The sequence below is a fragment of the Glycomyces sp. MUSA5-2 genome, assembly GCF_037034145.1.
GTDB classification, from domain to species: Bacteria; Actinomycetota; Actinomycetes; order Mycobacteriales; family Micromonosporaceae; genus Glycomyces; species Glycomyces artemisiae.
This window is the reverse complement of record NZ_JBAGKG010000010.1, coordinates 57,059-114,729: the sequence shown is the minus strand read 5'-3', so window position 1 is coordinate 114,729 and position 57,671 is coordinate 57,059. Positions and strand designations below refer to the sequence as shown.

Here is a 57,671-nt window from a genome sequence, read left to right as displayed (position 1 = left end):
GGGGACGGGGCGCACTTCCCGCTCGGCGCGGGCGAGGAGGGTTTCGAGGGCGGCGGTGTCGAGGCGGTGGAGGACGAACACCTGGCAGCGGGAGAGCAGGGCGCCGTTGAGCTCGAAGCTGGGGTTCTCGGTGGTGGCGCCGACGAGGATGATCGTGCCGTCCTCGACGTACGGCAGGAACGAGTCCTGCTGGGCGCGGTTGAACCGGTGGATCTCGTCGACGAACAGCATCGTGCCCTGGCCCGTGTCGCGGCGGCGCTGCGCGGCGGCAAACACCTTCCGCAGGTCGGCGACGCCGGAGAACACGGCCGACAACGGCTCGAACGCGAGGTCGGTCTCCTCGGCGAGCAGCCGCGCGATCGTGGTCTTCCCGCACCCCGGCGGGCCCCACAGGACCGTGGACACCGGTTTGCCGCGCGCGACCATGCGCCCCAGCGGCGCGTCCGGGGCCAGCAGGTGGTCCTGCCCGACGACCTCGGCGAGCGTGCGCGGCCGCAGCCGGTCGGCCAGCGGCCGCGGCGGGTCCTCCCCGAACAGCGGCAGCGCCGGAGGATCAGCTTCGGTACTCATGTCTCTTCTCCCCATGGCCTGCGCGATCTCTTCACCCCATAGACCCTCTCTCACGGGTGGGACAGTGTTCGCCGACCCCGGGATATTGCTTCCGCGTTCACGGGAATTCGAGACGCAGACCACGGACAACCCGCTCGCGCCGCCAGGTGGCCGCGGGAACGTCGGCCGAGGTGATGTCAGCTCGTGTCGTGTAGGGTTGGGCGCGGTGTGCCGGGAAGTCTGGTCGGCGAGTCCTGTCAGCGACCCCGAATCGGAGCCGCACCGTGCCCACCGACCTGAACGAGCCCTGGAAGTCCCCCGTCTGGCGGACCCGGCCCGCATTCCTGTACTCGCGCAAGTCCCTCGCCCGCTACGTGGGCCGGCCGGCCGCCGAGTTCCTCAAGATCGAGCCCGCCGCGGGCGTGGTGCTCGTGGCGTGCGCGGTCGTCGCGCTGGTGTGGGCGAACTCGCCGTGGGCCGCCTCGTACCAGGCGGTGTGGGGCATGGACATCACGATCCGCATCGGATCGTTCGAGCTCCACCACTCGCTCAAGGACTGGATCAACGACGGCCTCATGGCGGTGTTCTTCTTCGTCGTGGGCATGGAGATCAAGTCAGAGATCGTCTCCGGGGAGCTGCGGCAGGTCCGGAACGCCGTCGCGCCCGTGGCCGGGGCGGTCGGCGGCATGGCCGTGCCCGCCCTCATCTACGCCGCGTTCAACGCCGGCGGCGAGGGCGCCGGGGGCTGGGGCGTGCCGATGGCGACCGACATCGCGTTCGCCGTGGGCGTGCTCGCCCTGTTCGGCTCCCGCATCCCTTCGGCGGCGAAGGTGTTCCTGCTGACGCTCGCGATCGTCGACGACCTCGGCGCCATCGCGGTCATCGCCGTGTTCTACACCGACGACCTGTCGATGCCCTGGCTCGCCGCCGCCGGGGCGATCCTCGCGGTGGCGATCGGCCTGCGGGTCCTCAACGTGTGGTCGGGCCCGGTCTACCTCGTCGTCGGCATCAGTCTGTGGCTCGCCGTCCTCGAATCGGGCATCCACGCCACCATCGCCGGAGTCGCGATGGGCCTGCTCATCTCGGCGAAGCCGCTCCTCGATCCCCATGCGGCCCATGCCAAGGCGCAGGAGCTCGCCAAGGACGGGCTCACACTCGGGGAGACCGAGCGGCTCGTGCGGCTCACCCGCGACGCCCAACCGCCCACGCAGCGGCTCCAGCACGCCAACCACCCGTTCTCCTCCTTCGTGGTCCTGCCGCTGTTCGCGCTCGCGAACGCCGGAGTGGTCCTCTCCGGGGACCTCATGGCGGCGGCCGCGACCTCGGCGGTGACGATCGGCATCGTCCTGGGGCTGGTGGTCGGCAAGGCCCTCGGCATCACCGCGGCGGTCTGGATCGCGGTCAGGACCGGTGCCGGGCGCCTGCCCGAGGGCACGCGGTGGCCGCTGCTGACCGGCATCGCCGCCGTCGCCGGGATCGGGTTCACCGTGGCGCTGTTCATCACCGAGCTCGCCTTCCACGACACCGCGCTGCTCACCGACGAGGCCAAGATCGGCGTCCTCGCCGGGTCCTTCGCCGCCGCGCTCATCGGCTCCGCGATCATCGCGTGCACCGCGCCCCGCGAATCGGAGCGGCAGCCCGAGGTTGACGAGGAGGACGCCGCCGAGCTCGACCCGGCCGGGACCGGGGCGCGGTGAGCGCGGCCGAAGACTACGGGCCTTGACGGAATATTGACGCCGCCGTCCTGAGTTCCATGGACCGGGCGTTTCGGCCGCAGATCGGGCTTCCCGGGTCCGCGACCTGCGCCGTCGCGTCCGAACGGGCCCCGGCGAGGTGCACGGGGCGGCGGCGGGTCCGCGGTTATGGTCCAGGGGTGTTCCGTGCCCTGCGACATCCCGCCCGCCTGGTGCCGTTGGCGTTCTGCGCGTTCATCCTCGTGGGGACCGTGCTGCTCATGCTCCCGGCCGCGACCGAGACCGGCGAGGCCGCGCCGCTGCTGACGGCGCTGTTCACCTCGGTCTCGGCGGTGTGCGTGACCGGGCTGGTCGTGGTCGACACCGGCACGTACTGGTCCGGGTTCGGCGAGGTCGTGATCACGGTGCTCATCCAGATCGGCGGCTTCGGGATCATCATGGCCGGGACGCTGCTGGGCCTGCTGGTCCTGGGGCGTCTGCGCCTGTGCGGGCGCCTGCTGGCCCAGAAGGAGAACAGCACGGTCCACCTCGGCGACGTGCGGGCCCTCGCCGGGCAGATCGCGCTCCTGACGCTCATCGTCGAGGCGGTGACCGCGATCGTCCTGGCCCTGCGGTTCCACTTCCATTACGGCTACGGCGCAGCCGAATCGGTCTGGCACGGCGTGTTCCACTCGGTGGCGTCGTTCAACAACGCCGGGTTCGGGCTGGAGGCCGACAGCCTCATGCAGTTCGTGACCGACCCGGTGATCTCGCTGACCGTGTGCGCCGCGATCATCATCGGCGGCATCGGGTTCCCGGTGATGGTCGAGGTCCTGCGCAACGCCCGCACCGCGTGGCGGCACCGGTCCGGCCAGCGGCGGGCGCGCATCCGGTGGTCGCTGCACACCCGCATCACGGTGCTCATGACCGGCGTCCTCCTCGTGGCCGGCTACGCCGTCTACCTGGCCCTGGAGTGGCGCAACCCGGGCACGCTCGGGCCGCTCGGCGTCGGCGACAAGCTCCTGGCCGCGTTCACCGCGGGCGTGCAGCCGCGCACCGCCGGATTCAACAACCTCGCCGTCGCCGAACTGCGCCCAGAGACGCTGCTGGCGACCGACGCGCTCATGTTCATCGGCGGCGGCCCAGCCGGGACCGCGGGCGGCATCAAGGTCACCACCTTCGCGCTCCTCGCGGTCGTGATCTGGGCCGAGGTGCGCGGCGAACCCGACGTGGCCGTGTTCGGCCGCGCCATCCCCGCCGAGACTCAGCGCCAGGCGCTCACCGTCGCACTCCTGGGCGTCGCCGCCGTCGGGGCCGGGACCGCGATCATCATGCTCGACACCGGCTTCGGCCTCGACCACGTCCTGTTCGAGGCCGTCTCGGCGTTCGGCACCGTCGGGCTGTCCGCCGGCATCACCCCCGAACTCGGGCCGGTCAGCCAGATCGCGCTCATCGTCCTCATGTTCCTCGGCAGGGTCGGCACCGTCGCGGTCGCCGCCGCGCTCGCGCTGCGCCTCCGCGGCCGCCGCTTCACCTACCCGGAGGAGCGCCCCCTCGTCAGCTGACGCCCGCGGGCGGACTTGAAGCGGGAACCTAGTGTTGCCGTCATGCCAATGCACTTCGTCGCGCAGGGGGCCGGGACCCCCGTCCTCGCGGTCCACGGCTGGACCACCGACCACCGCCTCATGGCCGGGTTCATGGAGCCGTGCTTCACCCGCCGCGCCGCCGCGCGACCGGACGCGCCTTCGTACCGCCGCGTCTACCCCGACCTCCCCGGCATGGGGCAGACGGAGATCACCGAGCGGTACCGGGGCTCGGACGACATGCTCGACGCGCTCCAGGGCTTCGTGGACCACCTGATCGGCGACGCGCCGTTCCTCGTCATCGGCGAGTCCTACGGCGGCTACCTCGCCCGCGCCCTCGCGTGCTCCCGCCCCGGGCAGGTGCTGGGCCTGGCCCTGGTGTGCCCCATCGGGAAGGAGGCCCGCCGCTCCAAGCGGACCCTCCCGCCCCACACCGTGATCGCACGCGACCCTGGACTCATGGCCGGGCTGCCCCCGGCGGACGCCGCCTCGTTCGGCGACCTCGCCGTCGTGCAGTCCCCGGAGACCTTCCGCCGCTTCCGGGAGGAGATCGCGCCCGGGCTGGCGCTCGCCGACGACGAAGGGCTGCTGCGGGTGGCGCGGCGGTACGAGCTGTCGACCGCGCCCGAGTCCGGTGCGCCGTTCGAGCGGCCCGCGCTGATCGTGACCGGTCGCCAAGACGACAACACCGGCTACGCGGACGTCTATGCGCTGCTTGAGCACTACCCGCGCGCGACGTTCGCCGTCCTCGACCGGGCCGGGCACAACCTCCAGATCGAGCAGCCGGACCTGCTCGACGCGCTGATGGAGGAATGGCTCGACCGGGTCGAGGAGTCCGCGCCGAGCTGAAGCGTCTCCGCGCAACCGGGTTGCGGCGCACCGCGGTTCCGGGCGAGGATCGGACAATGGCTGACTTCGGCACCAGGACCGATCCGCCCGGGCGGGCCGGGGAGCGGGAGACGCTGCTCGGGTTCCTCCGCTACCAGCGGGAGACGCTGGCGCTCAAGTGCGCGGGCCTCACGCCGGAGCAGGCGGCGCGGCGGGCGGTCGAGCCGTCCTCGATGTCGCTGCTGGGGCTGGTGCGCCACCTCGCCGACGTCGAACGCGGCTGGATCCGCGGCCGGATCGCAGGCGACGTCGCCGAGCCGCTGTTCTGGCGCGAGGACCGCCCTGACGCGGCCTTCGACGAGGCCGAGGGCACCGCGGCGTGCGTCGAAGAGGCGTGGGCGGCGCTGCGCGAGTCCGCCGCGTTCACCGAGCGGTTCGCGGCCGGGGCGTCGCTGGACCGGACCTGCGAGGACCGCCGCGGCCTCGTGTCGCTGCGCTGGGTCCTGTTCCACCTGATCGAGGAGTACGCCCGCCACAACGGCCACGCCGACCTCCTCCGGGAGCGCATCGACGGCAGCGTGGGCCAGTAGCGGGCGGTTCCGGTGCGCGGTTCACCGCCTGCGGCGCGTCCACTCCGGCCAGACGCGTTCGGCGTCGGATCTTCTGAGCCGCCCGCCGAGGTGCATCGAGCGCCACACGCCGCGGTACCCGGGGAGCACCCCGGACGCGATCAGGATGTGGCCCAGGATGAGCGGGGTCAGCAGATAGGTCGACCACCGGTGGACCAGGTTGCACCACGCGAACACCGGGCCGCCGGAGGCCAGGACCAGCCCGACGCCGCTCGCGATGAGAAGCGCGAGGAGGACCAGCATGGCGACGTTCGCGATGCGCTGCCCGGGGTCGAAGCGCCCGCTGTGCGGGGCGAACCGGCCGGTGAACGCGGCCGCGGGCCAGCGCCGGAGCCATGCCATGTCGCCCTTGGCGAACCGCACCGAGTCGGCCAGCAGCGACCGCAGCCCCCGCCGCCCGATCAGCGCGCCGCCGACCGCGACGGCGGCGAGGGCCCAGCCCGCGCCCGTGTGGATCTCGGCGTCCGACCAGCCGGTCGCCTCGGCCAGGAGGCTCGGTCGGCCCTCCTGACCGAGGGTGAGCCACCAGCCGGTCCCGAGCAGCACGAGCGTCGTCGCGTAGACGCCCGCGTGCAGCCACCGGGCGCGGGCGCTGTTGCGCCGAACCGGTTCAGTAGCCGTATCCGCCGCCGTCGTCCTCGTCCTCATCGCCGCCTCCCCCGCCGGTGCCGTCGCCGATCGTCACGGTGACCTCGTCTTCGGCCCCGGCCGCCGAGTGGTCGGCGTTGCGCAGCGACACGTTCAGCGTGTGCTCGCCCGGTTCGAGCCCTTCGAGCACGGGCGAATCGGCACTGACCTCGTACTCCTCGCCGTTCCCGGACTCGATCACCTCGTAGGTGCCGTCGTTCCCGTCGAAGTACAGGTGGACGTGGTGGTTCCCGGACTCGGTCGTGCCCAGCTCCTCGCTCGACTCGACGACGACGGTGAACGGCGCGGTGAGCTCGTCGCCCTCGGCGGGCTGCTCGATGCTCACGGACGGGCCGTCCCCGCCCGGGTCGGTCCCGCCGCAGCCGGCGAGGATCAGCGCGCCGACCGCCAGCGGCGCCGTCAGCTTCTTCAGCATGGTCTCGTCTCCCCTCGAAGCGTGGTGCGGAGGTAATACGGCCGGGCGCGCCGAAAGGATTGGCGTCCTCCGCAATCTCTCGGCGCGCGGTGGTCGTATATAGGGTGTGGAACTGTCAGACGAGGCGCTCCTGGCCGGGGTCGCCGCCGGGGACGCCGACGCGATGGCCGCGTTCGTGCGCCGCCACCAGGCGCGCGTCTTCGGGCTGGCGCTCTCGGTCGTGGGGGTGCGGGCGGTGGCCGAGGAGGTCGCCCAGGAGGCGTTCGTGCGGGTGTGGCGGCACGCGGGCGGATTCGACGCGCGCCGGTCGGCCGCGTCGACGTGGCTGCTGACGATCACGCGGAACGTCGCGATCGACGTGCTCCGGGTCCGCCGCGACCTGGCGACCGATCCGGTCGCCATGGCGCAGTGGCTGATCGCCCCCGGCAACGACGGCGACCGGGTCGACGACAGCCTCGGCGTCACCGACGCGCTCCGTGAACTGCCGCCCGAGCAGGCCGTCGCCGTGCTCCTGTCCGTGCATTTCGGACTGACGGCCCGCGAGATCGGCGAGCACCAGGGCGTCCCGCTCGGGACGGCGAAGACCCGCATCCGGACCGGACTCCTGCGCCTGCGCGCACTGCTGGAGGTGCACCGTGACTGACCATGACGCCGCATGCGGCGAGCTGTCGGACGCGCTGGCGGAGTTCGCCACCGGTGCCGCCGGCGGCTCCGACCGCGCGCGGGTGCTGCGGCACACGGCCGGTTGCAGCGAGTGCCGCGAGACCTTGGCCGCGCTGTCGGCCGCCGCGGACGAGGTGCTGCTGATCGCGCCGGAGCGGCAGCCGCCCGCCGGGTTCGAGACCGCCGTGCTGGACCGCATCGCGGCACTGGACGCCGCGCCCGCGCCCGCGCGCCCGCGCCGCAGGCTCGTGCGGGTGCTCGCCGCTGCGGCGGCGGCGCTGCTCGTCGGTGCCGCTGCAGCCCTGGGGGTCTGGCTGGCGACCGCGCCCGACCGCGAGCTCGCCGACTCCTACAGGGACACGCTCGGCGTCGCCGACGGCCGCTACTTCACGGCCGCCCCGGTGCTCGACTCCGGCGGCGCGCAGGTCGGGCACGTCTTCGCCTACCAGGGCGACCCGTCATGGGTCTTCGCCGTCCTCGACGGCGCCCCCGAGGACGGCGCCTGGCAGGTCGTCGTGGCCACCGAGGACTGGACCGGCACCATCGCGACCTGCGACGCCACCGAAGGCTCCTGCGGCGCAGGGGCAACGATCGACGCCGACGTCTACCAGCTCCGCGAGGTCGAGCTCATCGCCCCGAACGGAACGGTCCTGACCGCGACCTTCGATCACTAAGCCTCCCAGCCCGGCCACGGTCGGACTGGGCCGGAACGCGTTCGCGGCGGCGTCGATGACGACTTGGGCTGCGGTTCCCGAATCGAGGATCGTGTTCCGGGTCGACTCCGGATCGACCTTGACGGCCGTGACCGCGAGGCGCTCCGCGGCACCGGTCGAGAGCAGCGCGCCGACCTGCGCCGCATAGGCGGAGCCGCTCGACTCGCCGCGGACGTCCATCGCCACCACATGATTGGCGGCGATGTAGTTCCGCTCCCCCGTCTTCAGGCGAATGACGACGGGTGCCGACCCGGCCGGGCGGACCCGGTCGGCGTCGACGATCGCGGAGAAGTGGTTCCCGATGACGGAGTTGTCGCTGCCGCTGACGGCGAGCAGACCGAAGTCGTCGTCGAGTCCGTTGTCGACGCCGGAGAACGGGGCCCAGGGCTCGTGGTCCCGCAGGAAGTGGTTCGAGCCGACGAGGTTCTCCGAACTCGCCTCCAGGACGACCATGCCGGGGTAGAAGGAGTGCAGCCGGTTGTTCGTGACGCTCGACCTCGTGACGCCGTTGAGGCGCACACTGCTCGCCCCGCGCGGGAAGACGTTGTTCGCGGTGATCAGCAGCCCGCCATGGTGTTCCGCGTAGATCGAGTGGCCCTTGAAGCCGGCCCCGATCAGGTTGTCGGTGATCTTCGAGGCCTGGCCCCATCCGCGCAGTTCGATGCAGCTGCCGCACTCGGCGATGAAGTTGTCGTGGATCGAGAGCGCGTCGGCATTGTGGACGGTGAGCGCGTGTTCGAGGTAGATGAAGCCCATGCCGTTGACGCGGAACGAATCGTTGGCGTCCGCGACGTAGATGCCCGTCCTGCCGTTGACGTAGGTGTTCTCCGGGTCGAGCCCTGATCCGTCCGGGGCGAAGTGCAGCCCGTCGATGCAGAAGTCCGCGAACTCGACCGAGCTGATCCGCGGGCTCCCGCTCCGCGCGACGTAGAAGGCCGCGCCCGCGGACTCCTCTGCTCCCGCAGGCAGGTCGACGATGATGCGGCTGCCCCCGGGCCACAGCTCGTGGAGGTCCGGCCACTCGTCCTCGGGCACGTTGAAGCGGATGCTCGACGAGGTGAATCCGTGTCCGGCGCCCTCGATCCGCAGGAAGCTGATGTCGATGAGCACTTGGGTGCGGAGCCGGTAGTCCCCCGGCGGCACGTAGATCACGGCCCCGGGCTTGCCGCCGTCGTGCTCGTCGGTTGCTTTCTGCCTGCTCTTGACGTCCGCGATGATGCTGTTGAACACCTCGCCGATGTCCTCGGCCGCATCGCCGACGGGCCACTGCGTGACGTCGTAGTGGTTGTCGCCGGGCATGGCGGCTCGCCTTCCTGTCCGCGGTGGTGCAGCGACCTCCTCGACGGCGAGTCGGCCGTCGGCCCATCGGACCGGTTGCGGGTCGGTGATCTCGCCGATCCAGTTCCCGTGCTCGTCCTCGTTGCGGAACGCCAGGAAGCACCACTGGCCCGCGCGGTCCTGCACCAGTTTGCCGACGTAGCGGCGCTCGTCGGTGATGCGGTACGCCTCCTCCAACGCGAACGGCCCGGCCATGGAGTCGACGGAGTCGATCGGGAAGGCCCACACGCCGCCCACCGGGTCGCCGTCGCGGCGGCCTTGGGCCAGTTCGGAACCGAGGCAGGAGAACAGCCCGACCGGGGTGCCGTCAACGTCGGCGACCTGGACCACCTCGACATGTCCGAATCCGGCGCCCGGCTCGGACACCGGCGGCTGGACGGTCCAGTGGACCAGGTCCGGGGAGGTCGCGTGCCCGATCACACCCCGGTCGTCGGGAGCGCCGTGGTTCGCGCGCGCGGTGACCAGCATGTGCCAGCCGTCCTCGCCGCGGAACACCCACGGGTCGCGCCACGCCTGGTCCGGCCACTGCCGGGTCGCGGCCGTCTCGTACCAGCGGGGGTCCGGTTCGAGCACCTGCCGCTCGGGCTCGCGCCGCCAGGTGAAGAGGTCGTCGGAGACGACCGAGCTGATCCGCTGCTCCAGCCCGTCCTCGGCGCGGCTCACCGCCGTGTAGAACATCCGCCACAGGCCGTCGTCGCCGCGGACGACCGACCCCGTCCAGGTCGCGAGGTCGTCGAACGCGGGGGCGTCGTCCGGGACGACCGCGTCGGCGTGCTCGGTCCACGTCGTCAGGTCCGTGGAGGTCGCGTGCCCGATCACGGCGCGCCAGTGCCGGCGGTCGGGATCGAGGAGCGCCCTGGACGCCTTCAGGAAGAACAGGTGGTAGCGGTCGCCGTCGTCGGCGATCCAGAAGTCCCACACCCACGATGCGGTGAGTCGGAGCATGTCTCAGGCCTTTCGGTGTTCTCGGGGCGCGGCGACCGAGCCGCGGGTGACCAGGGGGCAGTGGAGGCGGGTCGGGACGTCGGCGGGGAGCTGCTCGGCGTCCCCGCTGAGCAGGTGCACGAGCATCTCGACGGCCCACTCCCCCATCTCGTAATGCGGCAGCGCCACCGTGGTGAGGCCGGGGAACAGGTTCGCGGCGATGAGCTCCTGGTTGTCGAAGCCCACAATGGACAGATCGCGTGGGATGTCCAGGCCCAGCTCGGCCGCGGCCCGGTAGGCGCCCATGGCCATCCGGTCGTTGTAGCAGAACAGGGCGGTCGGCCGGTCGTCCCTCGCGAGGAGCTCCCGCGCGAGCGTGTACCCGGGGAGGGTCTCCGAGGGCGCCTGGAGGATCAGCCGCTCGTCGATCGGGATGCCGTGCCGGTGCAGCACGTTCTTGTATCCGATGAGGCGCTCGTGCGTGGCGGGCACGTCGTCGTCGTTGTTGAGGAAGCCGATGCGCCGGTGCCCGGCCTCGACGAGGTGGGTGACGGCGGCGACCGCGCCGCCCACCTCGTCGGGGACGACCGCGGGGAGGGCCCCGTCCCGGTCGGTCGCGTCGATGAGCACGGCGGGCACGCCCCGCAGGTTCTCGGGCGCGGACACCTGGCGGTGGTACATGGTCGCGTACAGGACGGCCTCCACCTGCCGGTCGATGAGCGTCTGCACGTCGTCCCCGTGGGAGCCGCCGCTCTCGCGGTCGGCGTTGACGATGACCAGGGTGAAGTCGTGGGCGCGGGCAGCGTTCTGCGCGCCGAGGATGATCCGGCCCGCGTGCGGGGTGGTCGCGATCTCCTCGCTCAGCAGGCCGATCAGGCCGGACCGGTTGGTGCGCAGCGCACGAGCCGCCCGGTTGGGGCCGTAGCCGAGCCGGGCCGCCGCTTCGCGGACCCGCGCCCGCGTCTCCGCCGAGACCCGCGTCTGCGGGGTGTCGTTGAGGACGTGGGACACCGTGGTGATGGAGACGCCGGCCAGTTTGGCCACGTCTCGGATGCCGACGCCGTTCACCGCCATGGTCGTCTCCTGCCTGTTTGGATCGGGTTGCGTCCGTTCATCCTTTCACTGCCCCCAGGGTCAGGCCCGCGACGATGTGGCGCTGGAGCACGAGGGTCAGCAGGATGACCGGGAGCGAGTACGCGGCGGCCAGCGCCGTCATCGCGCCCCAGTCGAGTCCGAACTGCGTCTGGAAGTTCGCGATCACGATGGGGGTCGTCTGCGCGCGCACCGAAGTGAGCAGCAGCGCGAACAGGAACTCGTTCCACGAGGCGAGGAACGCGAAGATCGCCGTCACCGCGAGGCCGCCGGACACCACCGGCAGCACGACCCGCCAGAGCGCTCCGAGCCGCGACGCACCGTCCATTTTGGCGGCTTCTTCGAGCTCGTCGGGGACGGCCTCGAAGAAGCTCGCCATGAGCCAGATCGAGAGCGGCAGCGAGATCGTCGTGTGGGCGATGGCGAGGGCGAATGAGGTGTCGGCGATCCCCAAGGCGCGCATGGTCTCCACAAGCGGAGCGCCGATCGCGATCGTCGGCACCATGCGGGTGACGAGCGCCGCGAGCACGAACACCCGCCCGCTCGGCGTGCGGTACCTGGTGACCGCGTAGGCGGCGGGGACGGCGAGCACGAGGGAGATGAGCGTGCTGAGCACGGCCGTCGTGACGCTGTTGACGAGCGCCGGGACGACGCCCTCCTTCGACAGGGCCGCGACGTAGTTCTCCAGCGTCCACGCGTCCGGGAGCACCGACGGGGGCACCGCGATCGCCTCGCTCGGGGGTTTGAAGGAGGTGAGGAGGAGGTAGGCGAACGGGAAGCCGTACAGCACCAGGATCACGGCGAGCAGGACGCCGAGGATCGCCTTCGTGGACCGGCGGCGGGTCTCGATGCCGTTCATCGCGCCTCCCCCGGCCGCCAGATCGCGGCGACGGCGATCGACGCGACCAGGAGCATCCCGATGAGGTAGACCGTGCCCATCGCGCTCGCGAGTCCGATGTCGCCGTAGCGGGTCATGGTGCGGTAGACGAGCAGGCTGAGCGTGGTCGTGCTCTCCTGCGGGCCGCCGTCGGTCTGGATGAGGATGATGTCGAACGCGCGGGCCGCGTCGATGCCGCGCACGATGAGCGCGACGGCCATCACCGGGCGCAGCAGCGGGATGATCACCCGCAGCAGCATCGTGGGGTACCGCGCGCCGTCGATGCGGGCGGCCTCCAGGATCTCGCCCGGGATGGTCTGGAGCCCGGCGAAGAGCACGAGGGTGATGAACGAGGTCGTCAGCCACACGTCGGGGAGGGCGACCGCGAAGATCGCGATCGTCGGGTCGCTCAGCCAGCCGATCTGGTTGGCGCTCTCCAGGATCCCGGCCCGCACGAGGAGCTCGTTGACGATGCCGAAGTTGTCGATGAGCAGGAAGCGCCACAGCAGCCCGGCCACGACGGGCGCGATCATCAGCGGGTACATGAAGACCGTGCGGAACACCGCCGAGCGGCGGCCCAGGGCCGCGAAGATCAGCGCGACGGCGAGGCCGACGGCGAATTCGAGCGCGACCACGACGACCGTGTAGACGACGGTGCGGAGCGCCGCGCCCTGGAACGAGGCCGAGGCGAACGCGTCGGTGAAGTTCTGGAGGCCGACGAAGGCGCGGGGTCCGCCCGCGATCGGCGAGATGTCGTAGAAGGCGTTCGAGACGAACCGCAGGAGCGGCCACAGCACGAAGGCCGCGAGGAAGAGGGCTGCCGGGGCCATGAGCAGCAAGGCGAACCGGCGATCGTTGACACGCACAGTGGATGGTCTTTCTGGTCGGTCGGGGCGGTCGGCGGCGGCGGTGCCGCCGACCGCCGGAGCGGAAGGGCCTGCGGCTATTGGAGGATCGCCTCGATCTGCGCTTCGGCCTCCTGGAGCAGGGCGGCGTTGTCCGCGCCCGGCTCGACGGCCTTCTGGAGCATGGGCGTGAGCACGGTGTCGACGATCTCCTGCCACTGCGGGGTCGCCGGGCGGGCGCGGGTGGCCGGGGCGTTGAGCGTGTCGAGGAGGGCCGGGTAGTGCTCCATGCCCGCGACCCCCGCCTGCGACTCGAACGCGGAGATGCGCGCGACCAGGCCCAGCGACGTGTCGATCGAGAGGTCGTTGTGCTCGTAGGCGAACGCGACGAAGTCCTTCGCCAGCTCCTGCTTCGCGCTCGCCGCGGGCACCGAGAGGTACCAGGCGCCGGGCACCCCGGCGACGCCGCCCGCGCCCGCGATCATGGGCGCCGCGCCGATGTCGCCCGCGACGGGCGAGTCGTCGGGGGTCTGGGTGTAGGCGTGGCCCCAGAACCGCATCATGGCGAGCTGCCCCTGGTAGAAGAGGTTCTGCGCCCCGGCCCAGTCCAGTTGGGCCGCCCCGGCGGGGGCGTACGGCAGGAGGCTCGTGTAGTAGTCGAGCGCCTCCAGGTGCTCGGCGTCGTTGATCGTGACGTCGCCGGTCTCGGCGTCGAGGACCATGTGCTCCTCGCCGGTCTGCGAGACCGTGGCGAGCCACTCGGTCTCGACGGCGCCCTTGACGTCGGTGCCGTAGAGGTCGGTCTGCCCGTCGCCGTCCGTGTCGCGCGTGAAGAACTCCGCGGCGTCGCGGTACTGCTCCCAGGTGGTGGGAGGCGCGAGCGGGTAGCCGTACGCCGCTTCGAAGTCGGCCTGGTTCTGCGGGTCCCCGAACAGGTCGGTGCGGTAGTAGAGGATCTCGGAGTTGGTGAAGATCGGCATGCCGACGTACGCGCCGCCGACCTGCGCCTCGCTCACGAGGCCCGGGAACAGGTCCGCTTTCACCTCGTCGGTGAACAGGTCGTCGAGGGGCGCGACGCCGTCGGCGAAGGCGCTGAGCCAGATCGCGTCGAGGGCGGCGACGTCGAAGGACACGCTGCCCGAGCCGAGCTCGGTCTGGATGCGGTCGTAGAGGCCGTCGTAGGGCAGTTCGACGAGGGTGACCGTGGTGCCGGTCTCCTCCTTGAAGAGGTCGGCGATCGGCTGGAGTTCCGCCAGTCCCCCGCCTTCGACGACGACGGTGAGCTCGTCGTCCGCGGCGTCGCCGCCTGCGCCGCATCCCGAGAGCGCGAGCGTGCAGGCAGTCGCCGCGGCGGTGGCGAGGGTCGCGGTCCGGGCACGGCCGCTGGTATTGCGAAGCGACTTCACTTCGACTCCGTTCTTGTAGCAGCTCTGCTACGCGTGAGGGGTCACCGTCGAGGCCGGTGACAAAACGTTTTGACAAAACGTCTTGGCACGAGTCTGCGACCCCGGATCGGGGACTGTCAATGCCAAACACTGAAAAAATTTGCCAAAATCGTTTGGCACATTGACCAGGCAGAACGCGCGGCCCTAGCATTCTTCAGCACGGTGCCAAATCCATTTGGCTCCTGCCCCTCGACGAAGACGGAGCACCCATGAGCCCCTCGCCCGCCGGCCCCGGCCGCCGCACCCTCCTCCTCGCCCTCGGCGCCGCCGCCGTCCTCGCGGGAGTCGGCGCGCCCCGGCCCGCCCGCGCCGAAGCGGAGACGGCCCCGGCGCAGGACGCCGCGGACCGGCCGCACCGCACCCTCATCGGCCTGATCTAGTCCGCCGCCCCCTCACCACCACATCGACCTCGACGAAGCGGGAGACCACCATGCCCTCGACCATCTACGACGTGACCACCTGGACCGTCCCCGGCAGCCCCGGCACGACCGCATACACCGACATCGGCGCCGTCGTGAACAGCATCATCGCCGACATCAAGGCGAACCAGCCGAATCAGGCGTCGAAACCGGGCGCGGTCGTCTACATCCCGCCGGGCGACTACTCGCTGAAGACCCGCATCGTCATCGACGTCAGCTACCTCCAGATCAAGGGCTCCGGCCACGGGTTCACCTCGTCGAGCATCCGCTACAACAGCGGCAGCACCTCCGGCTGGTGGGAGATCTGGCCGGGCGGCAGCCGCATCAAGGTCGAGAACACCGACGGGAACGCGGAGGCGATCCTCATCAGCCGCGGCGGGTCGCCGCGCCTGAGCTCGATCGAACTGGTCGACTTCTGCCTCGACGGGCTCTCGTTCACCCCCGACCAGAACAGCTACCGCAACGGCAAGATCGGCGTGCGCTCCACAAGCGACACCGACTCGCTGCGCATCGCCGGACTGGGCCTGGTCTACCTCGAACGCGGCGTCGTGCTCACCGGCGTCGACGCGTTGCAGCTCAACGGCAACTTCATCGCCGAATGCGGCAGCTGCGTCGAACTCGTCGGCTCCGGGCAGGCGACCATGGTCAACGGCAACCACCTCGGCGCCGGACCGGCGGGGTTCTCGCTCTTCGCGGAAGGCCACTTCGGACTCATCGTCTCGGGCAACAACGTCTTCCCGCGCGGCAAGAGCTCCGTGCACCTGAAGAACTGCAACGACTCCACCGTCTCGGCCAACCGCCTCCACTCGTTCTCCTCCGGCATGGTGACCCTCGAAGGCGACTGCCGCAACAACCTCATCGGCGCGAACCACTTCCTGCGCAACCGCGAGTCCTTCGGCCCCTTCCAGGGCGTGCCGCTCACGACCGACGACCTGTTCGGCCTGGTCCACATCAACGGCAGCGGCAACACCGTCACCGGCAACCACTTCACCTACGACGTGCCCTCCGCCTCCATCACCCCCTCCGGAGCGGTCCCGACCATCGTCCTGGTGAAGTCCGGCAGCGGCAACTACCTGGCGACGAACCACCACGTCGCGAACGTCGGCGTCCGCTCGGCCGTGCTCGACGGCAGCACCACGAACACGAAGGTCCTCGACTCCGGCACCACCGCCGAATTCCAAGCCCTCAGCGGAGCGACCTACGGCTTCCGCGCCACCCCCTAGCCCACTGCGACGGCGCGCCCGGAGCCTCAAGCCCCCGGGTGCGTCAGCCCTGCCGCCGCAAGGTCGAGGACGAACCAGTCTCCGGTGTCGGTGAATCGGTGGAGTCGCCTCCCGCGGGCGATGGTGGCGGCGAAATCACAGCCGTCATCGGTGCCGATGTGGAAGGTCTCCCGCAGGACGGTGCCGGACTCGATGAGCGTGCCGGTGGTCAGCGTGTCCGGCCCGGCGCCGTACCCGCCGATCCATCCTGCCGCCCCGTCGTCGATCAGGAACCCGTGCGCACCTGCGGCGACGTCGTTCTGCCACGTGGTGACCCGCTGCTCGTCGACGCGGACCAGGGGGAAGTCCGGATACACGGAGGCCCACACCGTTTCGTCAATGACGTTGAGCGCGTAGCAGTCGCCGATCCAGGGCGCCTCCGGATCGTCGAAGGAGTAGGACCAGACTTGACGCAGGTCCGAGTCGAACTCGACGAGCCCGGGGGCGCCGATCGGTTCGGGCGCACCAGTTCCGCCCCATCCGTTGTTGCCGAAGACGCCCTCGTCGAAGTAGGCGGCGATGATCCGGCCGCTCAGGGTGGTCTGCACATCGGCGATGCCGTCGCCGAACGTGCCGGTCCGAGCGATTCCGCCGGCGGGGTCGATGACCACCGCGTTGTGCTCAGCGATGCCTGCGCTGACGCGGCACCTCGTCCCGACGATCAGGAGCCGGCCCCCCGGCAGGGGCTGAAGATTCGGGAAGGCGAGTGTCATGCCGTCGATCTCGGTGACGGTCTGGCGCCCGTCCGGCGCAGCGACGACGACCCGGGCCGACCAGGGCGGCACCTGCGAAGCCGGCGAACGGACGCCGTTGGCGTACTCGACATAGCCGAAGATCCGCTCGGCCAGCGCGTCCGGACCCCATAGCGTGACGGCTTCACCGGCCGGTCCCACATGGGCGGTGAGGAGCACATCGCCGGGCCGCGGCGGAGTCAGGCGGTGCAGCAGCCGCATCGGCACCGAACGCGGTGCAGGCTCTGGTATCTCGGGGTTGGAGGGCATGCGGGCATTCTGGCATGACGTCAGGGACCGGCAGTCGGGCGCGGTGCCGGCAACGACGGCACCGCGCCGGAGGTGGTCACCCACGCCGGCGAACCACTCGCCGCCCGAGGGGACTGCCGACCTCACCGCCGGAGAGGGTCGTCAGTGAATGCACTCGAACGGGCAAGTGTCGGCTAGCCGACAGCCGCGGGGACCTCGCCGGAGGGCGGTGGTCGTTAATGTCGGTTGATGGACCCCATCCCCCTCAGCGAGGCCGTGAACGAACTGCGCAAGGAGCTGAAGCTGGCGCTGGAGCAGGCCGATGACAAACTCCACTTGGAAGTCAACGAGGTCGAGCTCGAACTCTCGCTGGACTTCAGCCGGCAGCGCGGGGGCGGCCTCAAGTTGTCGGTCCCGAGCCTCGGCGGCGCCGAAGCCAACGCTGGCAGCACGACCGCGCGCCTTCACCGCGTCAAGCTCCTCCTCAGCCCGACCCTCGCCGCGGAGGACGGCGGGCAGCCGGGCGTGCTGAACCTGTCTTCGGAAGAACCGGACGACGGGAAATGGTGAGCCCGACCACGACGACGCACGATGCCTGAGTTCGACCCCCGCAACCACCAGGACCAGATCGTCCGCGTCAAGACGCTGACCTTCGACGCCGACGGGAACCGACTGCCGCCCCGCGCGATGACCGGCTACCTCGTCGCCGACGAGCTCGTGGTCACCTGCGCCCACGACGTGGTCGGCAGTGTGAAGATCCGGGTGGTGCAGTCCGATCGCGGCATCGATCTGCCCGGGGAGCTCGCGTGGCCCCTGCCCGGGGTCGACGAGGTCGACACCAACCTGCTCGATGTCGCGGTGGTGCGGGTCCCCGGATTGAAGGCACCGCCCGGACGCCGCACCGGCTGGGGCCATTACTCGGGCTTGGTCGGGCATGTCGAGGCCGGCGGCATCGGGTTCCCGGTCGCCTCCAGCGACGGCGCCCGGACGCACCCGACGCCGGTCAGCGGGACGATCACTCCGGGCGAGGGCGCGGAGCGGCACCGGCTGGTCCTGACGGTCACGACGGCGCGGCCGGAGCAGCCGGAGCACTGGGTCGGCCTGTCGGGCATGGCGATCCAGGACCGGAACGGGGACCTGCTCGGTATCGTGGCGCAGCTCCCGGAGGGCTGGGACGGCAGGCGGCTGCACCTCGTCCCCGCCCAGCTGATCCTGGGCCAACCCAGGCTCCACGCGCTGCTCGAACGCCCGGTGCTGCGCTCGCTCGGCGCCAAGCACCCCTTGATCAAACCCGCGTTCGAGGAGATCGGCGAGGAGACCGAGTTCAATCTCATCACCGCGAGGTACGGCCAGGTCCGGTTCGTCGAGGCGAGCCACGGATCGGAACTCGACGAGCTCGCCTCCTGGTGCACCGGCGCCGAGGACCGCTCCCCTGAATGCGACGTGCGCGTGCGGATGCTCCTGGGGCCGGGCGGGTCGGGCAAGACGAGGCTCGCCGCCGAACTGTGCAAACGCGTCCAGGGCTCCGAGCAGAAGTGGCTCGCGGGGTTCGCCCGCGAGGAGGGGGCCGTCCCGTGGGACGAGCACGAGCCGCAGCATCCCACGCTCGTCGTGTTCGACTATGTGGAGCGTCCGGCCGTCGCCGCCAAGGTCGCCGTCTTCCTGCGGCATCTCGACCGCCTCGGCCCGGCGCTCAAGGCCCGGGTCCGCGTGCTCCTGGTGTCCCGCAACGCCCACGAGTGGCGCGAGCACATCGACCTGCAGGGCGGGGGCGTGCTGAGCCGGCGGCTGCGGGCAGAAGGGGCGTCGGCAAGCCTCACGCTGCGCGCGGAGGAGTTCACCCCGCAGCTGCGGGAGCTCCACTTCCACGCCGCCTTCGACCGGTTCGCCGAGACCGGAAAACCGGTCGACCTCACCGAGCATCTGCGCGTCGTCGCCGACGAGGAGTTCGAGTCGCCGCTGCTCGTGCACATCGCCGCGCTCCTGGCGGCCCGCGGCGACGGCGTGCCCTTCTCCAGGGCCGAGACGCTCCAGAGCACCCTGCTGTCCTATCTGATCCGCCGGGAGCGCAAGACGCGGTGGGCCGACAAGCGGGCCCTGACCACGACGATGATGGACCCCGAGGACACCCAGCAGGCGCTCCACGCGGTCGCGATCATGACGCTGACGATCCCCACGATCGAGGAGGCCGAGGAGTTCCTGAAGTCCTCGAAGCTGTGGGTCGACCAGGACAACGCCCACCGGCGCGAGGCCGTCCTCGCCGTCATGGACCTCTACCCGGCGACGGACGAGAGCGGGTGCCCCGCCGACACCGCGGCGCCGATCGAGCCCGACCTCGTCTCGGAGCACCTGCTCATGGAGATCAGGGACCTCGGCACCGTCCTAGAGGGACTCCACCGGCAGCACCTGAACGTGCGGCACTACGCGCGGCTGCTCCACATCCTCTCCCTCGCCTGCGACCACTACCCCGAGCGCGGCAACGAGCTCTTCCAGACCTCGCTCCGCGAGGCGCTGAAGCAGGTCGGCGAGAGCACCTCGCACTGGTCGATGCAGGGCGGCGACACCGTCGCCGACCTGTTCGGGCAGAGCCTCCCCCGCCTGATCCAGAGCGCCTCCAACCAGGCCGGTAAACAGGACCCCGTCACCGCCACCATCCTCACCGGCGCCCTGGTCCAAATGCGGGACAACGTCCACATGCAGGCAATGGCGGCCGGCCTGGAGTTCGGCTGCTGCCACGGCACGCGCGAACTGGTCGAACTCCGCTGCGCCCTGCTCTCCCTCACCGTGCGGCACCATCGGCGCGGCGACGACCGCGAAGCGCTGCTCGGGAGCCTTGAACGGCTGGTGGACACTCTGCTCGAACTGGAACTGCACGGCGAGGTGATGGCACCGTTGAACGAGCTCCTCGCGATCCGCGCAGCCCTGGGGCACGCGGACCCGGAGGACTACTCGCCGAACACGGCCCAGATCGACCGGCTCATGCAGCAGTTCCTCGCCCGGGGCCTGCACGACGACGCCTTCACGCTGATGCGGGTCGCGCTCTCGGTGCACCGGCGCATCGAAGAGGACGATTTCCCGTTCTACGGCAAATATCTGCGGGTCCTCGACGAAGTACACCTCGCGCTCCGGCATTCGGGGCGCCTCTCCGAATCCCTGGAGATGGTCCGCGAAGCGATCCGGGCCCGCCAGGTCCTCGGCATCGACGACGCCGCGTCGCTCGGGGAATCCATCGTCGCGCTGTCGCGCCTCGCCGACATGTACTCCCGTAGCGGGAACCATTCGTCGGCGGCGTCCACAGCGTTGGAGGCGGTCAGGCTCCTGCGGTCGCTCGGGGAAGAGGACGATGCGGTCTACCGCGGCTTCATCGAGACGGTCGACCGCTCGATCTCGGCCATGATGGACGCCGAGGACGCCGCGGCATACGTCGCATTGCTGCAGGAGGCCATGGTGCTCCGCGCCTGGCGGTCGGAGCGGAACCCGTCCACCCGCCCCGCGTACGCCGAGGCGCTCGAACACTACGGGAACCGGCTGTGGACTCGGGGGAACAGGACGTGGGCCGTGCTCCTGTTCAGGAGGGCGGTCGCGTTCAGGGCGGGCCTGGCCTCCGACGACGACCGCGCCTCGCAGATCGCGCTCTTGTCGGCGCTGTACGACCTGATCGCGGCGCTGACGCACATCGGCGGCGACTCCGACGACCGCGCCGACTTCCTGGCCCGCGCCGCGGCGCGGTGGCAGGAGCTGTCCGAGACGGACCCTAAAGCCGACCACGAGCAGGCCCTCGTCCTTGAGATGCTCGCCTCGGCACAGCTCAAGGCGAACGACCGCAAAGAGGCAGGCAAGTCCCTCGACCGGGCCGAGCGCATTCGGCGGCGGTTCGCCGAAACCGGCGACTACCGGTACCGGAAGCTGACCTCGTCCTTTCAAGCGACGCTTGCGAAGGCGAAGCGACTCGGCGGCTCGTTCGCGCGGCCCTCGGACGAGGAGCACCTCGACGAACTCCGGAGTCTGCGCGTCGCGAGCGGCCGCATCGACCTCCTGGTGTCACTCCACCTGGTGCGGTACGGGACCGACGCCAAGAACCGGCTCGGCACTCGGGAGCGCTGCGACGTCCTCGCCGAAGCGGTCCGCAACTACGAGCGGATGAACTCGGACCGGCAGCAGGCGTACGAGGAGTCGCGCACGCTCGCGCGCGTCGCGCTCATCGAGGCGTATGCGGCGGGAAAGGTGTCCACCAGACGGGCATTGCGCGAGGCCACCGAGGTCCAACGCTACTGCCGGATCTCCGCCAGCCTGCTGGCGAACCGCGCACGGGACGCCCGCAAGGCGATCGCGAAGGAGCGGGGCACCACAGGGAAGACGCTGCGAGCCACCGGGGGCGTCGTCGCTTTCATCGGAACCATCACCCCGATCCTCCCGGTCCTCCTGTGGTACCGCGTCCTCACGATAGGCCGGGCCGACGGCGATCCCGAGAAGGTCTCGCTATCCCTGAGCTGGGGCGTCGCGGTCATCATGACGATCGGAGTCATCTATCTCATAGCGGCGATCGGACTCACCTACGGCATCGGTTTCGAGAACGGCGGTACGAAGATCCCGGACTACCTCGCGATGATCGGGCTTTTCAGCGTCATCCCACTGCTGGCGGGCGGGATCTACATAATCGCGCAGGTTTCACTTTCGGACCTGAAGCCGCTGTCCACTGGAACGCTCTGGGCGACCGCTCTCGCACCCCTCGGCGCCATCGCGGTATCGGCCTTGTCCATCCACCTACTCACAATCCTGCGAAAGTGAACAGCGGCCCTCCCACAGCGCCGTATCGCATAAGGAACGAAGCCGCTTCCCCTCGCTGACGACCCGTGCGGCCGCCATGACGGACGAGGAGCGACCATGAAGGTCACACTGTTCTACTTCGAACCGTCCATTGGAATGAGAGGGCCGAGATGATCCTGCGAACCTGGTCGGCGCGGGCCACTGCAGAGGGCGCCGATGCCTATCGGCGGTACTTCGAGGGCGTCCTGCTGGCGGAGCTGCGCCGTCAGCTCGGTTTTCAAGGCGCCCATCTGGTCGCGGGCGGTGCCGACGGCGCCCCCGACCGGGAGCTCATGGTGCTGACGTTCTGGGAGTCCTACGAGGCGATCCGCGCCTTCGCGGGCGAGCAGCTCGACGCGGCCGTGGTCGAGCCCGAGGCGCAGGCGGTTCTGACCGAGTTCGACCGGACCGTGGTCCACCGGGAAGTCCTGGCCGTAGGCGGTCCGTGACGGTCGAGCACGGCGTCGGCGGCCCGCGCGGCCGCTCGCGCGCTCAGGGTGCGCAAGCAGGTGTCGGATGTTGCCGCGGCGTTGCCGTTCTCGCTGACGCCCGCGCAACGGGCGGTGCGGTGGACTTGTGCCGTCGGGCTGCATCCCTCCCCGACCGGAGCGACAGGACGGATCATCATGGGCACCTTCAAGAAGACCGCAATGTGGACGGGCATCGTGCTCACCGGCTTGTGCGGCATCGTGCTGCTCGGCGGCGGCAAGATCACCTCGGGCGCGCTGCTGATCGTCACCGCTTTCGTGACGGCGATGCTGGTCGGACGCTCCAGGATCCCCGTCTGGCTTCGCGTCGTCCTGATCTGCGCGGTCTTCGCCCTGGTCATCGCGAACATCTCCACCACCCAGATCCCGGACCCCTCGGACCCCATAGCGATGGGGTGCGGCGAGGAACTCGCCTTCGACTACGAGCCGAGCGGCTTCAAGTTCCTGGACCAGGTGGTCCGCATCTTCAACACCTTCCTCGCCGAAGCCGCGCCGTCCTGACGACGGGCAGAGCAGGAACCGGATTCGAACGGCGGCATCGGGCCCGGGCCGGCCCCACGGCTACGCTGTCCCGATGCCCCGGCTCCTGCGCATCGACTCGTCCTATGAAGCGGACGGGTCCGTCTCCCGCGACCTCACCGGCGTCTTCGCGGACGCCTGGCGCGGCCGCGGCGAGGCGTACGACCTCGTCGAACGCGACCTGCGGACCGACCCGGCGCCGCACCTCGCGCACGCAGGCTTGCACTGGGCCCGGGCGCTTCGCGGGGAACCCGCGGAGGAGGAGTCGTACCGCGAGGCGGCCCGGACGCAGCAGGCGCTCGTCGACGAGCTGCTGAGCGCGGACGCGCTGCTGATCGGCGCGCCCATGTACAACTACGCGATGCCCTCGACGCTGAAGGCCTGGATCGACCAGGTCCACGTGCGGGGCCTCACGTCCGCGGACGACCGGGACACCCGGCCGCTGCGCGGCCGCAGCGCCGTCATCGTGGCTACGCGGGGCACCGTCCACGAGTCCGGGACCGTGAACGAGCACCGCGACCACGTGGTGCCGCCGCTGCGGCTGATCCTCGGCGAGGAGTTCGGCATGGAGGTCGCCGTCGTGACGGTCGACCGGACCCTCTCGACTTCCGTTGCGGCGCTGTCGCACGAGCGGCCGGCCTTCGCGGCCGGGCGGCGCGCCGCCGCGGCGCGCCTGGCCGCGCTCGCGCGTTCGATCGGCTGAGCGGCCGGTCCGGCTCCCGTGCGGCCGTGGCAGTATTGCGTCTGCCATCAGTACTAGCCGACCGGCCAGTGGAGAGCGTTCAGGAGCGGACATGGATTTCCGAAGTCAGGCTGCCGCCATCGAGGACGAGCTCGTCGCGCTGCGCCGCGAGCTGCACCGGTACCCGGAGGTCGGGCTCGACCTGCCCGGGACGCAGGCGGCGGTTCTCGCCGCGCTCGACGGGCTGCCGCTGGAGATCACCCTCGGCAAGGCCGCGACCTCGGTGACCGCGGTCCTGCGCGGCGGCGGGCCGGGCCCGGTCGTGCTGCTGCGCGGCGACATGGACGCGCTCCCCGTCGTCGAGGAGAACGACGCCGACTACGTCTCCCGGCGCGTCGGCACCATGCACGCCTGCGGCCACGACCTCCACACCGCGGGCCTCGTCGGGGCCGCGAAACTCCTTGCGGCGCACCGGGACGAGCTGCACGGCGACGTCGTCTTCATGTTCCAGCCGGGCGAGGAGAGCGGCGACGGCGCCGGGCACATGATCGCCGAAGGCGTGCTCGACGCCGCGGGCCGCAGAGCGGACGCGGCGTACGGCCTCCACGTGATGTCGGACCGGCTGCCGCGCGGCGTGTTCACTACGAAGCCCGGGCCGATGATGGCGGCGATCTCGGCGCTCACGGTGAAGGTGGTCGGCGCCGGCGGGCACGGCTCCCGCCCGCACACCGCGCTCGACCCGATCCCGGCCGCGGCCGAGATCGTCACGGCGCTCCAGACGCTCGTCACCCGCCGGTTCTCGGTGTTCGACCCGGTCGTGCTCACCGTGGGCACGTTCCACGCCGGGACCCGGCACAACATCATCCCCGACAGCGCGGTGTTCGAGGCCAGCGTCCGCACGTTCTCGGAGGAGGCGCTCGCGCGGGTGGAGCACGAGTCGGTGCGCCTCGCGGAGGGCATCGCCGCCGCGCACGGCCTCACTGCCGAGGTCCGGTTCGTGCGCGAGGACCCGGCCACGGTCAACGACCCCGCCGAGGCCGCGTTCGTCGCCGAGACGGTGCGCGACCTGTTCGGCGCGGAACGGTACGTCGAGATGACCGATCCCGTCACCGGTTCCGAGGACTTCTCGCGGGTGCTGGAGCAGGTGCCCGGCAGCTACCTGTTCCTCGGCGCGACCGTGAAGGACGACTTCCGCGAGGCCGCCTCGAACCACTCGCCCCGCGCCGCGTTCGACGACGCCGTCCTCGCCGACGGCGCCGCGCTCCTCGCCGAGCTCGCCTTCCGCAGGCTGGCGCGCGGCTGAACCGATCGATCAGGAATCGAGAAGCGCGGCTCAGCTGGGAAAACTAGCATCGAGGGCATCAGGGAAACGACATCGAAGGAGCCCGTGATGACCGCGAAGCAGACCGCCAAGACCTCCGTCGCCTTCACCGACGAGGAGCGTTCGGCGATGAAGGAGCACGCCGAGGAGCTGAAGAGGGAGCAGCGCCGCGGCAAGCGCGCGACGAAGGCCGACGGCACGGCCGACGTCCTCGCGAAGATCGCCGAGATGGAGGGCCCCGACCGCGTCCTCGCCGAGCGGATCCACGAGATCGTCACCGCCAACGACCTCACCCCCAAGACCTGGTACGGCATGCCCGCGTACGCCAGGGACGGCAAGGTCGTGTGCTTCTTCCAGAGCGCCCAGAAGTTCAAGGCCCGCTACGCCACCCTCGGCTTCAACGACTCGGCCGCACTCGACGACGGCGACATGTGGCCGACCGCCTTCGCCCTCACCGACATCACCCCCGCCGTCGAGAAGCGCATCGCGGCCCTGGTCGCCCAGGCCGCAGGCTGACGGGCCGCTCGACTTCAGGCCGCGCCCCGGCGGACGCGCGGTCAGAAACCGGCGAGCGCCAGGAACTCCTGACGGGAGCTGGGATCGGTGCGGAGCGTGCCGAGCAGGGTCGAGGTCACGGTGCTCGAACCGGTCGCCAGCGCACCGCGCAGCGTCATGCACGAGTGCTCGGCCTTGAGGACGACGCCGACCGCTGTGGCGCCCAGCTGCGCCTGGAGCCAGTCCGCGGTCTGCTTCGTCAGGCGCTCCTGCGTCTGCGGCCGGCACGCGAAGTGCTCCACGACGCGGGCGAGCTTGGAGAGGCCGAGGACCCGCTCGCCGGGCAGGTAGCCCACGCAGGCGTGGCCGGTGAACGGCAGCAGGTGGTGCTCGCAGATCGACCGGAACGGGATGCCGCGGGCGAGCACGAGCTCGTCGTAGCCCTCCTCGTTGGGGAACGTGGTGAGGTTGAACGGGCGCGGCGTCAGCATCTCGGCCCAGGCCCGGGCCATCCGCCCGGGCGTGGCCCGCAGGTGCTCGGAATCGTGGTCCATGCCGAGCGCCTTGAGGAAGGCGGCCGCGGCGGCCTCCGCCGCGACCAGGTCGGGCTCGACGGCCCCTTCCCGGTCGCGGAACTCGGGGCGGGGCGCTGCGGTCGTCGACATGCGGGTCTCCTTCTAAAGACAATCAGCATTGTTTTTAGTGTCGGCAGCCGACGCCTGTTTGTCAAGATTCATTGGTGGTAGAGTCCCGCCATATGAACCAGGCCCCCGACCAGGCGTGGCATCCCGAGGCGCTCGCGAACCCGGTGCGGCGCCGGGTCTTCGACTACGTCGCGGCGCAGACCGCACCGGTCCGCCGGGACGAGGTGGCCGCCGCGGCCTCGATCAGCCGCACGCTCGCCGCGTACCACCTCGACCGGCTCGTCGACGCGGGCCTGCTCGCGGTCGGCTACGCCCGGCCCGAAGGCCGCGGGGGCCCCGGCGCCGGGCGGCCCGCCAAGCAGTACCGCCCCGCGCGGGAGGAAGTCTCGGTCTCGATCCCGCCCCGCGACTACGCGCTGCTCGCCGAGATCCTCGCCGACGCCGTCACCGCCTCTGATTCCGAAGCGCTGCAACAGGTCCTGCACGCCGCCGCCGAACGCCGCGGTCGCGCCGTCGACGGTTCCGCCGGGCTCCTCGCGGCCCTGGCGGACTGCGGGTACGAGCCCCGGACCACGCCGGAGGAGGACATCGAGCTGGCCAACTGCCCGTTCCACCGGCTGGCCCAGCAGGAGGCCGCGCTGGTCTGCGGCCTGAACGTGCCCTATCTGCGCGGCGTCCTCGCCGCGGCCGCCGCCGATCCCGACCGCGTCGAACTCGCCCCGGGCCCCGGCCGCTGCTGCGTCCGCATCCGGCAGGAGTAGCACCGGCGCGACGTACGCGTCCGCGGCGCGTCGGCCCTGGTAGGTTCGCGCGCATGGACACCGCCCGCTCGATCAGTCTGTTCCTGCTCGCCGCGCTCGCCGAGATCGGCGGCGCCTGGCTCGTCTGGCAGGGGCTGCGCGAGCACAAGGGGGTCCTGTGGATCGCCGCGGGCGTGGTCGCCCTGGGCGCCTACGGGTTCGTGGCCGCCTTCCAGCCCGACCCGAACTTCGGGCGCATCCTCGCCGCGTACGGCGGGGTCTTCGTCGCCGGGTCCCTCGCCTGGGGCATGGTCGCCGACGGATTCCGCCCCGACCGGTGGGACGTCATCGGCGCCGCCATCTGCCTCGTCGGCGTCGCCGTCATCATGTACGCCCCGCGTACTTAATGAGCCCCGGCAACAAACTTGTGCACAGGTCCCGGGACATCGCTTTCCTTAGTTTCACTGGTTGACAAAGTCGACGGAATCCGCGTACGGTGCTTCGGCGGGCCTACATCTGCATATCTCGATGCCACCGACCCCTGGCCCCACACGATTTCCCCCTCCCGGCAAGGAGTCTCGACATGAGTCCAACCACTGTCCACCGGCGGCGACGGCGCCTCGGCGCGATCGCCACCGCCGCCGTCGCCGCGATGACCGCCGGCCTCTTCGGCGCGGTCAGCGCCCAGGCCGCCCAAGGCTGCGAAGTCGACTACGAGGTCACCGGCGAGTGGCCGGGCGGCTTCATCGCCGACGTCGAGGTCACCAACCTCGGCGATCCGGTCGACGGCTGGAGCCTCGAATGGGACTGGCCCGACGGCCAGCACGTCACGAGCATGTGGAACGCGAAGCACACCGCCTCGGGCGAGACCGCCAAGGCCGAGAGCTACAGCTACAACGCGAAGATCGCCACCGGCGACTCCGCCTCGTTCGGGTTCACCGGCTCCTGGTCCGGCGAGAACACCGACCCGATCGGGTTCCGCCTCAACGGCCGCCTCTGCGACGGCACCTCCGGCGAGCCCACCGAGACGCCCACCGGCGGTCCGCAGGAGTGGGACAACGCCACCGAGCAGGTCGCGGCCATGGAGCCGAGCACGAACATCGGCAACACGCTCGACGCGCTGGGCGGCGAGACCGCCTGGGGCAACCCGATGATCACCGAGGAACTGCTCCAGACGTACAAGGCCGAGGGCTACAACTCGATTCGCCTGCCCGTCACCTGGGACGAGTTCACCGGCCCCGCACCGGATTACACGATCGCGCCCGAGCGCATGGAGCGCGTCGCGCAGGTCGTGGACTGGGCCCTGGAGAACGACCTCCAGGTCATGATCAACCTCCACCACGACTCGTGGATGTGGCTCGACGAGCTGCCGAACGACCACGACAACGTGATGGCGAAGTTCGAGGCGATGTGGACGCAGATCGCCGAGCGCTTCAAGGACTACCCCGACGGGCTCTCGTTCGAGAGCAACAACGAACCGCAGTTCGTGGGCAAGGAGGGCGACGCGGGCGACCCGTACAACGAGGAGCTCAACCGCGCCTTCTACGACATCGTGCGGGGTTCGGGCGGGAACAACGCCGATCGGCTCCTGGTCCTGCCGACGCTGAACACCAACGCCGCGCAGGAGCGGCTCGACCCGCTCAAGGCCATGATCGACAGCCTGGACGACGACATGGTCGCCGCGACGATCCACTACTACGGGTTCTGGCCGTTCTCGGTGAACGTCGCCGGGTTCCCGACCTACGAGGCGCAGTCCCAGGCGGACCTCGCGGGCTCCTTCCAGCGGACGCACGACACCTTCACGGCGAACGGCATCCCGGTCATCGTGGGCGAGTGGGCGATCCTGAACTACGGCTACACCGGCCCCGAGGTCGTCGAGTACGGGGAGATGCTGAAGTTCTTCGAGGACTTGCAGTTCCAGGCCCGCCAGTACCACTTCACGACGATGATCTGGGACGCCGGGCAGTTCCTCAACCGCAACACCCTCCAGTGGCGCGACCAGTACCTCTTCGACCGGATCTCCTCCAGCTGGACGACCCGTTCGGGTTCGACCTCGTTCGACCGGATCTACCTGGAGAAGGCCGGGACCATCGGCGACGTGTCGCAGACGCTGAACCGCAACGGCCTTGAGTTCGAGGGCCTGTGGGACGGGGACGCGCAGCTCGTCGAGGGCACCGACTACACGCTCTCGGGCGACACGCTCACCGTCAAGGCCGCGACGCTCACCCGCCTCGCCGGGGACCGCGCCTACGGCACGAACGCGACGATCGAGGCCCGCTTCTCCGCGGGCGTCCCGTGGCGCGTCAACATCATCTCCTTCGACCAGCCCGTCCTCTCGGACGCGACCGGGACGACCTCGCTCGTCATCCCGACCCAGTTCAAGGGCGACCACATCGAGCAGATGGAGGCTCACTACGCGGACGGCTCCAACGCCGGCCCCGCCTCCTGGACGCCGTACCAGGAGTCCAACGTGAGCTGGCTGCCGAACTACAGCGGCGGCACGATCACCGTTCCGGAGGCGTTCGTGAACGCGATCAGGGACGGCGAACCCGTCACGATCACCTACCACTTCTGGGGAGGCGACTCGGTCGACTACACCGTCGTCAAGAACGGCGGCACGGTGACCGGGACGGCCTCGTAGCGGCCGCACCGCTTCCTCTCCACCAGGACGCCCGCCGGGCCGGAGCCGCCGCTCCGGCCCGTCGGGCGCGGTTCGCGTTCAGCTCCGGCGGTCCGGGCCCGGCGCGGTGAGGATCAGGGTGCCGGGAGCCGACGCCGCGAACGGGCCGGGCACGGCCTCGTCGCGCGGGCGGCCGGTGAAGTCCTCGCTCAGGTCCAGATCGGATCCGTCCGGGCCGGTGTAGCCCATCTCGGCCTGGTAGCTGATCCCGAGGCGCTCGGTCGTCACGGCGGCCACGGCGGCGAGGGCCGCGGGGTCGACCACCTCGACGCGGACGGCGCCCGCCGCGGCGTCGTGGATTTCCACGCGCACCGGCGCGGTCTTGACCACGAGCGGGGAGGGCTCCGCGCGGAACGGCTCGGCGCCGTCCGCGTACAGGTTGCCCTCGATCCGGACCGGGAGGCGCGGCCCGGCCAGCGCGCTCCCGCGCTCGTTCGGGTACTCCCCCGGCGTCGGGTACGCGTCGTACTGCGAGGTCCCCACCGGGGTCGGCACGAAGGCGGCCTGGCCGGGCACGCCGTCGATGTCGATCGCGCCGGACCAGAAGCTCGCGAGGACCGGTTCGGACCCGGGGTCCGGCTCGGCGCGGTCGTCTTCGCCGGCGCCGACGAAGACGTTGTTGTAGAACCGGTCGTCACCGCCGAGGATGTTCGAGACGCCGTAGACGGCCGTGGAGTGCGGGAGGTGGTACGGGGTGTACCGCTGGTGCTCGGTGCAGTTCGCGATGCGGCCCGCGAAGTAGTTGTGCACGTAGGCGCCGCCGGTGGCCATGTCCTTGACCGACCACGGCGAGAGGAACAGGTTCGAGTCCACGAGGTACGGGCCGTGGCAGACCTCGACCATGAAGTCCTCGGCGGTGGAGGCGTAGAAGGTGTTGCGCCGCACCAGGGTCCCTTGCGCCTGCCAGTCGAGCCACAGGGCCCGGTGCGTGTGGTGGATGGTGTTGCCGCTGATCACGGTGTCGATGGCGGCGTGCAGCTTGATCCCGGCCACCTCGGCGCCGTGCCACTGCCGCTTCACGTGGATGCCGGAGATGTGGTTGTCGGCGATGGTCGAGAACGCCGCGCCGAGGTGCCCGACGACGCCCGCCTGCTCGCAGTCGCGGATCGTGTTGCGGCGCACCGTGTGCGAGCCGACGTGGTCCCGGTGCCACGGCTGCGGCTCCCCGGCGTCGGGGCCGCGCAGGGCGAGCGCCCGCTGGATCACCTCGCGTTCGCGCTGCGTGCCGCCTTTGTCGCCCCGCTCTCCCGCGGTCCACTCGTTCTGACCCGTGCTCGCCTCCTTGCCGAGGGAGACGCCGACGTTCTTCGAGTCGGTGATCGTGTTGTCCTCGATCACCCAGCCCTTGGACCAGTGCGGGCCGATGAGGCCCTCTTGCAGCGCGGTCGGCGGCGCCCACTGCGTGGCGGCCTTGGTCAGGGTGAGGCCGCGCACCGTGATGTAGTCGATTCCCGTTGCGGCGGGCCAGAAGACGAACTTGCGGGCGTTGATCTCGATCTCGTGCGCGGCCGGGTCGGCGCCGCCGAAGTTCGCCCAGATCGTCGTGGCGTCCTCGCCCGCCTCGCAGTACCACGTGAGCAGGGAGCCCGCCTGGTCGAACGAGTCCTCGGTGACCTCGGGGCGCTCCACGCCGGCCAGGGTGAGCGACTCGTACATGGACTTGCCGTCGAGGTACACCTCGCCGGTGTGCCAGGTGTTGACCTGGTCGAAGAACCAGTCGCCGCCGATGCGCTCGACGTACGGGTGGTGCTCCCCGAACAGGGTGTTCGGCACCGTCGTCACCCAAGTCGAGCCGATGTGCGGGCGCCAGTCGGCGACCACCTCGGCGCCGGAGATCGTGACCGGCTCGTAGCGGCCGTCGGCGCCGAGCGCGGCCTGGTAGGTGATCGGCGCGGCGGCCGTTCCGCCGCGCGGCGGATTCACCCACTCCCGGTACACGCCTTCGTGAACGATGACCGCGTCCCCGGGTTGCGCCAGCGCCGCGGCCGCGCCGATGGTGAGCAGGGGCGCCTCGGCGGTGCCTTCGGCGGTATCGGACCCGGACTTCGCAACATGCAGTTCCACGCCGCACACCTTAGTCGCCGCCCTCAGCCGAGCCCCCACCCAGCCCATCGACCGCGCTCGATCACTGACACCGACTGGTCATGCGATCGGGTTCCAGACCCTCATGGCGGCCGGTCCTCTCGTGTCGCGGAGTCGGAAAGGCACCAGTGCTATCTCGGCGGGCCCACCGCTCCCCGCATCGGCGTCCGGACCGTACGGCCACTCGCCGGGGCGGTCGCCGAGGAGCCCTTGGACGACGATTCGGCCGTCGCGCTCGGACAGTGGCGCTCGGTCGTCGATGGCGAGGTCCGCCAGGTCGGCCCCGGCGGGGAGGTCGATGCTCTCGACGCACCACACTTCGGGCCCGCGTTCGACCGCGGCGCAGCCGTGCAGGCCGTCGATGCGCCGATGCGGATAGGTCCAGCGCGGTTCGATCGGCAGGTGGAGGCGGATCTCGTCGCCGGGTGCGAAGTCGGCGGTGACGTCGGCGAACGAACCGGGCTCGGCGGTGCGGGCGATGCCGTCGGGTCCGGTGATCGTGGCGCCTTCGGCCCAATGCGGCACCCGGAACGACACGGTCCGCGCGCCGCCGTCGTTGGCGTCGATTCGCGCCGCGATCACGCCGTCGTCGGGGTAGCTCGTCTCGACGGTGAGCGCGAGGCGGGCGCCGTCGACGACGGTGTCGATGGTGCAGGGCGTGAACTGGTGGATCTGGAGGCCGCGTTCGCTGGTGGTGGCGACGTACGCGGCGAACTGGGCGAAGGTGCGGGCGAGGTTGGTGGGGCAGCAGGAGACCTCGAACCAGTGGCCCCGTCGGCCTCCGGCGCTCAGGTGCGGGAGCGCCCCTTCGGTCGGCGGTTCGGGGTCGGCGGTGCGCTGGTGGAGCGGGTTGGCGTAGAAGAACGACTTGCCGTCGGGGGCGACCGCGCCGGAGAGCACGTTCCAGGCGATCCGCTCGATCATGTCCCCGTGATGCGGCTCCCCGGTGGCGAGGGTCAGGCGCCAGGCGGTCATGATCGCCGCGATCGCGGCGCACGACTCCGAGTACGCCTCATCCGGGTTGAGCGCGAAGTCGCGGCCGAACGCCTCGTCGGCGTACTGCGAGCCCATCCCGCCGGTCAGGTGCGTGCGGCGCGCGACCGTCCGGTCCCACTGGCGGCGCAGCGATTCGAGCAGCTCGGCGTCGCCGGTCTCGACGGCCACGTCGATCGCCCCGGAGGTGAGGTAGAGCGCGCGAACCGCATGGCCGCGCAGCACCTCGGCGTCGCGGACCGTGACGTCGTCCTGGTAGTAGAGGCCGTTCTCCTTGAGGGTCCCCTTTCCGTGGCGCTCGATGAACAGCCGCGCCTGCTCCAGATAACGGGGCTCCCCGGTCGCGCGGGAGAGCTCGGCCAAGGCCACTTCAATCTCCGCGTGACCGCAGATCCGCTCGATCCCCCCGGGCCCGAACGTGTCGCACACATGGTCGGCGGCCCGCCGCGCGATCCGCGTGAACTCGTCCTCGCCGTGGTTGCGCAGGCGCGCGACCGCAGCCTGGATCAGGTGGCCGAAGCAGTACAGCTCGTGGCCCCATTCGAGGTCCGAGTACCGGGGTTCCTGGCCGGGGTTGCCGAACGCGGTGTTCAGGTAGCCGTCCTCGTGCTGGGCCGCGCCGATCCGGGCGGTCAGCTTCTGGAGCTCCTCCTCCAGCCCGGGGTCGCCGGTCCGGCCGATCTCCCATGCCGTCGCCTCGGCCAGCTTGTAGATCTCGGAGTCGGAGAACTGGAAGCCGGTCCGCTTGAACTCCTTCCCCTCTGCGGCGCGGTCGAAGTTGGCGGTCCATTCGAGTGCTTCGAGCCAGTGCAGGCAGTGGCGGATCGTCGCCGCCGCGTTCACCGCCTGCCGCTCGGACCAGTGGCCGCCGGTGAGGCGCACTTCCTCCGTCCCTAGGGGACGGAATGTTCCGGTGGAAGGTACGACGGGTGTGCTCAAGCGGTGCGTTCCAGTCATGGCCGGGGTTCCTTTCGAGGAGTCACGCCGACAGCGCCGACAGTGATCAGGTGGATCGTGGCCGTGTCGAGGCTAGGCGCGGACCACGGGTCTCGGAAGGTCCAGGTTCACCGTCTGCTGGTCGTTTTTCACTGTCGGATGAGCAGGTCAGGTGCGTTGGAGGTTGAAGCGCTGGTTGGCGGCGCCGGTGTAGGTCCATTGGGAGATGCGGGCGCCGTCGGCGGTGGACTGGCTCCAGACGTCCATGGCCAGGCCGCTGGCGCGGTTGACGAGGCTGACGGTGCCGCCGCCGTGGTCGGTCACCTGCCACTGCTGGGTGGTCGCGCCGGAGGAGGGCTGCTGGGTGATGTCCGCGCCGGTGCCGGTCCCTGCGACTTGGAGGACCAGGCCGGAGTGGCGGGCGCGGATGCGCCAGTAGCCGCTTCCGGCGTCGACGAAGTCGAACTGCTGGTTGGCGCCGTTGTTGGGCGTCCACTGCACGAGTGCGGCCCCGGCGGCGGTGGAGGCGCCGCTGATGTCGGCGGCCTTGCCGCTGTGCTGGGGCGACAGGCGGTAGTACACGCCCGGCTGCACCGGCCCGCTGACGCCGCCGGTCTCGGTGGGGCGGCGGGAGAGCGCCGTCGCCTGGTCGACGGCGGGCAGCGGCCTGAGCCGGTAGGTGTAGGTGTAGTCGCGATTGGCGAACAGCTTGTACTGGTCGAGCGGCTGCGCGCCCCAGCTGTTGTCGCCGCCGACGCCCGTCTGCCGGTGGTTCAGGCGCAGCACCACTTCCTGGCGCGGGGTGAGCTGGTAGTCGTGGCGGGCACCCCCAGAGAGGTCCTCCGGCGTGAAGTGGGAGGCGTTGACTTCGAGCAGCGGTTCGCCGGCGGCGAGGAGGCCGCGGCCGCTGCCGTCGACGAGGGCGACCCAGCGGACGTCGGTCTTGTTGCCGTTCTCCTGCGGGCGGATGTAGCCCGTCCACTGCTCGGCCACGGTGGAAGAGTAGACGCCGACGTCGGTCCCGGTGTGCCGGTCCCAGTGGTTCTCCTCCGGCCCGCGGCCGTAGTAGTGCATCCGCTCCAGCGAAGAGGGCAGGAACAGCATCGTGCCGACCTCGGGGATGTAGGGCAGGCTCGACGCTCCCGGATGGAGCGTGAAGTCCACTTTGATCTCACCGTTGCCGTAGACGGTGTACGTCGTCGTGTACGTGGACTGCGTGCTCGTCGGCAGGGTGCCCCGCACGGTGATCTGGCGGGACCGGTCGGAGGGCCGGGCGACAGTGACGCCGGTGACCGTCCTGTCGCGTCCCGCGGTCCGCCAGGTGCCGTTGCGGCTCGGGTGGCCGTTGCCGCGGTCGTTGTCGGTGGGCGCGCGCCAGAAGTTCGGGACGGGGCCGGAGTCGACCAGCCGCATGCCCATCGCCTCGTACGCGGTGATCTCCCCGGTGGCCTTGGAGACGGTGACGCTGAAACCGGTGCCGGTGACGGTGATCCGGTCGCTCGCTTCGGTGTCCGCGAGCGTCGGCACCTCCGTGATCGGGACGGGGACGACGGGCGGGCTGTCGAAGTCGACCGCGAGCTGCTGGGCTGCCACTTCGTGTCCGGCGTCGGCCCAGACGGTCGCGGCCTTGAGGGTGAACGAGAGTTCGAGGAAGTACTCCGCGCCGGGCGCGGGCGAGGCGGGGCGCTGGACCGGCACGCGGATCGCCTTGCTCGTGAGCGGGGCGATGTCGAGCTGCGCGGCGGTGAGGCCGCCGCTCTGCACCGTCTCACCGTCGGCGACCAGCTTCCACTTGCCGTCGAACTCGTTCGCGTTGGTGAAGGCGAACTCGTTGGTGATCCGCACGTCCCCGGCGGCGAGGTCGGTGCCCGCGGTCGTGTTGAGCGCCTGGTAGACGCGCTTGACCTCGGCGGCCTTGCCCGCGGGCTCGCGTTCGGCGGAGACGATGCCGTTGGCGCAGAAGTTGCCGTCGTTGGGGCTGTCGCCCCAGTCGCCGCCGTAGGCGAGGTAGGTCGCCCCGCCGCCGAGCGGGATCGGCCAGCGCAGGCCCTGGTCGGTGAAGTCCCAGATGTACCCGCCTTGCAGGACGGGGTACTGGCGGATGACGTCCCAGTACTCCTTGAAGCCGCCGTTGGAGTTGCCCATCGCGTGCGAGTACTCGACGAGGATGTAGGGCCGGGTGTCGCCGGTGTCGAGGGCGCGGTCGCGGATGCCCGCGGCGGTGTTGTACATCTGCGAGCGGATGTCGCTGACGGCGGGCCGGTTGTCGCCTTCGTACTGGACGATGCGGGTCGGGTCGGCGGCCTTGATCCAGTCGCGCATGGCGACGAAGTTGGAGCCGCCGCCGGCTTCGTTGCCCAAGGACCACATGACGACCGAGGGGTGGTTCTTGTCGCGGTGGACCATCTGGGCGGCCCGGTCGACGACGGCGGCGGTCCAGGCGGCGTTCGAGGCGGGGTAGTTGTCGCGGACGCCGTGGGTTTCGAGGTTGGCCTCGTCCATGACGTACATGCCGTACTCGTCGGCGAGGTCGTACCAGTCGGGGTGGTTGGGGTAGTGGGAGGTGCGCATCGCGTTGATGTTGAGCCGCTTCATGACCGCGATGTCGCGGATCATGTCCTCGCGGGTGAGCGCGGCGGCGTGGTCGGGGTCCATCTCGTGGCGGTTGACGCCGCGCAGGGAGACCGGTCTGCCGTTGATGCGCATGAGGCCGTCGCGGATGGCGAACTCGCGGAAGCCGACGCGCGCGGAGACGGTCTGGGTGACGGCGCCGGAGGGGTCGCGCAGGCGCAGGACGGCGGTGTAGAGGTTGGGGTGCTCGGCGGACCAGAGCCGCGGGCCCTGAACGGCTTTGGTGCCCTTGCCGGTCGCGTCCTGTCCCGGTTGGACGGAGCCGATGGCGACCTGGGTCTGGAGCGGCGCGGACCAGACGGGCTGGCCGCCCGCGTCGTAGAGCTGGGTCTCGACCGTGTAGGTCGCGGTCTGCTGGGCGCCGCGGTTGCGGACGGCGACCGCGACGGCGAGGTCGGCGTTGGTGTAGTTGTCCCGCAGCGGGGTGTCGATCTTGAAGTCGCGCAGGTGGACCGCGGGGAGCGAGTAGAGGAAGACGGGCCGGAAGATGCCGGAGAGGCGGATCATGTCCTGGTCTTCGAGCCAGTCGCCGTCGGGGAAGCGGTAGACCTCGACGGCGATCAGGTTGGCGCCGGAGCGCACGTGGTCGGTGATGTCGAATTCGGACGGCGTGTAGGAGCCTTCGCGGTAGCCGACCTTGGTGCCGTTGACCCACAGGTAGAAGCCGGACTTGACGCCTTCGAAGTGGAGGTGGACGCGCCGTCCCTGCCAGGCGGACGGCAGGTCGAAGGAGCGGCGGTACTGGCCCACGGGGTTGAACCGGGTGGGCGCGAAGGGGGGCTGGGCGTTCTCGTTCTGGCCGTTGGCGCCCCACCAGGGGTAGGTGAAGTTGAGGTAGATGGGGAAGTCGTAGCCCTCGGGCTGCCAGTTGGCGGGCACCGGCATGGTGTCCCAGCCGCTGTCGTCGAGGTCGGTCCGGTAGAAGTCGAGGTCGCGGTCGGCGGGGCGGTCGGCGTGCTGGAACCGCCAGTCGCCGTCGAGGCCGAGCCGGTACGGCGAGTCGGTGCGGTCGGCCGCGAGGGCCTGCGCGAGGTCGGCGTAGGGCGTGAACGTGGCGTGGGCGGGCTCGGCGCCGACCTGGAAGATCCCGATGTTGTTGTTCCACTCGGGATAGCCGTTGGGCGGGTCGGTCCAGGCGGCCGCGTCGAGGCCGTCGGCAGCCGTCTCCTGCTGGGCCGCTGCCGGTTCGGCCGCGAGCGGGAGGGAGGCGCTCCCGATCGCGGCGAGGCCGCCGCCGATGACGGTGCGGCGGCGCGCGCGGCCGCCGGGTTCGGTGGACGCTGCCATGTCGTTCCTCCGGGGGGTGGCCGCGAGCGCGGCGGCGAACATTGGCGACAGTCTATAAAGGTTGGATCTATCAAGTCAAGTATGTCGATATTTCACCGTAAGGATCGGCTTCGGCGGCGCCGCGCCGGGGAAATCATCGGATCAACCCGCGGCGCCGACGGAAGCGGCCCGGCCCCGGCGCGGGCCGGGCCGCTCACCGGTCTACATCAGGGTCCAGCGCTGGTTGGCGCCGCCGTGGCAGGTCCACAGCACCACTTTCGAGCCGTTCGCGGTCGCCGCGCCCGACACGTCGAGGCACAGGCCGGACTGGACCGACCTGACGGTCCCGTCGCTCCCGAGCGTCCACTGCTGGTTCGTCCCGCCGTGGCAGGGCCAGATGATCGCCTGCGTTCCCGGACTGGTCCCGTTCTCGTAGGCGTCGAGGCAGCGGCGCGAGTCGCCGCTGTAGACGCTGAGCTGGCCGCCCGAGTACGTCCACTGCTGGTTGGACGCGGAGTGGCAGTCCCAGATCTGCACCTGCGTGCCCGCGGTGGCGGTGCTGTTCGGCACGTCGAGGCAGCGCCCGGAGGCGGTGCCGCGCAGCTGCCCGGCGTCGCTGCCGGTGCCGTCCGCCGGCGTCAGGTACACCGCGAAGGCGTCGCCGGAGTTCTGGAAGGTCAGCGGGACCGAGACCGAGCCGCTGGAGGCGCTCACGTCCTGGCTGTACACCACCAGCGGCGACCCCAGCGGGGCCTGCTCGGGGATGCGCTGGACGGTGACGTGGACGCTGCCGCCGCCGGTCAGCCACGGCACGGCCGACAGCCCGGTGACGTTGACGTTCGCCGGCCCGGTGTAGCCGTTGATGTTCCCGATGACGGCGACCGCCCGCCCGTTCGCCTGGTCCTTCGCGGCGGAGATCGCGGTCCCGCCGACCTGCCCGGAGGTCTGCACGAGGGTGCCGGTCATGTCGGCGTAGGCGCGCATCACCCAGTAGTTCCCGGTCGGCTGCCAGGTGCCGCCGGACTGGGTGAGCAGGCCGGTGAGGTTGGGCGTCAGGCAGCAGACCCAGTTGCCGCGCATCGCGTTGTCGTAGTCCGACTGCGCGAACCGCGCCAGGTACCAGGCGGTGACGTTGGCGGTCTGCATGTTCTGCGGCTGGTACTCGTTGGCCGACAGGGGCAGCGGGGCGATCCCGTTGGCCGAGAGCGCGGCGAGGGTGTCGTCGCCGACCTCGACGGGGTCGTCGATGTTCCCGAGCGTGTGGTTGGTGATCATGTCGGGGAGGGTCCCGGCGTCCCTGGTGTGCCGGAGCCAGGTGTTCCACTGGTCGGGGCGCCGGTCGGGCGTGTACGCGAAGGAGGGGCCGACGATGACGGCGTCGGGGTCGGTGGCGCGGATCTCCTGGACCGCGCTGTCCCACATCTGGAAGTACTGGGTGCCGTTGACGGGGCGCTCCCAGAAGATCGAGATGTCGGGCTCGTTCCAGATGTCGTAGGCGATCGGGAGCCCGGTGTCGCGCAGCTCGGCGACGACGGTGCGGACGAAGGTGCGCCAGTTCGAGCAGTCCCCGTTGTCGCACGGGTACAGCGTGCCCGCGCCCTGGCCGCCGTAGGCGCCGTACATGTCGCTGAGGATCGCCTGGTACTGCGCGTTGTACGGGTCGGCGGTGAACCGCTCGGCCTGAGCGGTGATCGAGTCGAGGATCGTCTGCGTGGCGCTCCCGTACCGGTAGCCGTCCTCGATCCAGCCGCGGGTCATGTGGCCGCCGGCGCGGAAGGCGTTCATGCGCAGCGGTTCCAGGAGCGCGTCGGAGGGCTGGGAGCCGTCCCCGGTCACGCCGTAGAGGAACCCGAGCCCGACCCCGTTCGAGGGGCCGGCGTCGGCGGCGAGGTTGACCTGGAGGGAGGTCTGCGCCTGGCCCGCGCTCGGCGCGAGGATCTGGAATCCGAAGGTCAGGGCGAGCGCGAGCACGCTGAGGAGTGCGGCTCGACCTCGTTTTGTGAGCGTTCTCAATGCCATTGGAGCTCCATGGTCGTCGATGGTCGGAGGAGTGGCCGGACGCGACCGATGCCGGGTTGACCTGTCGGTTCGTTCGGACCTGCGGAGTCGGGGCCGTCAACGGGGATCACGAGGGCCCGTACCCGGAAGAATAGATGGCAATCGATGCCTGGTCAAGGCGGCCTTGACGCGCCCGTTTGTGAGCCCTAACATTCAATCTTGTCACTTCGTTGATGTAATCCGCAGATGGGAGGCGCCAGTGGCGGAACGCCGGACCGACACCGCCGCACCGCCTGTGAGCGCCCGCAGGAGGCGCCGCCGCGGCGCCGCGACCGCCTACGCGCTGCTCGCGCCGAGCCTCGTGGGCTTCGCCGTCTTCCTGGTCCTGCCGATCCTCGCGGTGCTCGTCCTGAGCCTCTTCGAATGGAACTTCCTCACCGACCCCGAGTTCGTGGGCCTCCGGAACTACCGCGACCTCGCCGGGGACGACCGCGCGCTCCAGTCCATCGGCAACACGTTCTACTACGTGCTGCTCAACATCCCCGCCCAGACCGTCCTGGCCCTGCTCCTCGCCCTGGCGCTGAACTCGAAGATCAAGGGCCGCAACGCCTTCCGCGTCGTCTACGTCCTGCCGTGGATGGCCATGCCCGTCGCGCTCGGCGTCATCTGGCGCTGGGTCTTCGACCCCGTCAACGGCGGCCTCAACCGCTTCCTCGGCCTCTTCGGCGTCGACGGCGCCTCCTGGCTCAACGACACCGCCTGGGCCATGCCGGTCGTCGCCTCAGTGAACGTCTGGCAGTACACCGGCTACACCATGCTGTTCTTCCTCGCCGGACTCCAGGCGATCCCCGCCGAGCTCTACGAGGCGGCCGACGTCGACGGCGCCTCGCGGACCCACCGTTTTTTCGCGATCACCCTGCCGCTGCTGCGCCCTGCCATGCTGTTCGTCCTCGTCACCAGCGTCATCGGCTCGTTCCAGGTCTTCGACACCATCCACGTCATGACCGCGGGCGGCCCCGCCGGATCCACCGCCACCCTGAACTACCAGATCTACCTGGAGTCCTTCACGCAGCGCAGCGCCGGATACGGCTCCATGCTCGCCGTGGTCCTGTTCGCGGTCATCGCCGCGATCACCCTGCTCCAGGTACTCCTGTTCCGCAAACGCACCGTCTACGACTTCAGTTAGGAGGCGCCACCGTGAAGCGAATCCTCCTCTACGCCGTGCTGACCGCGGGCGCCGTCGTCTCCGTCGGCCCCTACCTGCTCACCGCGAGCGCCGCGTTCAAGTCCGGGCAGGAGATCCTCACCTCCGACCCCTGGCTGCCGCCGCGCAACCCGGTCCTCGCGAACTTCGCCGAGGTCTGGAGCCGCTACGACTTCGCGCTGTTCGCCGCGAACTCACTTCTCGTCGCCGTCGCCGTGACCGCCTGCCAGCTCGTCGTCGCCACCCTCGCCGCCTACGCCTTCGCCCGGCTGCGCTTCCCCGGCCGCGACGCCCTGTTCTGGGCCTACATCGGGACGATGATGGTGCCGCAGATCGTGACCCTCGTGCCCACCTTCGTGATCGTGCGCGAGCTCGGGCTCGTCGACACCCACGTCGGGCTGATCCTGCCGTTCGTGTTCGGGTTCCTCATGCCATACAGCGTGTTCCTGCTGCGCCAGTACTTCAAGACCATCCCCGAATCGATCGAGCAGGCCGCCCGCATCGACGGCGCTGGCACCGGCACGGTCCTGTGGCGCGTCGTCGTGCCCATGTCCCGGCCCGTCCTCGGCACGCTCGCGATCGTCGCCTTCGTCAACACCTGGAACAACCTGCTCTGGCCGCTCATCATCACCCACTCCGAGGCCACCCGCGTCATCACCCGCGGCATCGCCCAGATGCAGGGCCAGTTCAACCAGCAGTACCACCTCGTCCTCGCCGCCTCGGCGATGGCGCTCCTCCCGCTGGTCGCCGTCTTCCTGGCGTTCCAGCGCCACATCGTCCGCTCGATCGCCTTGAGCGGCATGAAGTGAACCCCTCCCGAAAGGAGACGTCCGCATGACCCGGCTTCGCACCGCGGCCGCGCTCGCCCTCGCCGCACCGCTGGCCCTCGCCGCCTGCGGCGGCGGGGACGACGGCACCGTCACCCTCCGCTACGCCTTCTGGGACGACCCGCAGCGCCCCGCGCTGGAGGCGATGATCGACGCCTTCAACGAGGACCACCCCGACATCCGGATCGAACTCGAACAGACCCCCTGGGACGAGTACTGGCCCGGCCTCGACAGCCAGTTCGCGGGCGAGTCCGCGCCCGACGTGTTCTGGAACCACGTCTCCCGCTTCCCCGCCTACGCCTCCTCGGGCGTGCTGCTGCCGCTCACCGACCGCATCGAGGAGGACGGCCTCGACGCCTCGGTCTACCCCGAGGACCTCTACGCCTCCTGGCAGTTCGAAGGCGACCAGTACGGCCTCCCCAAGGACTGGGACTCCATCGCGATGGTCTACCGCCTCGACGCGCTCGAAGCCGCCGGCATCGACCCGTCCGAACTCGACGGCCTCGAATGGAACCCCGACGACGGCGGCACCTACGTCGAGTTCCTGCAGAAGCTCACCGTCGACGCGGACGGCGACAACGCCCTCTCCCCCGACTTCGACCCCGGGAACGTGGTCCAGTACGGCACCGCGATGGCCTCCTCCACCGGCCAGACCGACTGGTGGAACTACGCCGTCCAGAACGGCTGCGACCTCCAGACCGAGCCGTGGGGCGACTACGCCATCGACGCGCCCGAATGCGTCGAGGCCATCGAGTTCACCGCCGACCTCTACAACCGCTGGGGGGTCGCCGTCCCGGCGGAGGTCACCAACCAGCCCAACGGAAGCCTCGCCTCCGAGCAGGTCACCGCGGGCGCGGCCGCGACGGCCCTCGACGGCTCCTGGACCCTCGGCGTCTACCGCGACGGCCTCGAACCGGGCACCTGGGCGGTCGCCGACAACCCCTCCGGCCCCGCCGGCTCCGGCACCGTCATCAACGGCCTGTCCAATGCGGTCTACGCCGGGACCGAGCACCCCGACGAGGCCTGGGAGTTCGTGAAGTTCCTCGGTTCCGAAGAGGCCCAGGCCATCGCCGCCGACCTGGGGTCCGTCTGGCCCGGCGTCGCCGGCCTCAACGGCCGGTTCGCCGACTACTGGGCCGGGCAGGGCGTCGACGTCTCCGGATTCCAGACCGCCGCCGAGGGCACCACCACCGGGTATCCGCTCTCGCTCGACGACGCCGCGTTCTCCACCGCGGCGCTCGACGAGTTCAATCAGGTCTGGCTGGGCGACAAGGACGCGCAGGCCGCCGCCGACGCGGTCGTCGCCATCGCCAACGAATAGCAGCCCCGAACCCAGGAAGCGAGCCGCATGAGCACGGACAGGCCCCGACGCGTCAACATCGTCGACGTCGCCAGGCACGCAGGCGTGTCGCACCAGACCGTCTCCCGCGTCATCAACGACTCCCCGCTGGTGGCGGCGGCGACGCGCCGGAAAGTCCAGGCGGCCATCGAGGAACTGGGCTTCCGGCCCAACCGGCTCGCCCGCGCCCTCGCGGGCGGCACCGCCAGGGAGGTGACCGTGCTGACCACCGACACCTCCCTCTACGGCGCCTCGGAGACCCTGAGCGGCATCGAGGACGCCGCCCGCGCCGCCGGGCACACCGTGTCCGTCTCGGTGATGAACCCCGACCAGCCCTACGCCGACGGCGACGTGCTGGCCCGACTCCCGCACCTCGGCTCGCCCGCGATCGTCATCGCGCACGACGCGACCACGACCCGCGCCATGCGCGCCCTGCGCGCCGCCCAGCCCTCGACCACCGTCGCCACCGGCGGCGGCGACCTGGCCGACGAGACCGAGGCCGCCGACTGGCTGGTCGCCCTCGACGACCGGGCCGTCGCCGCCCGCGCCACCCGCCACCTCCTCGACCTCGGGCACGCGACCGTCCACTATCTCGCGATCCCGTCGAAGGCCCCGCGCCGCCTCGGCTGGGAGCAGGCGCTCCGCGACGCGGGCCGGCCCGTGCCGCCCCCCGCCGCGTGCGACTGGTCCACCGCCTCGGCCTACCACGCCGCCATCGGACTCCTGGAGGACCCGGACGTGACCGCGATCCTCTGCGGGAACGACGACCTCGCCGTCGGCGCGGTCCGCGCCGCGCACATCGCCGGGCGCGCCGTCCCCGGCGACCTGAGCGTCGTCGGCTTCGACGACTGCCCGTACGCCGCGTTCCAGGTCCCCGCGCTCACCACCGTGGGCCTCGACTTCCGCGGCCTGGGACGGGGCGCCTTCGAGCTGCTGCGCTCCAAACTCGACGGCGCCCCGCGGCCCCGGCCGACCTGGCGGCAGCCCGAGCTCATCGTCCGCGAGACCTCCGCTCCGCCCCGGAACAGGACGGAGTGAGGACCGGCGGCCACTCCCCTCCCCCGCCCGCGACCGACCCCGCCGCGACGCCGCGCACCGCGGCGGCGCGGCGTTCCGCCACCACCCGAAAGGCCCGACCATGCCGCACGCCGACGACCGGACCTGGCTCATCGACACCCCGAACACCACCTACGTCCTGGCCCTCGACGACGACGACCGGCTCCACGGGCTCCACTGGGGCAGGCGCCTCAACCGCGAGCAGGCCGCCGACCTGCCCGGCCTCCACGCCCCCCGCGCCAGGCCGGTCTTCGACGGCCTCGACGCCCGGCTCGACCTCAACCCCGCCGCCGCGTTCCGCTACGGGCAGACCGGCCTGCAAGTGCGCTTCGCCGACGGCACAACCGAACTCGAACTCCGGTTCACCGGCGCCCACCGCGACGGCGACGAGCTCGCCCTGGGGTTCGAGGACCGCCACTACCCGCTCGACGTGCGCACCGTGTACCGGACCTTCCCCGACACCGACGTGATCGAGCGGCGGGTCGTGCTCCGCAACCGCGGCGACGACCCGGTCGAGATCGTCCGCGCCGACTCCGCCACCTGGGTCCTGCCGCGCCTCGACGACTACCGCCTCAGCCAGCTCCACGGCTCCTGGGGCGCCGAGTTCCAGCTCACCAGGACCCGACTGCCCTACGGCGAGACGCTGATCGGCTCCCGGCGCGGGATCACCGGCCACCAGTCGAACCCGTGGCTGGCGCTCGACGACGGCACCGCGGGCGAATACTCCGGCCGCGTGTGGTCGGTCGCGCTGGCCTGGAGCGGCACCTGGCGCATGACCGCCGAGCGGAGCACCGACGACCGCGTCTCGGTCTCGATCGGCTTCGGGCACGACCCGGTCGCGTTCGCGCTCGCACCAGGCGAGACCCTGGAGACCCCCGCCTCGGCGGGCCTGTGCACCGACGGCGGGTTCTCCGCGGGCGCCGCCGCCTGGCACGACTACGTCCGCGGCCACGTGCTCGCCCACCCCGGCGAGGTCCGCCCCGTCCTCTACAACTCCTGGGAGGCCACCGGATTCGACGTGTCCGCCGGATCCCAGATGAAGCTCGCCGAACGCGCCGCCGCCCTCGGCTGCGAGCTGTTCGTCATGGACGACGGCTGGTTCGGCGCGCGCGTCGACGACCGGGCCGGGCTCGGCGACTGGACCCCGAACCCCGACCGGTTCCCCGACGGCCTCGCCCCGCTCATCGACCACGTCCACGGCCTCGGCATGGGCTTCGGGATCTGGGTGGAACCCGAGATGGTCAACCCCGACTCCGACCTCTACCGGGCCCACCCGGACTGGGTCTACCACCGCCCGCACCGGCGGCGCTCCGAGACGCGCCAGCAGCTCGTGCTCAACTTCGCCCGCGACGACGTGCGCGAGTGGGCCCACGAGTGGCTCGACCGGCTCCTGCGCGACCACGGCGTCGACTTCGTCAAATGGGACATGAACCGGCCCTTCACCGAGGCCGGCTGGCCCGGCGCCGAGCACGGCGACCGCCTGTGGATCGAGCACACCCGCGGGTACTACGCCGTCCTCGACCGGCTCCGCGCCGACCACCCGCGCGTGCGCATCGAGACGTGCGCCTCCGGCGGCGGACGCGCCGACCTCGGCGTCCTCGCCCGGACCGACCAGGTCTGGACCTCCGACAACACCGACGCGATCGACCGCATCGCGATCCAGGAGGGCTTCGCCCAGCTCTACCCCGCGCAGGTCATGGGCGCCTGGGTCACCGACTCCCCGAACCCCTTCACCCGCCGCGCCGCCCCGCTCGACCTGCGCTTCCACATCGCCATGACGGGCGCGCTCGCCGTCGGCGGCGACCTGCGCCGCTGGACCGAGCGCGACCTGTCGCGCGCGGAGGCCCTGGTGGCCGAGTACAAGCGGGTGCGCGAGACCGTCCAACTCGGACGCCGGTACCCGCTGCGCGCGGGGACCGTGCAAGGCGTCCAGTTCAACCGCGGCGCCGACACGGCCGTCGTCGCCTGGCGGCTCGAACGCCGCTTCGGCTACCCGGACCCGCTCCTGCCGCTGCACGGCCTCGACCACGGCGCCCGCTACCGCGACGAGGCGACCGGCCGCGTCCGCCACGGCGCCGTCCTCGCCGAGCACGGCCTCGACCTCGGCCTGAGCGAAGCCGACCCGGCCAGCACCGTGATCCGCCTGCGCCGCATCGACTGAGCCGGGGTCTGCCGCCGTCCCGCCGGTCGATCGCCTCGACGGCTCCGCCCGACCGCACCAGAATGGGGCTCGCAACCACTTCCCGCAGCCCCAGGAGCCGCACGTGACCGCGTTCGACCGCCGCCTGTTCCACCGCACCGTCCTCGCCGTCCCCGCCGCCGCCCTGGCCGGCGCCGGCCTGGGCGCGCTCGCCACCGCCGCGGCCGCGGCCGCCCCCGCCGACTGGGACTCGCACTTCCTTGTGGGCCAGGCGAACGGCGAACTCAGGCACCGGAGGCGGCGCGGCGACGGCTCGATGGGGCCGACCTGGGACGACGTCCCCACCGCCGCCGGCACCCTCTACCGCGTCTCCTGCACCGGCCTGGGCCCGGATCTCCACGTCGTCGCCGCGCTCAACAGCGGCACCCCCGACCACGCGGTCCGGCACGGCGCTGACGGCTCGTGGACCGAGTTCACGCCGATCCCCTCGCAGGCGGGCCCCGCCACCGGCGCCGTCCACGTCGCGGCCGCCGCGCTCAACGGCGAACTGCACGTCTTCGGCGCCTCCGAAGGCGGCACCGCCCTCCAGCACACCGTCCGCGCCGCGGACGGCACCTGGCTCCCCCGCTGGTCGACGCTCCGCACCTTCGGGACCATCTCCCAGATCGCCACGACCCGCGTCGGCACCACCATCGACACCGCCGTCGTGTCGGGCGGCGTCCTGCGCCACGCCATCCGCAGATCGGACGGCACCTGGACCGGCTGGGGCAACATCGAGACCTCGGCGGGCGACATCGGCTACGTCAATCGCGTCGCGCTGGCGGGCATCGGCTCGCAGCTCCACGTCGTCGCGCTGAACGGCTCCGGCGAGGTCTACCACGCCGTCCGCCGGGCCGACGCCACGTGGCAGCAGTTCAGGCGGGCCACGGTGCTCAGCCAGTACCGCCCCTTCGACGTCGCCGCCGCCAACGTCGGCGGCGAGATGCAGGTCGGCATCGTCAACCTCGACGCCGACGGAGGCCAGTCCGTCAAGTACACGATCCGCCGCGCCGACGGCTCATGGCAGACGGTCGCGACCGTCTCCTCCTCCAACCTCACCGCCCCGGGCACGATCGCCATGGGCGCCACACCGATCGGACGGTAGCCCGCACGGCGCCGAGCCGGTCCCCGGGCGCTCTCGCTCAACCGCTCGGTAAACGGCCTTCCGGGCCGAGACCGCGGTACGTGTGGCCGTGCGGCCCGGTCAGTGCCACCGGTTCCCCGTCGACGGCGAGGACGAACGACCCGCCGGCGTCCGCGTCGGCGGGCAGTCGGCTTGCGATGTCGGGGAACACGTGGGCGCCCTCGTTGCTGATCCAGGTGCAGCCCAGATCAGCGACGGTGCCGCGGAACCGGGTGCGGTCGGCGGCGGACAGGTAGACGAGGACCGCGGAGTGGAACACGACAAGGGTCGCGTCCGCAGGCGCGTCCGCGGCGACGTCGGCCAGCGCCTCGTTGAGGTCGCCGGTGCGGATCGGCGCTGGTGCCGCGGCGGCGATGCGGGCGGCGGCCGCGATGCGCTCGCGCCGGTCGTCCTGCCCGGGCCACACCAGCGTCTCCAGCCAGGACCGGGTGTCCGGGTCGGTCGCGTCGAGCGGGTTGCGGTCGATCCCGGCGCGCCAGACCACGTCCGGGAGCCGGGACGGTGCGGGCGTGCCGGACAGGGCGCATTCGAGGACCACCGGGCTCGGGCCGGAGTCGGGGTCGAGCGCGGCCGGGGCGTCGCCGGTGTACCGGTAGGAGTACCGGTCGGGGTGGAGGCAAAACCCCGCTGAAGCGCCGACCTCCAGGAGTGCCACGGGTCCCTCGATCCGGGACAGGATTGGGAGCAGGGTCGCGCAGCGGGCCGCCTCGTTGGTCTGGGTCGCCCGCGCCATGACGATCGGCCGCACCGATTCCCAGTGCGCCAGCAGCCATTCGCGCCAGGGCCGGTACGGGCCGACCGGGGCCCCGGCGCGGCGGGAGGCCGCGAAGACCAGGTTCGGCTGGCGCTTCGCGACCGGCAGCGCGGCGATGAGCGCCCGAACCGGCTCGTCGGCGGCGACGCCGCCGGCCCAGTCCTCGTAGACGGGCGAGACGCCCGCCGCTTCGCGTGCCGCGAATCGGGCGTAGGTGCGCGCGACCTGGTCGATTTCGTTGTCAGCGTCCAGGATCGGATCGAACATGCGCGCCATGCTACGCCCGCCAGGGCGCTGCTCAGCCGCCGTAGCCCGCCATCGCGAACCCTGCGAAGCCCACGGCCGCAAGGGGTACCGCGAGCGCCGACGCCGCCGCGCGCTGCCGCCACGACCGGCCCAGCAGCGCGATCAGGACCAGTCCGATCAACGCCATGATGGCCGCCGTCGCGAGGTCGTCGGCCCGGTACTGCGCCTCCGTGCCCGGCAGCCGCCGCAGCAGCATCCCGGCCTCCGCGAAGAACACCGCCCCCAGTGCGGCGAGCCCCGCGAGCGCGCGCCAGCGCGTGTCCGATCGCGACCAGGCTCCGAACGTCCCGAACACGGTCCCGGCCAGCACGCCGAACGCCATCCACACCAGCGACGTCGGCGCCCACAGGTTGGCGAGGTCGTCGTGCTGGATGAGCGTCGCGGCCAGGTAGTAGGCCTCGACGGCCACCACCAGCAGCACCACGCCTGCGGCGGCCGGGCGCCAGCGGCCGGCGCGCACCCACGCGCCGACGGCGAACGCGCCGACCGCCCAGACCGCGCTGGAGTTCGCGAGATTGGCCCAGGGGTACGGGAGTTCGCGCTGCGCGATCAGGTCCACCGCCCCGAGCGCGACGCCTCCGGCGGCGGCGACCGCCAGGATCAGTGGAAGCGGGCGCGGGGCTCGGGACTCTTCGGGCATGGGCGGAAGTATTCCATGGTGGTCGAGCCGCCCTCGCGCCGGGGATACCCGGTATGCCCGCCTGGTCGGCACGCTACTTGAGGAGCGTCGGCGCTTCGAGCACGGGGTCGGCGATCAGCGCTTGGACCCGCTGGTCGGCGCCGGTCGGCATCGGGCCCGCGTCGGCGCCGCAGAGTCCGGCGATGAGGAGCGAGCCGAGCGCCCAGTTCAGCTCGTCGGGGTCGGCGGCGGCGTGGCGGTCGTCGATGTTCCAGGTGAACGTGGCCTGCGTGTCGCCGTCGACGGAGTGGAACGAGTACGTCTGGTGCCCCAGGCCGCCGCCGGTGTGGCCGACGAAGACCTCGTCCGGGTCGCCGGGGCAGCCCGGGTTGAGGCCGACCAGGCCCAGCCCGTAGTACATGCCCTCGCCGCCGCCGACGAAGTCGGTCATCTGGGCGAGTTCCGCGCCGTCCAGGAGCGTGCCGTCGAGGAGGGCGTCGTAGAAGTCGTTGACGTCCTCCATAGTGGAGATCACGCCTCCGGCCGCCCACAGCTGGTCGCTGGAGAGCCGCGTGGTGTCGAAGTACGGCGCGTCGGGCTCTCCGGTCGTCATGTACGGCACCGGGTTCGCGCCCCGGATGCCCGCGGTGCCGTCCTTGGGCAGGTAGGTGTCGTCCAGGTCGGCCGGTTCGAAGACGCGCTCGTCGAGGACCTCGCGCAGCTCCCTGCGCGTGAGGTGCTCGACGAGCAGTCCCAGGGCCATGTAGCCGGTGTTCGAGTAGGAGAAGTCGGTGCCCGGTTCGAACAGCAGCGGGTCGGCGGTGCTCATCGCGATGAGTTCCTCGGGCGCGTAGTCGTTCCGGTAGTTCGCGTACACGTCGCTCATGTCGTTCTCCGCGAGCGAGGGGTAGAGGTGGAGGAAGTAGTCGTCCAGGCCGCCGGTGTGCTGCATGACCTGGCGGATGGTCGGCTCGCTTTCGTACGGGAGGAGCCCCGGCAGGTAGTCGCCGAGCGTCGCGTCGAGGTCGACCTCGCCTTCGGACTGGAGCTGGAGGAGCACCGCCGCGACCATCGACTTGGTGAGGCTGGCGATCCGGACCCGGTCGTCCTCGTCGACGGCGCCGCCCGATCCGTCGATCTTCCTGGGCCCCATGGCTTCGGACCAGACGTCGTCGCCGAGGCGCACCTCGGCGGTGATGGAGTGGTCCGCCGCGCCGTAGAGCTGCTGGAGCTTCCGGTCGAGCAGCGCCTCGTCGAGGGAGCCGGAGGGCGCCGCACTGGCGGAGGCGGGGAGGGCGATGAGACTGAGCGCGAGAGCGCCCGCAATGGAGAGTGGTTTGCGCATGCCGCAACCGTATTGGCGCGCATTGTCCCGTACACCCGCAGAACGAACGAATTTCGCGTCGTACGACAGGCGGATGCCCGCGACGACCGCTCCCCCGGAAGACGGAGGGCCGCCGCGGGGACGGTCATCCCTTCAGCGACCCTTGGAGCAGGGCCGAGACGAACTTGCGCTGGAAGACCAGGAACACGATCAGCGTCGGCGTCAGGATCAGCAGCGACCCGGCGCACAGCAGCGGGATGTCCGTGCCGTACCGGCCTTGGAAGGCGCCCAGGGCCCCCGCCATGGTCCGCTGGGCCGGGTCGGCCACGAGGACGATCGCGAGGAGGAACTGGTTCCACGTCCACAGGAACAGCAGGATGGCGAGCGACGAGATCGCCGGGACCGACAGCGGGATGTGGATGCGCCAGAACAGGTGCCACGTGGTGGCCCCGTCGACGCGCGCCGCTTCCGACAGCTCCTTCGGGATCGTCGCGAAGTTCGCGCGCATCCAGATGACCGCGAACGGCATGAACAGGCCGATCAGCGGCAGGATGATCGCCCACCGGGTGTTCAGGATCCCGAGGTCGCGGATCTGGAAGTACAGCGGCGTGATGATCCCTTCGAAGGGGAGCGTCAGGCCGAGGATGAACACGACGAACAGGGCCCGGGCGCCGGGCGGCCTGAGGTGCCCGAGGCCGAACCCGGCGAGGGTCGCCAGGAGCACCGCGGCGGGGACGACGCCCAGTTCGATGAGGACGCTGGAGCCGAGCAGGCGGAACATGTCCGCCGACTGGAAGGCGAGGGCGAAGTTCTCCCAGTGCGGGGTCTCCGGCCATTCGATGCCCCGCGGGTAGCTGCCCGGTTCGTGCAGGGCGGTGACGAAGATGCTGGCGAAGGGCAGCACCGTGACCAGCATCAGGACGACGAGGATGACGCGTCCGATGATCTTCTCCCGACGGGACACGATCATGACTCGCGCCCCCGCAGGAGGCGCTGGAGCGGCAGGACGACGGCGATCACCAGCGCCATCAGGACGATGCTGAACGCGGAGGCCGTGCCGATCTCGCGCTCGAAGAAGGCGAGGTAGAAGATCTGGAGGCCCGGCACGAGGGTGCTGTCGCCCGGTCCGCCCTGCGTGGCGACGTAGATGATGTCGAAGCTGGCGAGCGCGGAGATGACGGTGACCGTGACGCACACGGCGATCTCCTGGCGCACACCGGGAAGCGTGATCGAGAAGAACTCGCGCACGGGCCCCGCCCCGTCGATGCGCGCCGCCTCGTAGAGCGACGCGTCGATCCTCGTCATGCCCGCGAGGATGAGCACCAGGCACAGGCCCGTCTGCACCCACGCGCCGATGACCCCCACCGCCGGAAGGGCGGTGTCGAAGTCCCCCAGCCACGCCCGGGTGACGGCGTCCAGTCCCGCGGCCCGCAGGACCTGGTTGACGAGGCCGTCGCTCGACAGCTGCCAGCTCCAGATGATGCCGGCGGCGACCAGCGGGATCACCTGCGGGATGAACAGCACGGTCCGCGCGGCGGCCGCCAGCCGGCTCGCGGCGATGGACCTGATGAGGTTGGCGGCGAAGAGCGCGATCCCGACGGGGACGATGCTGAAGTACAGGATGAGTTCGAACGCGTTCAGGATCGCGCCCACGAGCTTGGGCTCGCTCAGCACCGCGACGTAGTTGTCGAAGCCCGCCCAGGTCGCCGTCGTGACGCCGTTCCAGTCGTAGAACGAGTACTGCGCCGAGGCGACGATGGGCCGGAGCACGAAGAACGCGTAGAAGAGGGCGGCCGGGGCGACCAGCGCGTAGGCGAGCAGATGGCCGCCCGTGCGACGGCGCCGGGCGCGCCGGCCCGGAACGGGCGGGCGCGAACGGGCGGCGCCGCCGAGTCCGGGCGTCGGCGCGGTGGACGCGGGCGTGGACATCTAGTCTCCGACCTGCGATTCGTAGTCGGCCTGCACCGATTCGAGCAGGCCCGCGGGCGTCTGCTCTCCTGCGACCAGCTTCTGGAGGTTGGGGGTCCAGCTCTGGGCGTAGATCGCACCGGTGGCGTTGGCGATGAAGTCCATCGCCCCGTCCGCTTCGCTGATGGCCGCGCCCGCTGCGAGCGTCGCGGCGGTGACGGAGCCTTCGGCGACCTCGGGCATGAAGCCGTCGGCGGGGCCCATCGGGTGCGAGCCGCCGGTCTCGACCTCGATGGTCCGCGCTTCCTCATCGGTCGCCGCCCAGTTCAGGAAGAACGCGGCGCACTCGGCGTGCTCGGCGGTGGCGGCGATCCCGTAGGTGGCCGGAGCGGACATGGCGCCGATCGCGCCGCCCGCCTCGATCGGGGGCATCAGGAAGAAGCCGGCGCCGCCGGGCATCTGCGCGTCGAGGTTGCCCGACTCCCAGTCCCCATTGAACATGAACAGCGACTCGCCGTCGATGAACCGGCTCATCATCTGCGCGTAGTCGATCGAGTTGACGTCGTCCGCGAAGTAGCCTTCGTCGATCCACCCGGCGAGGTGCTCGGCGGCGGCGAGATTCTCGGGCGTGTCGATGTCGGCGCCGGGCTTCTGGTAGATCCAGTCGTTGACGGCGGCCGTGTCGCCGTACGAGGCCATGAGCGCCTGGAGCGGGAAGGCGAGGCCCCCGGTGGCGCCGCCGTTGAACTGCGAGACGGGCGTGATGCCGGCGTCGCGCGCGGCGGCGAGGTAGCCGTCGAGCTCCGCGAGCGTCGCCGGGGGCTCGGTCATCCCGATCTGCGCCGCGAGCTCCTTGTTGTAGAACACGCCGGTCATCGAGTAGCCGAGGCCCATCGCGTAGAGCGGGCCGTCGCCGCGGCTCCCGTCCTCGTCGACGCGCATCTGCTCAAGCTGCGAGGCGGGCCATGCGTCCCAGCCGAACGCCTCCGCGTACGGGTCCAGGTCGAGGAGGAGCCCGTCGGAGGCGAGTTCGGACATCTGCGGCAGCCGCATGAGGTCCGGCGGGGAGTCCTGGAGGGTCCGCGGCGCGTTCTGCGTGATGACGGCGAACTGGTCTTCGCGGATGTCGAAGGTGACGTTCGGGTACTGGCGCGTGAACTCCTCGGCGAGCGCCCCGGGGAGGGGGAATCCGGTCTCGAAGTACGCGTCGAGCACGACCGCGTCCTCGCCACAGGTCGGGTCGCCGGTCAGCCGGGTCGAGGCGTCGTCGGCGCCGTCGCTCCCGGGAGGGGCGCAGGCGGCGAGTGCTATGGCGGCCGAGAAGGCGACGCCCGAGACGGCCAGGGCGCGCCGACGGGTCTTCCTGATGCGAGACATCGTTGTCCCCTTTCATCCAGAGGGATCGGCGGAGGGCGCCGCCGTCGAGCTAAACCGAGTTAGCAACGCCTATACTGCGAGACGGAGCTGTGTTTGTCAACTCCCCGGAGACCCCGGCGTACGGAAGGACCTCACGTGCACCAGAAGCGAGTCACCCTCGCCGACGTCGCCAAGGCCGCGGGCGTGTCCCGCACGACGGCATCGCTGGTCCTGTCGGACCGCGGCGACGAGCTGCGGATCTCCGAACCCGTCCAGCAGCGGGTGCGCCAGGTCGCCGCCGAGCTGGCGTACCGCCCCAACGCGGCGTCGCAGGTCCTCCGGACCGGCCTCAGCCGCACCTTCGGCTTCATCTCCGACACGGTGGCGACGTCCCAGCTCGCGGGCGACATGATCAAGGGCGCGCTCGAAGGCGCGCGCCGGCACGACCACATGCTCTTCATCGGCGAGTCCGAAGGGTCCGAGGACGAACAGGCCCGCCTCATCCAGGCCATGGTGGACCGGCAGGTCGACGGGATCGTCATCGCCTCCATGTTCACCCGCGAGCGGCCCGTCCCCAGTGGAGTCGGCCGCCCCCTCGTGTTCCTCAACACCGTCCCCGCCGAGCCCCGGGCCCAGGTCCCCGTCGTCATACCCGACGAGATCGGCGCGGGCCGCGCCGCCGCGCGCGCGCTCCTCGACGCCGGCCACCGCAAGATCCACCTCATCGGCGCCGGCCCCACGCTCGACGACGTCCCGCCGCTGACCATCGCCGGACGGGAGCGCCTGGAGGGCATCCTCCAGGAACTCGGCTGCGCCGGACTCGAACCCGCGAGCGGCCGGCGGTGCGGCATCTGGCTGCCCGAGGACGGCTGGCGGGCGACCGCGGCGCTCCTGCGGTCGGGGGTCGCCGACGGGGCGATCCTCTGCTTCAACGACCGCCTGGCCCTCGGCGCGTACCAGGCGATCCAGGAAGCCGGATTCCGCGTGCCCCAAGACTTCTCGGTGGTCTCCTTCGACGACCACCAGCTCGCGGGCTGGCTCCGGCCCGGCCTCACCACGGTCGCCCTCCCCCACTACGAGCTCGGACGGAGGGCCATCGATGCCCTGCTCGCCCCCGCGGCAGCCGCGGCCGGGGTCGAGCGCGTCCCGATGCCCCTCCGAGCCCGCGGCTCGATCGCCGCACCCGGAGCCGCCGCCGACGCTCACTGACCGCTGCAGGCCTTCGAGCACCTGCGCGGCATGGAGAATGGAACCGAGACCGCGTTCGGGGAACGCCGAATCCGCTTGCCGAGGCCCGGAGGGGAGCACCGCCAATGGAATCGATCGCCGCATTCCGCATCGACGTCCCGCAGGCCGCGCTCGACGACCTGCACGACCGCCTGCGCCTGACGCGCTGGCCCGCCGCCAGTCCCGAACCGGGCTGGGCGAGCGGCGTCCCGGTCCTGTACCTGCGCCGCCTCGCCGACCACTGGCTCCACGACTACGACTGGCGGACCCACGAAGCGTCCCTGAACGCGTTCCCCCAGGGCCTCACCGAGATCGACGGCCAGCGCATCCACTTCCTGCACGTGCGCTCGCCCGAGCCCGACGCGCTCCCGCTCGTGATCACCCACGGCTGGCCCGGATCGGTCGTCGAGTTCACGAAGATCCTCGGCCCGCTCACCGACCCGCGCGCCCACGGCGGCGACTCCGCCGACGCGTTCCACGTCGTCGCCCCGTCCCTGCCCGGGTTCGCGTTCTCCACCCCGCTGTCCGCGCCCGACTGGGACCACGCCCGCATCGCCCGCGCCTGGCTCGCGCTCATGGACCGGCTCGGCTACGACCGGTTCGGCGCGCACGGCGGCGACACCGGCTCGAAGGTCTCCCCGGCCCTCGGGCGCCTCGCCCCCGACCGGGTCGTCGGCGTCCACATCAACGGCGGCCTCGAACTCCCGCCGCCGGACGACCCCGGCCTCGCGTCGCTCGCGGCCGACGAGCGCGCCCGGCTCGAATCGGTGCGGGACCTGGTGCGCCACGGCACCGGGTACGCCGACCTCCAGTCCACGAAGCCGCAGACGCTCGCCTACGCGCTCAACGACTCCCCCGTCGGGCAGCTCGCGTGGGCCGTCGACAAGTTCCACGACTGGACCGACCCCGCGGCACGGCTGCCCGAGCACGCCGTCGACGTCGACCAGCTGCTCACGAACGTCACCCTGTACTGGCTCACCGGCACCGGCGCGACCTCGGCGCACCAGTACCGGGCCGTCCGCGACGAGCCCGCGGCCCCGCGCTCGGACGTGCCCACCGGCGTCGCCGTCTTCCCGACCGACCCGGCGGTCCGCGGGCTCCTCGAACGCTCGCACCGGATCGTCCACTGGTCCGAGTTCGACCGCGGCGGGCACTTCGCGGCCATGGAGGCCCCCGACCTCCTCGTGCAGGACCTGCGCGAGTTCTACCGTCCCCTCCGCTGAGCCACGGCGCCGTTGACGAAGCTGGACTCGTCCGGGGCCGGGAACGTCGCCGCCGGGGCGATCTCACCCGAACGGCTCAGCGATCGCGCAGGAAAGCGTCGACCGCCGCCGCGGGTTCCTCTCCCGCGCTGAGGGAGTCAAGGTCCTTCTGGGTCGACCGGACAGTGGGGTGGTCGTCGCCGAGGACGCGGCGGCGGTCCTCGATGAGCGCTTCCAATGTGGCATGAGCGGCGTCCCGGTCGCCGGCCTGCTTCTGGAAGCGGCCGATGTTGTGGCGGGACTTGAAGGTGTAGGGGTGCTCGGGGCCCAGCACCTCGGTCTGGATCGGGACGAGTTCGGCCAGCGCGGTCCAGGCCCGGCGCGGTTCACCGCATTCGCCGTACCAGCAGGCGAGGCTGGCGCGGGCGCGGAGTGTTCTGGCGTGCGACGGGCCGTGGACCACCGCGATGTCGGGCACCAGCCGCTCCAGCATGGCGACGGCTTCGGTCCGCCGCCCGGACCTGCCCGTCCAGGTGGCGAGGTGGTAGCGGGCGTTGAGGGTGCCGGGGTGGCGGGCGCCGAAGACGCGGGTCCGGTCGGCGAGCAGGCGCTCGTATCCGTCGACGGCTGCCGCGAGGTCGCCGGTCCGACCGAGCCAGCGGGCGAGGCTGGAGCGGACGGCCAAAGTGCTCGGATCGTCGGGGCCGAGCTTGTCGCGGTGCTCCGCTTCCAGCCTCCGGAGCACGTCGATCACGTACGCCCGGTCCCCGGCCCGGCCGCGCCACCGCGCGAGCCCGAAGCGGGCCTCCAGGGTGCCGGGGTGGTCCGGCCCGAGGAGGCCGCGTTGCTCCGCGACCACTGCTTCGAGGGCGCGGGCGGCGCCGTGCTCGTCGCCGGATTCGCCTGCGCGCAGTGCCAGGCCGATGCGGATCTCGAACGTGAGCGGGTGCGTCGGCCCGAGGGCCGCGCTGCATGACGGCAGCAGCTCGGCCAGTGTTCTGAACGCTCCTACGATGTCTCCGGACTCCTTCTGCCAGTGGGCGATCCGCGCCCGTGCCCTCATGACGTCAGCGTGCGCGCCGCCGAGGACCGCCGTGGCGGCGTCGCCGAGCCGTTCGAAGTAGGCCCGGGCCTGTTCGGTGCGGCCGTGGTCGCCGAGGCTGTCGCCCGCCCGGAAGAGCAGTTCGTGGACGCCGTCGCCGAGCAGTTCCGGTTCCGCGCTGCGCCACAGGTAGGCGACGTTCGAGCGCAGCATCGCGGTGAGCGCGGAGATCCGTTCGGGAACGGGCCAGGCTTCGAGGACGCCGTCCGCCGCGGCGAGGGCGGCCTCGGCCCGCTCGCTCGCGGGGGTCTCGTCGTAGACCGCACGCTGGACCAGGGCGTGGACGCGGATCACGTCGCCGTCGTACTCGATGAGGCTCATCTGCCGCAGCCGCCCGAGCAGCCGCCGCGCCGTCATCACATCCACTGTGGATGAACGCACGGCGGCGACCGGAATCCCGTTGGGGTCGAGGAGGCTCAACATCCGCAGGAGTTTCGTAGCGGCGCCGGTCGGCCGCGACGAGTCGGCGAGTCCGATCGACAGCGACCACGCCGCGGCGACCGCCCGGTCGTGGCCGTCGGGCAGCGATTCGGGTCGCAGGTGCGCCAGCGCGATCGAGCGGTCGGCGAGCAGGCCGCGATATTCGTCGCAGGTCATACCCGGCTGGTCGAGGACGAACGCGGCGGCCTGCGCGAGCGCCAGCGGGAGGTGGCCGAGATCCGCGGCCAGCTCGCCGGCGCCGCCGAGGCGCGCGGCGTCGCCGCCGAGGCGCTTGCGGAGGAACGCGAGGCTCTCGGACTCGGTGAACAGGTCGGCGGTGACGCGGTCGCGTCCGGCGCCGTCGAGCGCCGCGTCGCGGCGGCGGGTGGTGACCACGGCGCGCCCGTCCGGGTTCGGCGGAGGCCAGAGGCCATTGAGGTCGACCGGATCTCGCAAGTCGTCGAGGACCACGAGCCAGCGGCGTCCGAGGGGCCGGTCGAGCCAGGCATGGAACTTGGCGGCGTTCGCCTCGATCTCGTC

Annotated in this window: 46 protein-coding genes and 2 pseudogenes (2 of these 48 running past the window's edge); 26 read left to right on the top strand and 22 right to left on the bottom strand. The window is 71.2% G+C overall.

All coding sequences use genetic code 11. The features are described from left to right. Positions 1-585: the start of a replication-associated recombination protein A gene (locus WA640_RS24665; protein ID WP_442904820.1), read on the bottom strand. Its footprint begins 774 nt before the window's first position; 585 of the gene's 1,359 nt are visible here — the first part of the coding sequence; the start codon lies at positions 583-585; the stop codon falls past the left edge of the window. A 248-nt stretch (positions 586-833) separates the two neighbouring features. Between WA640_RS24665 and nhaA the strand changes: the two genes are divergently transcribed. The 4 genes from nhaA (at position 834) to WA640_RS24645 (ending at position 5,223) form a co-directional block, all read left to right on the top strand. Next, positions 834-2,246, top strand: coding sequence for a Na+/H+ antiporter NhaA (gene nhaA / locus WA640_RS24660; RefSeq protein WP_335991356.1), 1,413 nt, complete (start codon positions 834-836; stop codon positions 2,244-2,246). Positions 2,247-2,422: 176 nt separating this feature from the next. After that, complete coding sequence (locus WA640_RS24655; RefSeq protein ID WP_335991353.1) at positions 2,423-3,787, top strand: TrkH family potassium uptake protein; 1,365 nt, start codon at positions 2,423-2,425, stop codon at positions 3,785-3,787. Between the two features lie 42 nt (positions 3,788-3,829). After that, entirely contained in the window at positions 3,830-4,654 is an 825-nt protein-coding gene (locus WA640_RS24650; protein WP_335991351.1) for an alpha/beta fold hydrolase, read from the top strand. A 56-nt stretch (positions 4,655-4,710) separates the two neighbouring features. After that, a complete protein-coding gene (locus tag WA640_RS24645; protein WP_335991348.1) occupies positions 4,711-5,223 on the top strand; it encodes a DinB family protein in 513 nt (170 codons plus the stop codon). Positions 5,224-5,244: 21 nt separating this feature from the next. Here WA640_RS24645 and WA640_RS24640 read toward each other — a convergent pair whose 3' ends face one another. Then, positions 5,245-5,910, bottom strand: coding sequence for a cytochrome b/b6 domain-containing protein (locus tag WA640_RS24640; protein ID WP_335991346.1), 666 nt, complete (start codon positions 5,908-5,910; stop codon positions 5,245-5,247). Further along, complete coding sequence (locus WA640_RS24635; RefSeq protein ID WP_335991344.1) at positions 5,873-6,325, bottom strand: Ig-like domain-containing protein; 453 nt, start codon at positions 6,323-6,325, stop codon at positions 5,873-5,875. The genes WA640_RS24640 and WA640_RS24635 overlap by 38 nt, the downstream gene beginning before the upstream one ends. Before the next feature lie 106 nt (positions 6,326-6,431). Between WA640_RS24635 and WA640_RS24630 the strand changes: the two genes are divergently transcribed. Both WA640_RS24630 and WA640_RS28955 read left to right on the top strand, forming a co-directional pair. Next, positions 6,432-6,968, top strand: coding sequence for an RNA polymerase sigma factor (locus tag WA640_RS24630; RefSeq protein ID WP_335991341.1), 537 nt, complete (start codon positions 6,432-6,434; stop codon positions 6,966-6,968). After that, positions 6,961-7,662, top strand: coding sequence for a zf-HC2 domain-containing protein (locus tag WA640_RS28955; RefSeq protein WP_442904818.1), 702 nt, complete (start codon positions 6,961-6,963; stop codon positions 7,660-7,662). Before WA640_RS24630 ends, WA640_RS28955 begins: the two co-directional genes overlap by 8 nt. 15 nt (positions 7,663-7,677) lie before the next feature. Here WA640_RS28955 and WA640_RS28950 read toward each other — a convergent pair. From WA640_RS28950 to WA640_RS24600, 6 genes and pseudogenes are all read right to left on the bottom strand, one after another. After that, positions 7,678-9,000 (bottom strand): annotated as a pseudogene (locus tag WA640_RS28950) (right-handed parallel beta-helix repeat-containing protein); the annotation flags it as partial. 330 nt (positions 9,001-9,330) lie between these two features. After that, positions 9,331-9,984: pseudogene (locus WA640_RS28945) on the bottom strand (glycosyl hydrolase family 32); the annotation flags it as partial. Positions 9,985-9,987: 3 nt separating this feature from the next. Further along, on the bottom strand, positions 9,988-11,037 hold the full coding sequence (locus tag WA640_RS24615; protein WP_335991334.1) for a LacI family DNA-binding transcriptional regulator: 1,050 nt from the start codon (positions 11,035-11,037) through the stop codon (positions 9,988-9,990). 37 nt (positions 11,038-11,074) lie between these two features. Further along, the gene (locus tag WA640_RS24610; RefSeq protein WP_335991332.1) at positions 11,075-11,914 is read right to left on the bottom strand and encodes a carbohydrate ABC transporter permease; all 840 of its coding nucleotides are present in this window, start codon (positions 11,912-11,914) and stop codon (positions 11,075-11,077) included. Further along, the gene (locus WA640_RS24605; RefSeq protein WP_335991329.1) at positions 11,911-12,798 is read right to left on the bottom strand and encodes a carbohydrate ABC transporter permease; all 888 of its coding nucleotides are present in this window, start codon (positions 12,796-12,798) and stop codon (positions 11,911-11,913) included. The genes WA640_RS24610 and WA640_RS24605 overlap by 4 nt, the downstream gene beginning before the upstream one ends. A gap of 77 nt (positions 12,799-12,875) precedes the next feature. Continuing rightward, positions 12,876-14,183, bottom strand: coding sequence for an extracellular solute-binding protein (locus tag WA640_RS24600; protein ID WP_335991325.1), 1,308 nt, complete (start codon positions 14,181-14,183; stop codon positions 12,876-12,878). 248 nt (positions 14,184-14,431) lie between these two features. Between WA640_RS24600 and WA640_RS24595 the strand changes: the two genes are divergently transcribed. Together WA640_RS24595 and WA640_RS24590 are read left to right on the top strand one after the other, a co-directional pair. Then, positions 14,432-14,602, top strand: a complete 171-nt coding sequence (locus tag WA640_RS24595) for a hypothetical protein (RefSeq protein ID WP_335991322.1) — start codon at positions 14,432-14,434, stop codon at positions 14,600-14,602. Positions 14,603-14,652: 50 nt separating this feature from the next. Then, positions 14,653-15,864, top strand: a complete 1,212-nt coding sequence (locus WA640_RS24590) for a NosD domain-containing protein (RefSeq protein ID WP_335991320.1) — start codon at positions 14,653-14,655, stop codon at positions 15,862-15,864. Positions 15,865-15,890: 26 nt separating this feature from the next. Here WA640_RS24590 and WA640_RS24585 read toward each other — a convergent pair whose 3' ends face one another. Further along, positions 15,891-16,988, bottom strand: a complete 1,098-nt coding sequence (locus WA640_RS24585; RefSeq protein ID WP_335991318.1) for a hypothetical protein — start codon at positions 16,986-16,988, stop codon at positions 15,891-15,893. A gap of 144 nt (positions 16,989-17,132) precedes the next feature. Between WA640_RS24585 and WA640_RS24580 the strand changes: the two genes are divergently transcribed. The 7 genes from WA640_RS24580 to WA640_RS24550 all read left to right on the top strand — a co-directional run bounded on the left by WA640_RS24580 (position 17,133) and on the right by WA640_RS24550 (position 25,215). Then, complete coding sequence (locus WA640_RS24580) at positions 17,133-17,453, top strand: trypco2 family protein (RefSeq protein ID WP_335991317.1); 321 nt, start codon at positions 17,133-17,135, stop codon at positions 17,451-17,453. A 21-nt stretch (positions 17,454-17,474) separates the two neighbouring features. Continuing rightward, positions 17,475-21,671, top strand: coding sequence for a hypothetical protein (locus WA640_RS24575; RefSeq protein WP_335991315.1), 4,197 nt, complete (start codon positions 17,475-17,477; stop codon positions 21,669-21,671). A 149-nt stretch (positions 21,672-21,820) separates the two neighbouring features. Then, positions 21,821-22,138, top strand: coding sequence for an antibiotic biosynthesis monooxygenase (locus WA640_RS24570; RefSeq protein WP_335991314.1), 318 nt, complete (start codon positions 21,821-21,823; stop codon positions 22,136-22,138). A 48-nt stretch (positions 22,139-22,186) separates the two neighbouring features. After that, positions 22,187-22,678 (top strand): hypothetical protein, encoded by a 492-nt coding sequence (locus WA640_RS24565; protein WP_335991313.1) that lies wholly within the window; start codon positions 22,187-22,189, stop codon positions 22,676-22,678. A 73-nt stretch (positions 22,679-22,751) separates the two neighbouring features. After that, entirely contained in the window at positions 22,752-23,399 is a 648-nt protein-coding gene (locus WA640_RS24560) for an FMN-dependent NADH-azoreductase (protein ID WP_335991311.1), read from the top strand. Positions 23,400-23,490: 91 nt separating this feature from the next. Then, the gene (locus WA640_RS24555) at positions 23,491-24,681 is read left to right on the top strand and encodes a M20 metallopeptidase family protein (RefSeq protein ID WP_335991310.1); all 1,191 of its coding nucleotides are present in this window, start codon (positions 23,491-23,493) and stop codon (positions 24,679-24,681) included. Between the two features lie 87 nt (positions 24,682-24,768). After that, complete coding sequence (locus tag WA640_RS24550; RefSeq protein WP_335991309.1) at positions 24,769-25,215, top strand: iron chaperone; 447 nt, start codon at positions 24,769-24,771, stop codon at positions 25,213-25,215. A gap of 41 nt (positions 25,216-25,256) precedes the next feature. Here WA640_RS24550 and folE read toward each other — a convergent pair whose 3' ends face one another. After that, positions 25,257-25,859 carry a GTP cyclohydrolase I gene (folE, locus tag WA640_RS24545; RefSeq protein WP_335991307.1) on the bottom strand — a complete coding sequence of 201 codons (603 nt, stop codon included), beginning with the start codon at positions 25,857-25,859 and terminating at the stop codon, positions 25,257-25,259. Between the two features lie 92 nt (positions 25,860-25,951). Between folE and WA640_RS24540 the strand changes: the two genes are divergently transcribed. The 3 genes from WA640_RS24540 to WA640_RS24530 all read left to right on the top strand — a co-directional run bounded on the left by WA640_RS24540 (position 25,952) and on the right by WA640_RS24530 (position 29,219). Beyond that, positions 25,952-26,599 carry a helix-turn-helix transcriptional regulator gene (locus WA640_RS24540; protein WP_335991305.1) on the top strand — a complete coding sequence of 216 codons (648 nt, stop codon included), beginning with the start codon at positions 25,952-25,954 and terminating at the stop codon, positions 26,597-26,599. Positions 26,600-26,652: 53 nt separating this feature from the next. Then, on the top strand, positions 26,653-26,985 hold the full coding sequence (locus WA640_RS24535) for a YnfA family protein (protein ID WP_335991303.1): 333 nt from the start codon (positions 26,653-26,655) through the stop codon (positions 26,983-26,985). Positions 26,986-27,161: 176 nt separating this feature from the next. Beyond that, positions 27,162-29,219 (top strand): cellulase family glycosylhydrolase, encoded by a 2,058-nt coding sequence (locus WA640_RS24530; protein WP_335991302.1) that lies wholly within the window; start codon positions 27,162-27,164, stop codon positions 29,217-29,219. Between the two features lie 78 nt (positions 29,220-29,297). On the opposite strand, the gene WA640_RS24525 is transcribed toward WA640_RS24530, so the two are convergent. The 4 genes from WA640_RS24525 to WA640_RS24510 all read right to left on the bottom strand — a co-directional run bounded on the left by WA640_RS24525 (position 29,298) and on the right by WA640_RS24510 (position 39,185). After that, entirely contained in the window at positions 29,298-31,322 is a 2,025-nt protein-coding gene (locus tag WA640_RS24525; protein WP_335991301.1) for a right-handed parallel beta-helix repeat-containing protein, read from the bottom strand. A gap of 78 nt (positions 31,323-31,400) precedes the next feature. Further along, positions 31,401-33,215: a glycoside hydrolase family 127 protein gene (locus WA640_RS24520; protein WP_335991299.1), complete on the bottom strand. Its 1,815-nt coding sequence runs from the start codon at positions 33,213-33,215 to the stop codon at positions 31,401-31,403. Between the two features lie 222 nt (positions 33,216-33,437). Then, positions 33,438-37,187: a glycoside hydrolase family 2 TIM barrel-domain containing protein gene (locus WA640_RS24515; RefSeq protein WP_335991297.1), complete on the bottom strand. Its 3,750-nt coding sequence runs from the start codon at positions 37,185-37,187 to the stop codon at positions 33,438-33,440. Between the two features lie 201 nt (positions 37,188-37,388). After that, positions 37,389-39,185 (bottom strand): ricin-type beta-trefoil lectin domain protein, encoded by a 1,797-nt coding sequence (locus WA640_RS24510; RefSeq protein WP_335991296.1) that lies wholly within the window; start codon positions 39,183-39,185, stop codon positions 37,389-37,391. A gap of 238 nt (positions 39,186-39,423) precedes the next feature. On the opposite strand from WA640_RS24510, the gene WA640_RS24505 reads away from it, so the two are divergent. The 6 genes from WA640_RS24505 (at position 39,424) to WA640_RS24480 (ending at position 46,874) form a co-directional block, all read left to right on the top strand. Then, positions 39,424-40,350 carry a carbohydrate ABC transporter permease gene (locus WA640_RS24505; protein ID WP_335991295.1) on the top strand — a complete coding sequence of 309 codons (927 nt, stop codon included), beginning with the start codon at positions 39,424-39,426 and terminating at the stop codon, positions 40,348-40,350. A gap of 11 nt (positions 40,351-40,361) precedes the next feature. Then, on the top strand, positions 40,362-41,177 hold the full coding sequence (locus WA640_RS24500) for a carbohydrate ABC transporter permease (RefSeq protein WP_106364729.1): 816 nt from the start codon (positions 40,362-40,364) through the stop codon (positions 41,175-41,177). A 25-nt stretch (positions 41,178-41,202) separates the two neighbouring features. After that, positions 41,203-42,516, top strand: a complete 1,314-nt coding sequence (locus WA640_RS24495; protein ID WP_335991292.1) for an ABC transporter substrate-binding protein — start codon at positions 41,203-41,205, stop codon at positions 42,514-42,516. Positions 42,517-42,543: 27 nt separating this feature from the next. Continuing rightward, on the top strand, positions 42,544-43,572 hold the full coding sequence (locus tag WA640_RS24490; protein ID WP_335991291.1) for a LacI family DNA-binding transcriptional regulator: 1,029 nt from the start codon (positions 42,544-42,546) through the stop codon (positions 43,570-43,572). Positions 43,573-43,672: 100 nt separating this feature from the next. Further along, on the top strand, positions 43,673-45,751 hold the full coding sequence (locus WA640_RS24485; protein ID WP_335991289.1) for an alpha-galactosidase: 2,079 nt from the start codon (positions 43,673-43,675) through the stop codon (positions 45,749-45,751). 103 nt (positions 45,752-45,854) lie between these two features. Continuing rightward, positions 45,855-46,874 (top strand): hypothetical protein, encoded by a 1,020-nt coding sequence (locus tag WA640_RS24480; RefSeq protein WP_335991287.1) that lies wholly within the window; start codon positions 45,855-45,857, stop codon positions 46,872-46,874. 37 nt (positions 46,875-46,911) lie between these two features. On the opposite strand, the gene WA640_RS24475 is transcribed toward WA640_RS24480, so the two are convergent. From WA640_RS24475 to WA640_RS24450, 6 genes are all read right to left on the bottom strand, one after another. Further along, positions 46,912-47,934 carry a DUF2332 domain-containing protein gene (locus WA640_RS24475; protein ID WP_335991286.1) on the bottom strand — a complete coding sequence of 341 codons (1,023 nt, stop codon included), beginning with the start codon at positions 47,932-47,934 and terminating at the stop codon, positions 46,912-46,914. Between the two features lie 31 nt (positions 47,935-47,965). Further along, complete coding sequence (locus tag WA640_RS24470) at positions 47,966-48,613, bottom strand: DUF6518 family protein (protein WP_335991285.1); 648 nt, start codon at positions 48,611-48,613, stop codon at positions 47,966-47,968. Between the two features lie 73 nt (positions 48,614-48,686). Further along, positions 48,687-49,937, bottom strand: coding sequence for a serine hydrolase domain-containing protein (locus WA640_RS24465; protein WP_335991283.1), 1,251 nt, complete (start codon positions 49,935-49,937; stop codon positions 48,687-48,689). A gap of 124 nt (positions 49,938-50,061) precedes the next feature. Next, on the bottom strand, positions 50,062-50,886 hold the full coding sequence (locus WA640_RS24460) for a carbohydrate ABC transporter permease (protein WP_335991280.1): 825 nt from the start codon (positions 50,884-50,886) through the stop codon (positions 50,062-50,064). Next, the gene (locus tag WA640_RS24455) at positions 50,883-51,845 is read right to left on the bottom strand and encodes a carbohydrate ABC transporter permease (RefSeq protein ID WP_335991278.1); all 963 of its coding nucleotides are present in this window, start codon (positions 51,843-51,845) and stop codon (positions 50,883-50,885) included. The genes WA640_RS24460 and WA640_RS24455 overlap by 4 nt, the downstream gene beginning before the upstream one ends. Further along, on the bottom strand, positions 51,846-53,201 hold the full coding sequence (locus tag WA640_RS24450; protein WP_335991277.1) for an ABC transporter substrate-binding protein: 1,356 nt from the start codon (positions 53,199-53,201) through the stop codon (positions 51,846-51,848). 135 nt (positions 53,202-53,336) lie between these two features. On the opposite strand from WA640_RS24450, the gene WA640_RS24445 reads away from it, so the two are divergent. Together WA640_RS24445 and WA640_RS24440 are read left to right on the top strand one after the other, a co-directional pair. Next, the gene (locus WA640_RS24445) at positions 53,337-54,389 is read left to right on the top strand and encodes a LacI family DNA-binding transcriptional regulator (protein ID WP_335991275.1); all 1,053 of its coding nucleotides are present in this window, start codon (positions 53,337-53,339) and stop codon (positions 54,387-54,389) included. Between the two features lie 104 nt (positions 54,390-54,493). After that, positions 54,494-55,630: an epoxide hydrolase family protein gene (locus tag WA640_RS24440; RefSeq protein WP_335991273.1), complete on the top strand. Its 1,137-nt coding sequence runs from the start codon at positions 54,494-54,496 to the stop codon at positions 55,628-55,630. Between the two features lie 76 nt (positions 55,631-55,706). Here WA640_RS24440 and fxsT read toward each other — a convergent pair whose 3' ends face one another. Then, positions 55,707-57,671, bottom strand: partial view of an FxSxx-COOH system tetratricopeptide repeat protein gene (gene fxsT / locus WA640_RS24435; protein WP_335991272.1) — the 3' portion only. The gene runs 414 nt beyond the window's last position; only the last 1,965 of its 2,379 coding nucleotides appear in the window; the start codon falls outside the window, past its right edge; the stop codon is at positions 55,707-55,709.

Excerpts from the sequence above, each read along its gene's own strand:
- WA640_RS24650 (WP_335991351.1), top strand. The coding sequence starts at position 3,830 with ATGCCAATGCACTTCGTCGCGCAGGGGGCCGGGACCCCCGTCCTCGCG.
- WA640_RS24645 (WP_335991348.1), top strand. The coding sequence starts at position 4,711 with ATGGCTGACTTCGGCACCAGGACCGATCCGCCCGGGCGGGCCGGGGAG.
- WA640_RS24640 (WP_335991346.1), bottom strand. The coding sequence starts at position 5,910 with ATGAGGACGAGGACGACGGCGGCGGATACGGCTACTGAACCGGTTCGG.
- WA640_RS24635 (WP_335991344.1), bottom strand. The coding sequence starts at position 6,325 with ATGCTGAAGAAGCTGACGGCGCCGCTGGCGGTCGGCGCGCTGATCCTC.
- WA640_RS24615 (WP_335991334.1), bottom strand. The coding sequence starts at position 11,037 with ATGGCGGTGAACGGCGTCGGCATCCGAGACGTGGCCAAACTGGCCGGC.
- WA640_RS24610 (WP_335991332.1), bottom strand. The coding sequence starts at position 11,914 with ATGAACGGCATCGAGACCCGCCGCCGGTCCACGAAGGCGATCCTCGGC.
- WA640_RS24595 (WP_335991322.1), top strand. The coding sequence starts at position 14,432 with ATGAGCCCCTCGCCCGCCGGCCCCGGCCGCCGCACCCTCCTCCTCGCC.
- WA640_RS24590 (WP_335991320.1), top strand. The coding sequence starts at position 14,653 with ATGCCCTCGACCATCTACGACGTGACCACCTGGACCGTCCCCGGCAGC.
- WA640_RS24580 (WP_335991317.1), top strand. The coding sequence starts at position 17,133 with ATGGACCCCATCCCCCTCAGCGAGGCCGTGAACGAACTGCGCAAGGAG.
- WA640_RS24575 (WP_335991315.1), top strand. The coding sequence starts at position 17,475 with ATGCCTGAGTTCGACCCCCGCAACCACCAGGACCAGATCGTCCGCGTC.
- WA640_RS24570 (WP_335991314.1), top strand. The coding sequence starts at position 21,821 with ATGATCCTGCGAACCTGGTCGGCGCGGGCCACTGCAGAGGGCGCCGAT.
- WA640_RS24560 (WP_335991311.1), top strand. The coding sequence starts at position 22,752 with ATGCCCCGGCTCCTGCGCATCGACTCGTCCTATGAAGCGGACGGGTCC.
- WA640_RS24555 (WP_335991310.1), top strand. The coding sequence starts at position 23,491 with ATGGATTTCCGAAGTCAGGCTGCCGCCATCGAGGACGAGCTCGTCGCG.
- WA640_RS24550 (WP_335991309.1), top strand. The coding sequence starts at position 24,769 with ATGACCGCGAAGCAGACCGCCAAGACCTCCGTCGCCTTCACCGACGAG.
- folE (WP_335991307.1), bottom strand. The coding sequence starts at position 25,859 with ATGTCGACGACCGCAGCGCCCCGCCCCGAGTTCCGCGACCGGGAAGGG.
- WA640_RS24540 (WP_335991305.1), top strand. The coding sequence starts at position 25,952 with ATGAACCAGGCCCCCGACCAGGCGTGGCATCCCGAGGCGCTCGCGAAC.
- WA640_RS24535 (WP_335991303.1), top strand. The coding sequence starts at position 26,653 with ATGGACACCGCCCGCTCGATCAGTCTGTTCCTGCTCGCCGCGCTCGCC.
- WA640_RS24530 (WP_335991302.1), top strand. The coding sequence starts at position 27,162 with ATGAGTCCAACCACTGTCCACCGGCGGCGACGGCGCCTCGGCGCGATC.
- WA640_RS24515 (WP_335991297.1), bottom strand. The coding sequence starts at position 37,187 with ATGGCAGCGTCCACCGAACCCGGCGGCCGCGCGCGCCGCCGCACCGTC.
- WA640_RS24510 (WP_335991296.1), bottom strand. The coding sequence starts at position 39,185 with ATGGCATTGAGAACGCTCACAAAACGAGGTCGAGCCGCACTCCTCAGC.
- WA640_RS24495 (WP_335991292.1), top strand. The coding sequence starts at position 41,203 with ATGACCCGGCTTCGCACCGCGGCCGCGCTCGCCCTCGCCGCACCGCTG.
- WA640_RS24490 (WP_335991291.1), top strand. The coding sequence starts at position 42,544 with ATGAGCACGGACAGGCCCCGACGCGTCAACATCGTCGACGTCGCCAGG.
- WA640_RS24485 (WP_335991289.1), top strand. The coding sequence starts at position 43,673 with ATGCCGCACGCCGACGACCGGACCTGGCTCATCGACACCCCGAACACC.
- WA640_RS24475 (WP_335991286.1), bottom strand. The coding sequence starts at position 47,934 with ATGTTCGATCCGATCCTGGACGCTGACAACGAAATCGACCAGGTCGCG.
- WA640_RS24470 (WP_335991285.1), bottom strand. The coding sequence starts at position 48,613 with ATGCCCGAAGAGTCCCGAGCCCCGCGCCCGCTTCCACTGATCCTGGCG.
- WA640_RS24465 (WP_335991283.1), bottom strand. The coding sequence starts at position 49,937 with ATGCGCAAACCACTCTCCATTGCGGGCGCTCTCGCGCTCAGTCTCATC.
- WA640_RS24460 (WP_335991280.1), bottom strand. The coding sequence starts at position 50,886 with ATGATCGTGTCCCGTCGGGAGAAGATCATCGGACGCGTCATCCTCGTC.
- WA640_RS24455 (WP_335991278.1), bottom strand. The coding sequence starts at position 51,845 with ATGTCCACGCCCGCGTCCACCGCGCCGACGCCCGGACTCGGCGGCGCC.
- WA640_RS24450 (WP_335991277.1), bottom strand. The coding sequence starts at position 53,201 with ATGTCTCGCATCAGGAAGACCCGTCGGCGCGCCCTGGCCGTCTCGGGC.
- WA640_RS24440 (WP_335991273.1), top strand. The coding sequence starts at position 54,494 with ATGGAATCGATCGCCGCATTCCGCATCGACGTCCCGCAGGCCGCGCTC.